Genomic DNA, 55,517 nt, shown 5'->3' with positions numbered 1-55,517 from the left:
TCTTCGCCGCGGAGCTGGCAACCGAGGCGCCAACGCAAGGGATAAACCATGATCGCATGAACGGGTCGCAGGCAAAGCCGTTGTCGGCGCGGGTCACCATCACGGCAAGGCCGACGCTCTGAGACGGACGCCAGGGAAAGATCATGCGGCCGCCGGGCTTCAGCGCCCGCAGCCAGGCAACCGGCGGCGCCACAACACCGGCGTTGACATAGATGATGTCGGAAGGCGGCAGATCGCCGGTGACGGCGTCGCCATGGACGACGCCCACATTGCGGTAGGGTTCGAGGTTCTTTGTCGCTCTGGCAGCAAGATCGGCCTCCAGTTCGAAGGCGGTCACCCGGCCCGGCGAAACAAGCCGGGCCAGCAAGGCGGTGTAATAGCCGGTGCCGGCGCCGACATGCGTGACGGCCTCACCCGATCTGGGGGCGATCCTGGCAATCCACATGGCGTGCAGGGAGGGTTCGCCATTGTTGATGCCCTTGTCGGCATCGAGCGCCACCAGCACGTCCTGATAGATGTGAACCGGATCGGCGCTCGGCGTCATGATCCTGCCGTTGCCGGTGGCGAGCGCCCTGCCGGCGACCACCGTCCACGGTCCGGGGCCGAGAAAGGCTTCGCGCTGCACTGTGGCGAAAGCCTCTTCGAGACGCGGATCGGCCGAGCCGGCATTGGCCGCCATCAGTTGCGCGTAGAATTTCCTGGCGTCTTCGACACTTGTCATGATGCGCTACAAGATAGCGCAAGCCGCCGGTTTGTCGCGGTCTGGAGCAATTCCAGGAAAAGTGTGAAGCGGTTTTCCGTCCGGAATTGCGTTAAAACAACGAGATGGAAATTCAGCCGACTCCGAAGACGGTGTCGTAGAGCAGCTTGAAGTTGAGCACCAGGATGATGGCGGCGACCACCCAGGCAAGGGCCGCGACGCTACGCGGAATGGCAAGGTTGCCCATCTTCTCCTTGTCGGAGACGAACTGCACCAGCGGGATGACCGCGAAGGGCAGCTGCATCGACAGGATTACCTGGCTGAAGACCAGCAGCTGGCCGGTGCCCTTTTCGCCGTAGAGCGCGGTGACGATCACGACCGGAACGATGGCGATGCCGCGCGTCAGCAGCCGGCGCGCCCATTGCGGGATGCGCAGGCGCAAAAAGCCTTCCATGACGATCTGGCCGGCCAGTGTGGCCGTCACCGTCGAATTGAGGCCCGAGGCCAGCAGCGCCACCGCAAACAGGATCGAGGCGATGCCGAGGCCAAGCAGCGGCGACAAGAGCTCGAAGGCCTGGCCGATTTCGGCGACATCCTGATGGCCGGTGCCGTGGAAGGCTACGGCCGAGACGATCAGGATGGAAGCGTTGACGAACAGCGCCAGGACGAGCGCAATGGTCGAGTCGGTCGTCGCCCACTTGATGGCGTCGCGCTTGCCCTTTTCGGTCCGCTCATAGGCCCGCGTCTGCACGATCGAGGAGTGCAGATAGAGATTGTGCGGCATGACCGTGGCGCCGATGATGCCGATGGCGATGTAGAGCATCGCCGGGTTGGTGACGATCTCCGTCGACGGCACGAACATCGAATGCAGGATCGAGCCGACCGGCGGCGCGGCGGCAAAGATCTGGATGGCGAAACAGCCGAAGATGATGATCAGAAGCGCGATGACGAAGGCTTCGAGATAGCGGAACCCCTTGTTCATCAACAAAAGCACGATGAAAGCGTCGAGCGCCGTCAGCATGGCGCCGCCGATCAGCGGAATGCCGAACAGAAGCTGCAGCGCAATCGCCGTGCCGATCACTTCGGCGAGGTCGCAGGCGATGATGGCGAGTTCGCAAGCGATCCACAGCACGAAACTGACGGGGCGCGGATAGTAGGCGCGGCAGGCCTGGGCGAGGTCGCGGCCGGTGGCGATGCCAAGCCGGGCGGCAAGTGCCTGCAGCAGGATCGCCATCAGGTTGGACAGCATGATGATGAAGAGCAGCGTGTAGCCGAACTGGGCGCCACCGGCGAGGTCGGTTGCCCAGTTGCCGGGGTCCATATAGCCGACCGAAACCATGTAGCCCGGCCCCATGAAGGCGAACAGACGGCGGAACCAGACGCCGGATTGCGGCACCGCGATTGTAGAATTCACCTCACGCAGACTGGGCGGATTGTCTTCCGGCCTGTCAAATCGCCAGGCTGATCCCACGGTTGCGTCGGCTTCGGACATGGTAGGCTTTCCACTGGAGGGATTGGTATCTGCCATCCTATCTATGCCGGGGCTCAACATTATGCAATAGGCTATATTTCATTGTATGTGCTTCTTGCGGGGGAGCCGATGGACGCGCAGGGGGTGATCGCAAACGCCGGTTGCGCCTGCCATGGAATGCAAATAAACGGCTGGAACAGTTAAGCCCGTGCTATGAATGGCAAAGGGCGATTGATTTGTCGAAAGCCAAGAGGGAACACGTATTGGCGCTGAAGCACAAACCGGTTCGACGCGAAGAGCCGCTTCCGGATGCCGACGTCCATTCCGAAGGCTTCCGGCATACGCGCGAAGCGCGCCGCAGCGCGCTGGTCGAGGATTATGTCGAGCTGATCGCCGACCTGATCGAGGACGGCAACGAGGCGCGTCAGGTCGATATCGCGGCGAGGCTCGGCGTCGCCCAGCCGACGGTGGCCAAGATGCTGACCAGGCTGTGCGCCGACGGGCTCGTTTCCCGGAAACCGTATCGCGGCGTGTTCCTCACCGATGCCGGCCGCAAGGTGGCGGAGGAAAGCCGCATCCGCCACCAGACGGTGGAAGCCTTTTTGCGCTCGCTCGGTGTCAGCGCCGAAACGGCGCGCATCGATGCCGAGGGCATCGAGCACCATGTCAGCGCCGAGACGCTGGAAGCGTTTCGCAAGGCGATGATCGCGCCGCGCTGAGGCTTGCCTGCCTCGGACCAAAGTCCACCGGAACCTCCGCACCTCAGGCTCGTTGCTCCTGACGTCGCGCGCGATTGTTGCGTGCCAAGGAGGAAACCATGAGCGTCGAACAGGCACCGACCGCGAAGGGCAAGCAGGCTGCCAGGGGGTTGAAGCAGGCGGCCGCCAAGGACGAGCGCAAGACCGAGGCCGAAACCGGCCGGCCGCTGAAGAAGGGCGCCGCGCGTTTCGAGGAGCGCTCCAAAAGTTCGGATGGCAAAAGCGCCGGCGCCAAGCAGAAGAGCTGAGTTCTCCGCCGCAAGCGCCAACGCACAGATTATTCTTCGCTCACATCCTGCACCCAGCTGCGCGGATGGCCATCGACGCGGAACTGGAAGATGAAGTACGGCGGAATGCAGGTGCCCTTGCCGGGCTTGGCCTCGGCTAGATCGTCGTAGCCGGCTGTGCAGATATAGTCCTCGCGGCAAGGATGCGCCTTGTCGCAGGCGCGCAGGCCGGCGGTCTTGGTGAATTCCTTGGTGCAGAATTTGTGGTCCTTGCCCGAGGCGATGCAGTCGTTGAAGCCGGTCTTGGCCAGACGTCCGCAACTCGCCTCGTCAGGAAGCTTGTCGCAGCTCGCCTTGCGCAGCATGCCGCCGGGAAAGCCGCCGGTCTTCTGCTCGGGATTGTCGTAGCGCTGGCGCGCCGCGCCATAGCCGGCGGGCTTGATCGGCGGTTTCTTGTCGCGCGCCGGATCGATGGCGCAGGCTTTTGCGGTGGCCGGCGACAGGCGGCAATATTGGTCGCTGCCCCATTTCGACATCTTGATCTCGCCGAACTCGACGGGATCGCCGACCTGGGTGCCGGCTTCGCTGACGCAGGTGCCGAAGCCCGGATGGATGGCGCTTTCATGGACACCGGCGCAGCGCAGGCCGGCGCCGCAGCTCCAGTCCTTGAAGCTTGCATCCTCGCCGCTGTAGCAGATCGAGCCCCAGCCATTGTAGAGATCGGTGCCTTTCAGCGCTTCGGCATATTTCGCATCCGGACGGGCGGCGAAGCCGCGCGAGAAATCCGGATGGCCTCCGGCGGCGAACTCTTTGACGATGGCGCGACGGCGCGGCAGGTCGGCGAAGAACACCGCGGAGCCCGGCACGAAGACGGCGTTGCGGCGCGGCTCGCTGGCCGGATCGGCGCCGGTGTAGTGGAAGCCGGCAATGCCGTGCGTCTGGTGGCAGCCGGTGCAGGTCATATCGTTGAGGCGCAGATTGAAGCCGGCCACCGATTTCACGCTGCGCAACTCGTTGCCCATGGCGACATAGTCCTTCAGCGCCTTGTCGATATCGGCATCGTCGAGCAGCCCATAGGCGATGTTGTTTTGCGATCTGGCCATGCCGCCGGGTGCGACCGAGACGGCGCTGGTCGCCAGGAATTTGTCGTCGATCACCAGCCGGCCGCGATCGAGGTCGTAGATGTTGCGGTCGGTAAGCAGCCATTTGGCGAAGGCGGGCCGGTCGGCCAGCACGATCTTCCTGTCGATCTGGTTCTCCATCTTCGACTCCTGGAAGGTGGAAGTCGCCGGATCCCATTTGAAAATCTTGAGGAGATATTCGGCATGGCCGCCGAAGTCGCGCCGGCTTGAGGCCGATAGCCGGAGAACCTGCATGTTGAGTTCGAGCCGCATGATCTGCGATGAATTCAGCATGGCGTTCGAAAGCGGACCGTCATCGGAGCGCAGCCAGGCCGCGAGCTGATCGGGCGCAAGATCTTTCTGGCCGGCGGCCAGCCAGCGCTTGGCGACATCGGCACATGAGACAGCGGTGGCGCTTGGACGGTCTCTCGAAGCGCGGGCGCGCGCCTCGCCGGGCTTGGCGTTGAAGACCAGGCTCATGGTCAGCGGCAGGCGCGACGAAATGCGTTGCGCCGTCTTTCCCCCGGTTGGCTTTCCCTTCGCCGGCTTCTCCGCCACCGAATAATGGAAGCGGTAGATCAGCCGGATCTCGCCGCATTCGGTGTGGCCGAGATAGCCGCGGTCCATGCGGTTGACGACGCCGGTCAGGTCGAGCGTCGAGCCGTCATCGTCGATGTATTTCGGGTTGAATTTCTGGCTGGGATCCTTCGTCTTTGCCAGCGCGGCGACATAGGGATCGGGACTGCCGGCGGGCTCGTCGGCGATCTCCTGCTTGACGGCGTTGCGCACCGGGGTTAGCGCGCGCACCGAAAACAGGCCGCGATTGTCGACCTCGCGGGTGAGGCCCAGCGCCGGGCCAAGCAGGCGGCTGATGGAAAGACCGCCGCGCTCGAGTGCCTGCAATGTCTCGGGATCGGTCACGGCGACGCTGGAATCGAGCGTGACGCCGCGCGCCGGCCACGGGCCGAGGCACAGCAGCACCGCCAGCAACAGAAATCGGCCGATCGTCCGCAAGCCCCTGATACCCCCGTTCGAACCGGATTCTACAGTGCCTATGGCGCCTCGACCAGAGCGCGAACCCACGACGGCGCCCGCATGAAAAATACTGTGACTTGGTGCAACCATTCGGATAATTGTTTGTTGGGTCGGACCTGGCCATGACATCGACCGGGTCCGCCGGAAATTTGCATCACGGGGAGTTGCCATGCTCTGGAAGGGCCGCCGTCAGAGTGACAATGTCGAGGACGAGCGCAGCGACAGCGGCGGCGGCGGTGGTGGTTTCGGCGGCGGCAGTCCTGGCCAGTTCCGCGTTCCGATCGGCGGCCGCACCGGTGGCGGCGGCAGCATCTTGCTCGTCATCCTCGTGGTGCTGGCCGGATGGTATTTCGGCTTCGATCCCTCGCAGATCCTGGGCAGCGGCGACAGCGGCGGCGTGCTGCCGGGCGGCGGCGGCCAGATCACCGACAACAGCGGCGGCCAGGGCGACGGCGCGGGCACGCCTGCTTCCGACGAGATGAAGCAGTTCGTGGCGACCGTGCTGGCCGAGACCGAAGAGACCTGGACCGGCATCTTCCAGTCACAGGGCCTGAAATACGAGGATCCGAAGCTGGTGCTGTTCAGCGGCCAAATCCGCTCGGCCTGTGGCTCCGCCTCGACGGCAGCCGGACCGTTCTATTGTCCCGGCGACCACAAGGTCTACCTCGACACCACCTTCTTCCAGCAACTCGACCAGCAGTTCGGCGCTTCGGGCGATTTCGCCCAGGCCTATGTGATCGCGCATGAGGTCGGCCACCATGTGCAGAACCTCACCGGCATCCTGCCCAAGTTCAACCAGATGCGGCAGTCCATGGGTGAGGCCGAAGCCAACCAGATGTCGGTGCGCATCGAGCTGCAGGCCGACTGCTTCGCCGGCGTGTGGGCGCATTTCACCGCGCAGAAGGGCATTCTGGAACAGGGCGACATCGAGGAGGCGCTGAACGCCGCCAAGCAGATCGGCGACGACACGCTGCAGAAGAAGATGCAGGGCTATGTCGTTCCGGAAAGCTTCAACCACGGCACGTCGCAGCAGCGGCAGACCTGGCTGGCGCGCGGCTACAAGAGCGGCAAGCTGTCGGATTGCAATACGCTGACGGGTCCAATCTGAGGCGCTCGCGAGTTTCAGCCGACTGCGGTTGAAAGCGCATCCGTTGACGGGCCGATACATCACCGGCAACAGATGTCAGGAGGAGAACGCCTGAGGCGTTCTCCTATTGTTCCAAAGTGACGTCTCGCCTATAACGGGCGCCCGCCCAAGGGCGGTCCCAGGGAGCAGACGCCATCATGATCGACCCCAGAACCGCCAGGCGGGGCCTTGCGCTCGTCTTCACCACGCTGCTGCTGGATATTATCGGCTTCGGCATGATCATGCCGGTGTTGCCGGCCTTTCTCAGGGAGTTGTCCGGCGTCGGCATCAGCGAAGCGGCGATCGAGGGCGGCTGGCTGTTCTTCGTCTATGCCGCGATGCAGTTCTTCTTCGCCCCGATCATGGGTGGCTTGAGCGACCGCTTCGGGCGGCGGCCGATCCTGCTCGCCTCGGTGCTGACCTTCTCCATCGACAATCTGATCTGCGCCATCGCCTGGTCCTATCCGATGCTGTTCATCGGCCGTGTGCTGGCCGGCATTTCGGGCGCCAGCTATTCGACGACGTCGGCCTTCATCGCCGACATCTCGAACGACGACAACCGGGCGAAGAATTTCGGCCTGCTCGGCATCGCCTTCGGCGTCGGCTTCGTCATCGGCCCGGTGCTGGGCGGGCTGCTCGGCACGTTCGGGCCGCGTGTGCCGTTCTACTTCGCCGCCGGGCTTGCCTTCGTGAACTTCCTGATCGCGCTGTTCTTCCTGCCGGAAACACTTGAGGAAAAGCACCGCCGCCGCTTCGAGTGGAAACGCGCCAACCCCGTCGGCACGCTGCTGCAGATGCGCCAATACCAAGGCATCGGCTGGATCGGGCTCGCCTTTTTCCTGATGACGCTCGGCCACATGATGTACCCAGCGGTGTGGTCGTTCGTCTCCAACTACCGCTATGGCTGGAGCGAGCAGCAGATCGGCTTCTCGCTCGGCGCCTTCGGCCTGTGCGGGGCGATCGTCATGGCGACGGTGCTGCCGCGCGTGATCCCAAAACTTGGTGAATGGAGGACGGCGGTGATCGGCCTGACATTCACCGCGGCCAGCGCCTTCGGTTACGCCTTCGCCTCGCAAGGCTGGATGATCTACGCGGTGATCGTCGTCGGCTGCCTCGAAGCGCTGGCCGACCCACCGCTGAGGAGCCTTGCCGCCGCCAAGGTGCCGCCTTCGGCGCAAGGCGAGTTGCAGGGCGCGATGACCTCGATCTTCTCGATCACCTCGATCATCACGCCGCTGCTCTATACCGCGATCTTTTCCTGGTTCACGGGGCCGAATGCGCCGGTGATATTCGGCGGCGCGCCCTATCTGGTTGGCGCGTGCTTCCTGACGCTTGCAGTCATCGTCTTTGTGACGAAAGTTGCGCGGCCAGCGACGGTGAGAAGCGCCGCCACCGGCGTCGCTGAAGATGGAGCACAGGTATGAGCCCTGACAGCCGCGTTGTGCTGACCAGGAACGGGGTGTCGCTGTCGCGGCTGGTGTTCGGCGCCTGGCGCCTGCTCGACAGCGCCGCGCGCCCGGATGCCGATCAGGTCGCCCGGTTGATCGGCAACGCGGTCGATCTCGGCCTGACCAGCTTCGACCATGCCGACATCTACGGGAATTACGAGGTGGAGGCGGCGTTCGGCGCCGGGCTCTCGCGCTGGAAAGGCAAGCGCGAGAGCATCGAGCTGATCTCGAAATGCGACATCATGCTGGCCTCCGGCAACCGGCCGCAAAACCGTCTGAAGCACTACGACACAAGCGCCGCCCACATCGTTGCGTCGGTCGACCGTTCGCTCGCCAATCTCGGCACCGATTATCTCGACCTGTTGCTGCTGCATCGACCGGATCCGCTGATGGATGCCGACGAGACGGCCGCGGCTCTTGCCGGCCTGGTCAGTCGGGCAAGGTGAGGGCGGTCGGCGTCTCCAACTTCACGCCGCCCCAGTTCGACCTTCTAGCCTCGCGGCTGCCGTTTGCGCTCGCCACCAACCAGATCGAGATGTCGGTGCTGAAAACCAATGCGCTGACCGATGGTAGCCTCGATCACGCGCAGCGGCTCGCTTATGCGCCGATGATCTGGTCGCCGCTTGGCGGCGGCTCGCTGTTCACCGGCAAGGAAGGGCGCGAGGCGCGGGTCAGGGCAGCAATCGCGGCAGTGGCGGCGGAAACCGGTGTGGCCGATCTTGCCGCTATCGCCATTGCCTGGCTGTTGCGCCACCCCGCCCGCTTGGTGCCAGTGCTGGGCACGATGAAGCCGGAGCGACTGGCGGCCATGGTCAAGGCACTCGATATCGTGCTCGACCGCCAGCAATGGTTCGCCATTCTGGAGGCGAGCGAAGGCCGGCCGGTGGCGTAAGATCAGGCCCGCTCGGCCAGCAGTTCCTCGCCGCGCTTTTCGCGGATCAGATTGACGAAGCGGCGGAACAGATAGTGCGAGTCCTGCGGGCCTGGCGAGGCCTCGGGATGGTGCTGGACCGAGAACACCGGACGTCCCGTGAGCGCGATGCCGCAGTTCGAGCCGTCGAACAGCGAGACATGGGTTTCCTCGACGCCCTCGGGCAGCGAGTCGGCATCGACGGCAAAGCCGTGGTTCATCGAGACGATCTCGACCTTGCCTGTGGTGTGGTCCTTGACCGGGTGGTTGGCGCCGTGATGGCCCTGGTGCATCTTGGCGGTCTTGCCGCCCAGCGCCAGCGCCAGCATCTGGTGGCCGAGACAGATGCCGAACACCGGAATATCGGTCTTGAGCAGGTCCTGGATGACCGGCACGGCATAGTCGCCGGTGGCTTCCGGATCGCCGGGGCCGTTGGAGAGGAAGATGCCATCCGGCTGCATGGCAAGGATCTCTTCCGAACCGGTGCTGGCCGGGACCACGGTGACCTTGGCGCCGAGGCCTGAAAGCAGGCGCAGTATGTTGCGCTTGACGCCGTAGTCGATGGCCACGACGTGCATCGACGGCTCGGCCTGTTCGCCAAAGCCYTCGTTCCAGACCCAGGGCGTTTCGCGCCAGACCGAGGACTGGCCTGAGGTAACTTCCTTGGCGAGGTCGAGCCCGATCAGGCCGGACCAGGCCGCGGCGCGGCGCTTGAGGTCGTCGATGTCGAAGACGCCGTCGGGCGCATGGGCGATGACGGCATTGGGCATGCCCTTTTCGCGGATCAGCGCGGTCAGTGCGCGGGTGTCGATGCCCGACAAGGCGACGATGCCGCGCTTCTTCAGCCACTGGTCGAGGCCGGTGCCGGCCCGGTAGTTGGACGGGTTGGTGACATCGGCCTTGAACACAGCACCGACGGCACCGGCGCGGGCGACCGGGTTGAGGTCCTCGATGTCCTCGTCATTGGTGCCGATATTGCCGATATGCGGGAAGGTGAAGGTGACGATCTGGCCGGCATAGGACGGGTCGGTGAGGATTTCCTGGTAGCCGGTGAGTGCGGTGTTGAAGCAGACTTCGGCGACGGCGGAGCCTGAGGCGCCGAGGCCGCGACCTTCGATGACGGTGCCGTCGGCCAGCACCAGAAGGGCGGTCGGCTTTTCGGTTGCCCAGGCGGGGGTCAACGCAGGCGTCATCTCGGCCATGGCGGCGCTCCTATCTAGCTGCGCGCTTCGATGGCAAGCCATCTGCGCAGCAAACCGCGCGGCCGATTTCTCAAGCCTGCGCGCATCAATTCATTGTCTTATGCAAGGCCGAGTACATAGGGGAAGGCGCCAGAGCGGTCAATGTTGCCTGGCCAAAACGGCGAGCATTTGTTTCGTCGAACGATATCAGAGGCTTGGCACGTTTGCTTTGCGAGTTCGCGACGGTTATTGTCCGCGCCGTTCGAAGGAGAAAGCATCATGCGCGCAAAAATCGCCGAATCCCTGAAGAGCGCGATGAAGGCGCAGGACAAGCACCGGCTGCCGACGCTGCGGCTGATCCAGGCCGCCATTCACGACCGCGACATCGCCAATCGCGGCTCCGCCAAGGAGCCGGCCAGCGACGAGGAGATCCTGCAGATCCTGGCCAAGATGGTGAAGCAGCGCGAGGAATCGGCCAAGGCGTTCGAGGACGGCAAGCGGCCGGAACTGGCGGCGCAGGAGCGCGGCGAGATGGAGATCATCCGTGGCTTCCTGCCTACGCAACTGGACGATGCCGCGGTGACTGCGGCAGCGCGAGAAGCGATAGCAGCCACGGGCGCGGCCAGCCAGAAGGACATGGGCAAGGTGATCGCCGCGCTGAAGCAGAAATATGCCGGCCAGATGGATTTCGGCAAGGCAAGCGGCATCGTCAAGGGCCTGCTGCAGTAGGGATTGTCCGCGGCTACATCTGGCTTGCGGGCCGGACGCCAAGTCGTCTGTCGTCATGATCGAAATCGTCAAACCCGCGCTCGAACATCTGCCGTCCTACAAGGCCGCGCTCGAGCGCGGCTGGTCGCCGGACAATGTGCGGCTTGAGGAGGCGACGCGCGCGGAGTTGGCGGCCATCGAGGAGGATCCGGTGGCGTTCCTGGCCGGCCTCGACGATCCCAAGGCCAAGGGTCCGCCCATCACTCTGCCCGATGGCACGACCGTACCGCGGCTGCCCGGCTTCCGGCGCTGGATCTGGGACGGCGAGGCCGTCGGCTCGATCGGCTTTCGCTGGCAGCCCGGAACGTCGGCGCTGCCCTCGCATGTGCTCGGCCATATCGGCTATGCCGTGGTGCCCTGGAAGCGCGGACGCGGCTACGGCACCGAAGCGCTGCGGCTGATGCTCCCCGAGGCAAGGGCGGTCGGCTTGCCGTATGTCGAACTCACCACCGACCTCGACAATCCGGCCTCGCAGAAGGTGGTGCTGGCCAATGGCGGCCGGTTAGTTGGCCCGTTCATCAAGGACGCCGTGTATGGCGGCGCCGAGAGCTTGTTGTTCCGGATCGATCTCTAGGTCTTGTAGGCGGGTTTTGGCGGCGCTATTCGCCGGGCTTGGCCAGCCTGCCCTCTTCCGCCTTATGGTAAAACTGACTTGCCACGAGCCAACCTTTGAGCGGCCTCAGGGGTGGAATGCAGGTCGCAAAAACTATGGGCAACGAAACGAGGACATGGAACCACATAGACGGTTCAAAGGTCACTTGCGCCCAGACGGCGAAAAGCACGGAAGGGACGCAGGCGAAGCAGATCACGAAGAAGGCAGGGCCATCGGCCGGATCCGCGAAAGAGTAATCGAGCCCGCATACATCGCATTTTGGCGCAAGCGTCAGAAATCCATCGAACAGTCGGCCTTCGCCGCAGCGCGGGCAACGGCCGCGAATTCCGACTTGCCATGGCACAAGCGGGGGATAGTGCGCGTGATCGTGCATGATGGTCACTCCAGACGACCTCATCATAGACGCCTTATCCAGCCTTGAGGTCTGCGATACATACTAGTATCGTAGTTGTATGCATACAGTGCGACAAAATGTATGGCACAAGGATGAAGGCGGTAGCAAGATGATTGGTGACGGCGGGCTCGGATGGCTTTCCGATGTGGGAGAAGGCCCCGGGCCGATCTATCTCAGGATCGCCGACGCGCTTGCCAACGCGCGCTCGAGCGGCCGCCTGCAGCCGGGCGACAGATTGCCGCCGCAGCGTGAACTGGCCCGATTGCTGGGGGTCGATCTGACCACAGTCACCAGAGCGTTCACCGAGGCTCGCCGCCGCAATCTGATCGACGCCGCCGCTGGGCGAGGAACCTTCGTTACGCCGGGGGAGGCCGAGGAACCGATCCTGGATCTGAGCATGAACATCCCGCCTGGGCCAGCAGGCCTCAGCCTGCCGGCATTGATCCGAAGCGGCATTGACGGACTGCTGCGGCGTTCGAGCGCGGAGGCGCTTCTGGCCTACCATCCCGGGCCCGGTTCGCCCGCCGAGCGTGCCGCCGGTTCCGCGTGGCTCTCTGCGACCGGCGACAGGCTGCCGGTCGATCGGGTGGTTGTCGGTTCAGGCGCGCAGGCTTTGCTCGCAGCCGTTCTTCTGTCGCAAACCCGCGAGGGTGACACCATCGTCACGGATGCGCTGACCTATCCGGGCCTGAAAGCGCTTGCCAGGACGACGAAGCGCGAACTGGCCGGTGTCGAACGTGACGATCAAGGGATGCGGCCGGACTATCTCGAGGAGGCAGTGCGACGACACGGCGCGCGCATCCTCTATATCAATCCGACGATGCACAATCCGTCGGCGCTGGTCATGCCGGAGACACGCCGCCGGGATCTGGCGCGGGTGGCGGGCAGGCTGGGCTTGCTCATCATCGAGGACGATCCGTACAGTCCCTTGGTTGTCGCGCCTCCGCCTTCCTTCCTCAACCTGGCGCCCGAGCGCACCATCCATGTGGCGACGATGGCGAAATGTGTCTCGCCGTTCCTGCGCACCGCGTTCCTGGTGGGACCGGGCGCCGAGGCCATCGAGCGGATTGCCGAAGCCATCCGGGGAACCACGATGATGGCGCCGCCGCTGATGACAGGCCTCGCCTGCGAATGGATACGCAACGGCCTCGCCGGCGAGATCACCGCCGCAGTGCGCATCGAAGCGCAAGCGAGACTGGAGGTGGCGCGCATGATCCTGCCCCGGGGTTTCGCCTCGGCGCCGTCCAGCCTGCATCTCTGGTATTCTCTCGAAGGGCGGCTGAGCTCTTTGGAACTCGCCGATCTCGCACGGCGCCGGGGATTGGCGCTCAGTCCAGCGGAGGAGTTTTCCGTTATTCCTGATGGGGCCAAAGGCGTGCGCTTGGCGCTTGGCGCGGCGTCCAGCAGGGAAAGGCTCGAGCAGGGCCTGCGCAGCCTCGTCTCGATCCTTGCGGGCAACTCAGGATACGCGCCCGCTCCAGTCTGACGCCGCTGATGATCGGTGCTGCTACTCGGCCGCGGCCGGCAGTGGCGGCGCTGACCGGCTGCGGCCTTCCCAGATGTAGGAGGCAAGAGCGACCGCCATCGCGACCAGCATGGCTGCCACGCCGGCGAGCGGCAAGCTGCGATAGCCATAGCCGGCATTGAGCATAGTGGCGCCCAGCGATGCGGCGAGCGCGATGCCGACATTGAAGCCGGAGGGGATGAGCGAGGAGGCGAGGTTCGAGGCGTCCGCCGTCCAGGACAGGATGCGGGTCTGAATCGGCGTCCCGATGGCGAAGTTGAGACCGCCCCAGATGACGATCGCAACGACCATCGGCACGGGGTAGGGGCTGACGGCATAGATCACGCCGAGCATCACCGCTTGCAGGGCAAGCATGGTGATCAGCGACGGCATCAGCTTCCAGTCGGAAAGCTTGCCGCCGAGAAAGACGCCGATGGTGGCGCCGACGCCGTTGAGCAGCAGCACCCAGGGGATCAGACTCTCGTCGAGATGGGTGACTTCGAGCAGTGTCGGGGTGATGTAGGTGAACAGGCCGAACTGGCCGATCATCAACATCAGCATCAGAATGAGCGAGGTCCAGACCTGCTGACGCGCCAGCACGCGAACCTCGCTGCCGATGCTGGTGGACGGGGTGGACGCGCCTGTCGTGCGGGGCAAGAGGGTGGCCATGGTAGCGAGCGCCACGATGCCCAGCGCGCACATCACCCAGAAGGTGGCGCGCCAGCCCCACAGATTGCCGATCGCGGTGCCGGCCGGCACGCCGATGACGTTGGAGACGGTGAGGCCGGAGAGAATGACGGCGACAGCCATGCCGCGCTTGTCTTCGGGCACAAGGCCGACGGCCACCACCATGGCGACGCCGAAATAGGCGCCATGCGCGACGGCGACCGCAATGCGCAGGAGCAGCATCGAGGTGAAATCGGGCGCCAGCGCGCAGGCGGCCTGGCCGATGGTGAAGGCGATGGTCAGGCAAAGCAGCAGGGTTTTGCGGGAAATGCGCTTGGTGGCGAGCGCCAGCAGTGGTCCGCCAACCGCGATGCCGCCGGCATAGCCGGAGACGAGATAGCCGGAGGTCGGGATCGAAACGCCGAGGCCCTCGGCCACTTGCGGCAATACACCGGCGATGACGAATTCGGTGGTGCCGAAAGCGAAGGCGGCAATGAACAGGGCAATGAGCGGAAGCATGGCGCGGAAGCGATCCTCGAACGAGGTGGCCTAAAATCATGGATGGCGCTTGCCGGCAATGCAGAAATTGTCGACGCCGCTTTAGGTTTTCTTGATCCGGTCTATTCCAGCCGGGGCAGCCGCCGGGCTAGGCGGCGTCTTCCTGCCGTAGGGTATTTTCAGCCAGGCCCGCTCATGAAGGTAATACAGCAAGGATTTGGTGACGACCTCGGTGGCGCCGATGGCCGCGGCGAGCTTGATGCTGCCGGTGATGACGAGCGAGATGATCATCGTGTCGATGGTGCCGGTTGCGCGCCACGACAGCGCCTTGGCAAAGCTGCGCGAATGAGTGTCCATCGATTTTCCTCCCGGTGGCCTGACCGATGCTTAGCCGACGGATGGCTGAGCGCGCAAAGACTAATTTCGCCGCAGCAGGCGCTTGTTCGGGCTCAGCTGGCCTTGAGCCGCGACCCGCCGAGCAGGCCGCGCTCTTCCAGCACCGGGTAGGCCATCGAGGCCAGCAGCGAGTTGATCTGCTTCAGGTCACGGATGGTGTCGAGATGAATGGAACTGGTCTCGACGCTCTTGGCGGTGCCGTCGCGCAGGCGCACGAAATGGCTGGCGCTGGTTTCCTTCTCGCGGTCGCGCAGCCGGTCCTTTTCCAGCACCAGCTGGCGGGCGGTTTCAGGATCGCGCGACACCAGCACGTTGAAGGCAAGCCTGGCATTGGCCAGCACCGAGGTGTGGAAGGCGAGCAACTCGCTCCAACCCTCGGGCGTGAACTCCAGCCCGCGCTCGAACTTCTTCTTCACATGCACCAGCATGTTGCGCACGATGATGTCGCCGACCTGCTCGAGCTTGACGCAGGCGCCGATTAATTCCTGGCAGCGCAGCGCCTCGTCCTCTGTCAGCGAGTTCCTGGTCAGTTTGGCCAGATAGAGCTTGATCGCCGCGTGCTTCCTGTCGACGCGGTCGTCAAGTGCGGCCAGCGCCTTGATCTTGTCGCCGTCGGCGCTTTCATAGAGCTCGATGATGCGCTTCAGCATGATCTCGACCGTTTCGCAGACCCGCACCACCTCGCGGGTGGCATTGGCCAGCGCCTGGCTAGGAACGTCCAGCGCGCTGTCGTTGAGCGCGGAAAGCTCGACCACGTCAAGCGCTGCGGCCGGCACCGGTTTGGTTCCCATCGCCACGATCTTCTCCGAAGCGCGATAGACCAGGCTGGCCAGCGGCAGGCCAGCGAGCAGGATCAGCACATTGAAGAGGATGTGGGCGTTGACGATCTGGTCGGGCACGGTAGCGCCGAGGAAGGCGACCGACGGCTTCAGCGTCATGAACAGGATCAGCATGACCAGCGAACCCATGCCGCGCATCAGGAGATTGCCGATCGGCACGACGCGAACGCCAGGTTCGGCACTGCGGGTGAGCAGCGGCGCGATGATCGAGGAGCCAAGGTTGACGCCGAGCACCAGGACGATGCCGAGTTCGGGCGGGATGAAGCCGCGGCCGGCCAGCGTCACCATCAAAAGCACGGCGGCGATCGAGGAGTGGAACAGCCAGGTGACGAGCGCGGCGAGCAGATAGGCGGTGACGAAATCGCTGGAGAAATATTGGATGATCAGCGGCATCAGCGTGCTCTGGCGCAGCGGCTCCGAGGCCTGGCCGATCATTTCCAGCGACAGCAGCAAAAGGCCGATGCCGACCAGGATGCGGCCGAACTGGCGCCAGTCGCGCCGCTCGGTGGCCATGAACATCACCGTGCCTGCGACGAGGCAGATCGGCACCAGCAGCGTCAGATCGAAGGTCAAGAGCTTGACGACCAGCGCCGAGCCGATCTCGGCGCCGCGCACCGCCAATTGGCCCGACATCCCCGAGACGATGCCGGCGCCGGCGAAGGAGCCGACGAGAAGCGTGACGGCGGTCGAGCTCTGCAATGCGATCGACAGGCCGCAGCCGGCCAGCACCGCCATGATCGGATTGCGCATGGTGGAGCGCAGCCGATGGCGCAGCACGTCGCCATAGGCGCGCTCGACGCCTGTTTTGACCATGCGGGTGGCAAACAGCATCAGTGCCACAGCACCGGCCAGATGCAGCAGGACGACGGAACCGCTCATTTTGACGCCTGGATGCGGACAGGAGCCGCGACGTGGAGCGCGTGCCGTGCAGGGAGGAAAACGAAGGTGCGAATCATGGTCATGGCAGTCGCTTACATTAGCCGAGATATTTTAGCCGGATAATAAAATTTTGTCGATTTCAAGAGGCCGTCGCGGCGCGACAAGGCGTGTCGGAAAAGGGACGGATGGGCAAGCGTTGCATGGCGGATCTCGGCGCAGCAACGGATCAGCCGGGTTTGCGGTGATTTCGGCAACAACCTTTGCGATGATGTTCAAATCTCCGGTATAAGCGAAGGATTTCATTACATAATTGTAATGCTGACGTTCAGTTTCAGTTCATTCTTCGGGGACTATTCCCTGGGGCATCGACAACCAAGGAGCCCCGTTATGAAACGCATTGTTCTTTCCGCCCTCGCTTTCTCGATGCTGGCCGCTACTTCGCTTACCGGCCAGGCCGCACCGGTGAATGCGCCGGTCGCACCGCAGTCGAATTACACCAACGTCGACTGGCAGAAGCCAACCAACAGGGATGTCAAGAAGCGCATCATCCAGAAGCGCGTCGTGAAGAAGACGGTGGTCGTCAAGCGCGGCCATTGGCGCAATGGCCAGAAATACTCGAGCTGGAAGCGTCACCAACCGATCCGCGACTATGGCCGCTATGGCCTGCATCGCCCGGGCCGTGGCCAGGAGTGGATCCGCGTCGGCAATGACTACGTGCTGGTCAGCATCCTGTCCGGCATCATCTTCGGCGCCATCGCCGCGCAGTAAGACCGGCCAAGCCGGTGCAACGCTGAAAGTTGAAAGGAGGCGGCCCGAAAACCGCCGCCTTTCTTTTTGGCCTGTGGAAACCGGGTAAGGTCCGCAATAGGGGTCGTCGGATTTCGCGCAGATGATTATATGAGGGACAAACGAGTTCCCCGATGCGCTTTCCGCCCGCCTTTCTCGATGAGATACGCGACCGTGTGCCGATTTCGTCGGTTATCGGTCAGCGCGTCGCGTGGGACAGGAAGAAGACCAACGCCTCGCGCGGCGACTATTGGGCCTGCTGTCCATTCCACGGCGAGAAGAGCCCATCCTTCCACTGCGAGGACAAGAAGGGCCGCTACCACTGTTTCGGCTGTTCGGTGTCGGGCGATCACTTCAAATTCCTGACCGAGCTCGACGGCATGACCTTCCCCGAAGCGGTCGAGAAGATCGCCGAGATGGCAGGCGTGCCGATGCCGGTGCGCGACGAACGGGAGGAACAGCGCGAGAAGGAACGCGCCAGCCTGACCGATGTCATGGAGATGGCGACCGCCTTCTTCCAGGAACGGCTGCAAGGATCTGAAGGTGCGAAAGCCCGCGCCTATCTCAGGGACCGCGGGCTGACACCGGCGACGCAGCAATCGTTCCGGCTCGGCTTCGCGCCCGATAGCCGCAACGCGCTGAAGGAGCATCTTGCCGCCAAGGGCGTGCCCAAGGCTGACATCGAGGCCTGCGGGCTGGTCCGCCATGGCGACGACATACCGGTTTCCTATGACTGGTTCCGCGACCGCATCATGTTCCCGATCCCGGATTCTCGGGGCAAAATTATCGCCTTTGGCGGCCGGGCGCTGGCGCCCGATGCGCTGGCCAAATACATGAACTCGCCCGACACCGAGCTCTTCCACAAGGGCAATGTGCTCTACAATTTCGCTCGCGCCCGCAAGGCTTTGGCAAAAGGCGGCACGGTTATTGCCGTCGAAGGTTATATGGACGTCATCGCGCTGGCGCAGGCCGGCTTCGAGAATGCCGTGGCGCCGCTCGGCACCGCGCTCACCGAAAACCAGCTCGAACTTCTATGGCGCATGGCGCCCGAACCGATGCTGTGCTTCGACGGCGACCAGGCCGGGCTGAAGGCGGCGTGGCGCGCCGCCGACATGGCGTTGCCGGCGGTTCAGGCCGGGCGCTCGGTGCGCTTTGCGCTGTTGCCGGAGGGCAAGGATCCCGACGATCTGGTCAAGGCCGAGGGACCGGACGCGTTTCGCGCCGTGCTGGCGGAAGCGCGGCCTCTCGCTGACCTTTTGTGGATGCGCGAAACGGCAGGCGGCGTCTTCGACACGCCGGAGCGGCGGGCGGGGCTGACAAAGACGCTGCGCGAACTGACCAGCCGCATCCGCGATGAGAGCCAGCGCTACCACTACCAGCAGTGGATGCGCGAGCGGGAGCTGAACTTCTTCAGCGCCCAGCGCGAAGTGCGGCAAGGTCGCCAGGACTGGAAACCAGGGCAGGGCAAGACTTCAGCGCCCGGCGGGCAGTTCGCGAAGGGCGGCGGGGTCGGCGCCCGCGCCGCAATCACCGAAAGCCTCGGCCGCTCCGCCATGGTCAAGCGCGGTGGCGAGATGATGTCGGTGCGCGAGGCGACGATCATCGTCGCGCTGGTCAACCATCCGGCGCTGATCGACGAGAATTTCGCCCATGTCGAGTTCCTCGATCTCGCCAACACCGACCTGAAGCGGCTGCACGCCGCCATCCTCGACGCCATGGCGCATGACATGGCCAATGACCGTGGCGCGGTGATCTCCACGATCGAGCGTGCCGGCTGCAGCGATATCTGGGGCCGGGCGGTGATGTTGATCAAACGGGCCCGGCAATGGCCGGCGCTGGAAACCGCGGCCCTCGACGATGCCCGCGACGCCTTCAACCAGGCGCTGCACTTGCAGCGCAGCGCGCGCACCTTACATAAGGAGCTGAAGCAGGCGGAAGCAGCGCTCGCCAGCGATCCCACGGACGAAAACTACCGGCATCTCGTCGAGATTCAGGCGCAATTTCGTGATGTGCAGGCAACGGAAGCGCTGATCGAAGGGTTCGGCGTGTCCTCGGGCAAGGCTGGGCGCGTGTAGGTCGAAACCTGCGCAAGAATGAATGATGTACGTGCTGCGCGTCGAATCGACGCCTCTAAGTCGGGTAATTGATTCGCTTTTTTGATGCGAATCATGCGAGAGGCGCTTGACCTTCTGGCAGAATGACGGAATCAGGACGATTCGAAACCTTAACCCGTGCCCGGCGTCGATGGGAAATGCAGCGATGTGAGGTGCTGATCACTGGACAGGTTGTTAGCCTGCCACAGATATCAGGGTTAATCTGGACTTAATGCATGTCGCCCAAAAGTGAAAAACCGGTTTTGGGGCACGATATGAACCAAACAAAAGAGTTGATGCGGTTACCGGCCCGGTGAAGCGCGTTTCGTCACGAGCGCATAATTTGACCGGTGCGGCAGCTTACGCGGCTTCGATGTTCGGCCGCTAGGAGAAGATAAAGACTATGGCGACAAAGGAAAAGGAAGAGGTCGAGACCGAACGTGAAGGCGCCACCGATGGCCCCCTGCTCGACCTTTCCGATGATGCTGTCAAGAAGATGATCAAGGCCGCCAAGAAGCGCGGCTATGTGACCCTCGACGAGCTGAATGCGGTGCTGCCTTCGGAAGAGACCGATCCGGATCGCATCGAAGATATCAATGCGATGCTGTCCGACATGGGCATCAACGTGGTCGAGGACGACGATCAGGGCGAGGAGCCCGAGGCCGCCGACAGCAATGCCGACGCCGAGGAAGACGCCAACGAACTGGCCGAGCAGACCGGCACCGCCGTCGCCGCCACGACCACCAAGAAAGAGCCGACCGACCGCACCGACGATCCGGTGCGGATGTATCTGCGCGAAATGGGTTCGGTGGAGCTCCTGTCGCGCGAGGGCGAAATCGCCATCGCCAAGCGCATCGAGGCCGGCCGCGAGACGATGATCGCGGGCCTGTGCGAAAGCCCGCTGACCTTCCAGGCCATCATCATCTGGCGCGACGAGCTCAATGAATCGAAGATCCTGCTGCGCGAGATCATCGACCTCGAAGCCACCTATGCCGGCCCCGAAGCCAAGCAGGCGCCGGTGGTCGAGCGCATCGAGGAAGCTCCCAAGGCCGAGGACAAGCCGCGGCGTGGACGCGACGAGGAAGACGACATCACCAATGTCGGCGCCGACACGCGCGGCCTGGTCGATGACGACGAGGAAGACGAGGACGAGGCGAGCCTGTCGCTGGCGGCGATGGAAGCGGAACTGCGTCCGCAGGTGATGGAGACGCTCGACGTCATCGCCGACACCTACAAGAAGCTGCGCAAGCTGCAGGACCAGCAGGTCGAGAACCGTCTGGCCGCCGCCGGCACGCTGTCGCCCAGCCAGGACCGCCGTCTGAAGGAGCTGAAGGACCAGCTGATCAAGGCGGTGAAGTCGCTGTCGCTCAACACGGCGCGCATCGAGGCGCTGGTCGAGCAGCTCTACGACATCAACAAGCGGCTGGTGCAGAACGAAGGCAAGCTGCTGCGCCTGGCCGAAAGCTATGGCGTGCGCCGCGAGGAGTTCCTGAAGGAATATCAGGGCTCTGAGCTTGATCCGAACTGGACGCGCTCGATCGGCAATCTGACCTCGCGCGGTTGGAAGGAATTCACCAAGAACGAGAAGGACGCGATCAAGGATCTGCGTTCGGAAATCCAGAACCTCGCCACCGAAACGGCGATCTCGATCCTGGAATTCCGCAAGATCGTCAACCAGGTGCAGAAGGGCGAGCGCGAAGCCGCGATCGCCAAGAAGGAAATGGTCGAGGCCAATCTGCGCCTCGTCATCTCCATCGCCAAGAARTACACCAAYCGCGGCCTGCAGTTCCTCGACCTGATCCAGGAAGGCAATATCGGCCTGATGAAGGCGGTCGACAAATTCGAATACCGCCGCGGCTACAAGTTCTCGACCTACGCGACATGGTGGATCCGGCAGGCGATCACCCGTTCGATCGCCGATCAGGCGCGCACCATCCGCATTCCGGTGCATATGATCGAGACGATCAACAAGATCGTACGCACCTCGCGCCAGATGCTGCACGAGATCGGCCGCGAGCCGACGCCGGAGGAACTGGCCGAAAAGCTCGCAATGCCGCTCGAAAAAGTGCGCAAGGTCTTGAAGATCGCCAAGGAGCCGATCTCGCTCGAAACCCCCGTGGGTGACGAGGAGGATTCGCATCTGGGCGATTTCATCGAGGACAAGATGGCGATCCTGCCGATCGACGCGGCGATCCAGGCCAATCTGCGCGAGACCACGACGCGGGTGCTGGCCTCGCTGACGCCACGCGAAGAGCGCGTGCTGCGCATGCGCTTCGGCATCGGCATGAACACCGACCACACGCTGGAAGAAGTCGGCCAGCAGTTCTCGGTCACCCGCGAGCGTATCCGCCAGATCGAAGCCAAGGCGCTGCGCAAGCTCAAGCACCCGAGCCGCAGCCGCAAGCTGCGCAGCTTCTTGGATAGCTGACACTCGCCGATTGCAAAGAAATTAAGGGCGCCCATCAAGGCGCCCTTTTCATTTCAAGTGGTTCATCGAATTGCTCTACAACGGCACGTTCAGCCGCGTCCCCTTGACGATGATGCCGCCGCGGTCGCCAATTTCTATTGAGCCGTAACGCTGCCTGAAGCACGACGGCAGCGGACGGTCGCCGGGAACCGACAGCCACAGGCGCAGCATATGGCGCCGTTTGTCCGGGGCCGGCCAATCGCGAAAACCCATGCGGTCGTGTAGCAGCGAGTGATTGTAGACAAACTGCATGTCGCCTGGCCGCAGTCGCATCGACAGGTTCAGTTTAGGGTCATTGGCAAGCCTGTCGAAGAGATCCAGTGCTTCGACATGCGCGGGGCTTAGCCGCATGGCATCCGGAAAGCGTTGGGCGCTGTCGATATACTGGCGCTGATAGATGCCGGTCAGCAATCCCGCGTGCCAGTTGAGGACCGGGATTTCGAAGTAGGGCTTTTGGCCTTCCGGCACCTCGCCGCGCCGGTCGGTGGCTATCGGATCAAACAGCAGGCGGACCAGATCGGGCCGTCGTCTGCGCATCTCGTTGTAGATCGTCACCGTGCTTACCAGCAGGGACTCGCCGCCTTCCATGGCATCGCGCAGGCAGAGCAGACCGACGACGTCGGCGGAGTCGGTGTGAAATGTCTGGCGCTCCGCCGTCTGGTAGATGCGCGTCGTGGCGTCCTTGGCGTCGGCGCCTGTGTCGCGGACATGGCCAAGTATATGGCCCTGGGCATTCTGTGACCGTGCGCTACCAAGATGCGCGCCAATCCCGCAGAAGATCGTTGCCGCCATTTGCGCCGAATATGTCTCGACCGGGAGGCCGCGAAGCACCTCGAACGCAATGCCTGCGATGAGTTTTTCGCGGAGGGCGGCGAGATGGCCGGCAAGCCGGGGCAAGGGGAAATCGGCCTTGGTCAGGTTGCCGATATCTTGCGAGCGGGCGAGAAAGCCGGTTGCCGCCAATTCCAGTTCCGCGGCATCCTGCTTATCCAATTCGACCAGCCAATTTTCAGGATGCTTCGCCATTTCCTCGCCAGTCCATGCGGCAGGAATTTCGATCTGTCCCGGCGGCAGGTCGATGGTCTCGCGCATGAAGCTCTCCAACGGCTGGATCGGCGGGGATTTCCGCCAGGTCGATGGCGACGAACGGAGATTGCCGTAGTCAGGCGGATTTTTAAACCGGCTTTCCCTGGCCGGCGCCGACAGTTTTGCGGTCGTCGCCATACCGCCGCCTTGGCGCTTGGAGAAATCGCCTTCACGCATCAATGGGGCTGGCGCGGCGGTCCTTGCACGAAGCTCGCTGCGGGCGGATACTTCCCCGTCGGATGCGTGTTCTGGGTGACAAACCGGATGCTCGCCCCGGCGCAGGTCCACGACCTGAGCCGTGCTCCGTGGCGCCGGAGGGAGGTGTGCGATGACAACCTACATCCTGCTGATGAACTGGACCGAACAGGGCGCCAGGAATGTGCGCGAGTCGCCGAAGCGGCTCGATGCCGCTAAGAAGCAACTGGCCGACATGGGCGGATCGTTCAAGGCGTTTTATCTCACCATGGGCGAATGCGACATGGTGGCCGTGGTCGAGGCTCCCGACGATGCCGTGCTTGCCCGTTTTGCGCTGATGCTGGGGGCGGGTGGCAGCGTCAAGACGCGAACGCTCAAGGCTTTCCCCGAATTTGCCTATCGCGAGATCGTCACCTCGCTTGGATAGGCCTGCTGCTTTAAACTACGCGGCCGAAAGCATTTCCTGGCGGTCGATGCGGGTGCCGCTTGACGGCGCCCGAGCCGCCGATATTGAGGAGAGATGCTCCTCTCGCTCGAGAAGAACTTCATTTTCATCCATATCCCGAAGACGGCCGGGACCTCGATCACCCGTGCGCTGCGGCCATGGTGCCTGAAGCCGAAGCCGACGCCATGGCGGCGTCTGCTGTCGCGGCTGCCGGTGCCAGAGGCACCGGAGAAGGTCAATTTCAGGCAGCATGATAGAGCCGCCTGGCTGCGGCGCAAATTGCCGTCCCATATTTATGACGGCGCCTACAAATTCGCCGTGGTGCGCAACCCTTTCGAGCTGGTCGTTTCCAATTACCAGCATTTGCGCCGGAAAACCTCGCGGCGCCGGCATCGCCAGGCGCAGAGCTGGGATTTCAAGGCGTTCCTGAGCTACCTCGAACGCAAGAACCGGCTGGCGCGCGTGGATCAGACGAGCTGGATTTCGGACAGGGATGGAAAGCTGATAGTCGACGAGGTCCTTCGCTTCGAAACACTGGCCGAGCAGTTCAATGTCCTGGCCGAGCGGCTCGGTCTTCCGGGCGAGCTTCCCCGATCGAATGTCGGCGAGCCGGTCGATTATCGCGCCATCTACGACGAGGAGGCGAAAGCGATCGTGCGGCGGCTCTATGTCAGAGACTTTGAGCGCTTCGGCTACGCGTTCTGATTTGCGGCGCGCAAGGGAAGACGGGGCGCGGCGCCGTGGTAGGATGGGGATCATGTCTGAACCGCTTTCACATTCGCATCTATGGCCCGGTGTGCCGCTTGCGCTTGGCTCTGCCGCCTTGTTTGGCGCGGCACCGCCGCTCTCAAAGCTGCTTCTTGATACCGTCAATCCCTTCATGCTGGCGGGCCTGCTCTATCTCGGCGCGGGTGTAGGGCTGGCTGTGTTTCGCCTGCTTCGAGGCGTGCAGGCAGCCGCCGGCGAAGCACAACTGGCCCGCAAGGACATGCCATGGCTGGCGCTGGCGATCGGCATGGGTGGCATCGTCGCCCCCGGGCTTCTGATGTTCGGCCTCACACTGAATACCGCATCCAGCTCCGCTTTGTTGCTCAACCTCGAAGGGTTGGCTACCATGGCGATAGCCTGGCTGATCTATCGCGAGAATGTCGACCGTCGGCTGCTTTTCGGCGCCTTCGCCATCCTTGCCGGTGCGGTTCTGTTGTCATGGCAAGGCCAGGGTGTTGCCTTCAACCTTGGCGCGTTGCTGGTTGCCGGAGCTTGCCTGGCATGGGGCCTGGACAACAATTTCACCCGTAAGATCTCCGCCACCGACCCGGTGGTGATCGCCATGCTGAAGGGGCTGGTGGCAGGCATCGTCAATGTCGGGCTCGGCTCGATTGCCGGCGCATCATTTCCCGCTGTGTCCATTGTCGCCGCCGCAGCCACAGCCGGTTTCTTCGCCATTGGCATCAGCCTGGTCATGTTCATCCTGGCGCTGCGCCATCTCGGCACGGCACGCACAGGGGCCTACTATTCGCTGGCGCCGTTCATAGGTGCTCTGCTTGCCGTGTCTGTCCTCGGTGAGCCCTTGACGCTGAAGCTGGTGATTGCCGGACTTTTGATGGGCGTCGGCCTGTGGCTGCATCTATCCGAGCGTCACGACCATGAGCATGATCACCAAGCTCTTGAGCATGAGCATAGTCATGTGCATGACGAGCACCACCAACACGATCATGATGGGATGGTGACGGAACCGCATTCGCACCGGCATCGGCATGCGCCGATGCGCCATGCGCACGCGCACTATCCCGATCTGCACCACCGGCACGACCACGGCTGATGGCAGGCCCTCTGCTGACCGTCTGGTACAACACGCGCTGCCCGGTCTGCGATGGAGGCATCACCAGGCAGAAACGGCGGCTGATCGAGGCGATCAAGGCGGGACGCATCGCATTTCGCGACATCAACCTCGAACCGGCGGCTTTAGCCGGCCATGGCGCCTCGCTGGAGGACATCCGCCGCCGGCTGCATGCCACCGACGCGCAGGGCAGGCTGCTGGTCGGCGCCGATGTCGCGGTTGCCGTCTGGCGGGTGACGCCGGGCGAGAGTTGGCTGGCGACGCTGTTCGGCAATCCGGTCGCGCTGCCGCTGACGCGTTTCACCTACGATCGCTTCGCCGATCTTCTCTATGCCTGGAACCGGCGCAACGGCCGCTGGTAGCCGGAAAGACCCCCCAGACATCTCCGAACCGACACCGGTGACACGCCGCTGGCGCTGCCTTTAGATACATCGTAAGATATATCTTGACTCATCGGTCGCGTGCGCCTACTCAAGATATATCGTAAGATAGAGCTCAAGGAGCAATCAATGCATAGACATCATCCCTTTGGCGAGCGCGCCGAGCGCGCTTTCCTGCATATGGCCGGCAAATTCGGCGGTCGTGGCGGCGGCTTCGGGCCGTTCGGGCATGGCGGTCGCGGTGGTGGGCGCGGCGGGCCGGGCGACATGTTCCGCGCCGGACGCATGCTGGCCGATGGCGATCTCAAGCTGATCACACTGTCGCTCTTGGCTGAGGCGCCGCGCCACGGCTATGACATCATCAAGGCGCTGGAAGAGCGCACCAGCGGCATCTACAGCCCGAGCCCGGGCGTCGTTTATCCGACGCTGACCTTCCTGGAAGAGGCCGGCTATGCCGCCTCCGCCGCGGACGGCAACAAGAAGGTGTTTTCGATCACCGAGGCGGGCCAGGCGCATCTCAACGAAAACCGCGAAATGATCGACGGCGTGCTTGAGCATCTCGAGCGCTTCGGCCGCAAGATGGCCAAGGCACGCGACTGGTTCGGCTGGAACGACGACAGCGAAGAGGGTGGGCGTCGCGGCCGCGGCCGCTCGGAAGCGCGCGACGAGTTCCGCGCCGTGCGCCACCGGCTGCGCGCAGCGCTCGGCGAGATCGTCGACGCGCCGGCTGAAAAGCAGGCCGAAGCGATCGCCATACTGGAAGGGGCCGCCGAAGCCCTCGAAGCGCTGTCGCGCGGCTGAGCTCTGGCGGGGGACCGGTATACGACCCTTGCCCGTTCGACTGAGGAACGGTACTGAAAATCATCCTGCACCTTCTATCGGTGCGGGATGATTGCCGTTGGAGGGTCCCCCATGTCTTTTCTGAAACGTCTTTTCGGCGGTGGTGGCGGCAGTGACGCCGGCGACCCAAAGAGCGCCGCTCCGGCAAAGCAGATCGAGCACAAGGGATTCCTGGTCAGCGCCACGCCCTACAAGGCTGACGGCCAGTACCAGACCTGCGGCGTGGTTTCGAAGGAAGTCGGCGGCGTCATGAAGGAGCACCGCTTCATCCGCGCCGACCGTTTCGCCGGTCTGGACGACGCCGTCGACATCTCGATCAAGAAGGGCATCCAGCTGGTCGACGAACAGGGCGAGAAGATCTTCGGCTAGAGCGCGCGAATTCGGCTGATGCCGGCCCAACCAATCCGAGAAATATTGGCTGGTATGATGATACGAAAAAAGGCAGGCGCCGAAGCGCCTGCCTTTTCAATTGGGTGGATGAGCGCCGGCGCTTTATGCCGCGACGGCGATCTGCTGGCTGGCGGTCGCGGCAACCACGGCGTCGACCTTGGCTGTCGCCTTGGCAAGCGCTGCGGCAACGGCATCGGCGCCCATGCCGACGCCTTCGATGCGGATGACTTCGACGTCGGTCATGCCGAGGAAGCCGAGCACCGAGCGCAGGTAAGGAACAGCGTGGTCCATCTGGACGGCCGCACCTTCGGAATAGATGCCGCCGGAGGCGAGCACGATGTAGACCTTCTTGCCGGTGACGAGGCCCTTGGGGCCGCCCTCGCCATAGGAGAAGCTCTTGCCGGAACGGGCGATGTGGTCGACCCACGACTTCAGCGTCGAGGAGATATTGAAGTTGATGAAGCCGGTGGCCAGGATCACGGTGTCGGCGGCGAACAGCTCGTCGAGCGCAGTATCGGAGACACCGACGACTTCAGTCTGGCGCGCGGTGCGGGCTTCAACGGGTGTGTAGATGCCGGTCGAATAGTCGGCGTCGATATGCGGCAGCGGGTTGGCGACGAGATCGCGCACGACAAGCTCGGCCGACGGGTCGGCGGCGACAAGCTTCTGCGCGAATTCGGTGGCGATGCGGGTCGAGTGCGAAGCAGAGCCACGCGGGCTCGAGGTTACAAGAAGGATGGACATAGCGGTTCTCTCCAGTGGGAATTGAATTGTCCCGCTTGATATGGGCCTATCGATCCATTCAAAAAACTGGTATATTTTCTATATGATCCATCCATAAAGTAGATATGCTATGCAACCCAATCCGACGCTCGACCAACTTCAGATCCTGGTGGCGGTGGCCGACACCGGCAGTTTTTCCGCCGCCGGACGCAAGCTCAACCGGGCGCAATCCGTCATCAGCTATGGCATCGCCAATCTCGAGGCGCAGCTGGGCTTAAAACTGTTCGAACGCGAGGGTACGCGCGAGCCGCAACTGACCGAGATCGGCCGGGCGATGCTGGAGGATGCGCGGCGCATGGTCGGCGTGCTGCAGCGCATCCGCTCGCGCGTCGACAGCCACCATCAGGGACTGGAGGCGGAGCTCGCGCTGGCGCTCGATGCGGCGCTGCCGGCGCCGGTACTGGTGCGGGTGCTGAAAGCGTTTGAGGCGCAGTTTCCGACGGTGATGCTTCGCCTGCATATCGGCACACTCGGCCTGATCCCTGACCTTGTCTTCAACGGACAGGCCGATCTTGGCATTGGCGGGCTGCTGGGCGAGGTCGATGTGCATCTGGTGAACATCGGCTTCATGTCGATGGTGCCGGCGGCAGCAGCCAACCACCCGCTGGCGCTGCTGCCGAAGCCGGTGGCGCTCGAGGATGTGCGCGAACACATCCAGCTGGTCGTCTCCGACCAGTCCGAGCGCACCAAGGGACGCGACTACGGCGTCTTTGCCTATCGCACCTGGCGGCTGACCGATATGCGCACCAAGCATGTGCTTATGCGCGCGGGGCTGGGCTGGGGCGGGCTGCCGCGCTGGCTGATCGCCGACGATCTTGCGAGTGGCCGGCTGGTCGAGCTCGACCTCGAGCCGTTCAAGGAGGCAAAGGGGCCGCTCTATGCCATGCACCGCGTCGACCGCAGTCCGAAACCGGCGGCCGCCTGGCTGATCGACCAGTTCAAAAGCCAGCTCGGCTGTTTCAACGAGTTCGAGCCGGGCCTGGTACCCGAGGAGGAGCCGGAGACAGTCCGTCGATCAGCGCCATGAGCACGGCGCGATAGTCTTGCGCCGAGGCGCCGGCCTCGACGGCGAGCGCCGCTCGGTCGAAGGCGGAAGCAAGCAGGGCGGTGAGTGCATCCAGCGGCAGTCTCATCATCGATTGCTCGCGCATCGCCGCGACCAGACCCTCGCGCAGCGAACGGTTGCCGTGGCGGTCATCGATGGCGTCCATGGCGGCGCGGCCTAGCACGGCCGGTCCGTCGAGTAGCAACAGCCGTGTGCGGCCGGGCGCGCGCATGGCGGCGAGATAGGCATCCGAACCGGCGATCAGCGCGTCGCGGGCAAACAATGAAGGCGGCGAGGCGCGGTCAATCTCCGCTGCCACGACCTCCGCCTCTTGCTCGACCACGGCGGCAAACAGCGCCTGCTTGTCGGCGAAGTGATGGTAGAGCGCGCCGCGGGTGACGCCGGCAGCGGCGACGATCTCCGGCGTGCCGGTCTCGGCATAGGATTTTTCGGTGAACAGTTTTCGCGCTGCGGCGATCAGGTCGGCGCGCGTCGCTTCGGTGCGGTCCCGGTTTGAGCGGCGGGCGGTTTCTCGTTGCATACATGCAGCCTGTATGTTATTTCAATTTACATGCAGACTGTATGTTAACTGACGGGAGAAAGAAAGATGAAGACGACGAGCTATTATCCGGTGTTGATGACAGGCGACGTCGCCGGCACGAAAGCCTTCTATATCAACCACTTCCGCTTCAAGTCGCTGTTTGCGAGCGACTGGTATGTGCATTTGCAGTCGGCCGAGGACAGGCGCGTCAATCTCGGCATTGTCCACGGCGACCACGAGACCATCCCGGAGGAGGGGCGCGGCCGAACGTCCGGCCTGCTGATCAATTTCGAGGTGAGGGACCCGGACGCGGTCTATGAGCGGATCGTTGCGGCCGGCCTGCCGATCCTGCGTTCGCTTCGCGACGAACCCTTCGGCCAGCGCCACTTCATCACCAGGGATCCCAATGGCGTGCTGATCGACGTCATCAAGCCGATCCCGCCCAGCGAGGAATTTCTGGCGCAATTCGCGGAGGGTGCGGTTGGCACCTGAAGCCGGTGTTGATGGCAGCAAATGTCGGATCGGCTGCGGCTCCTGTGGCCGGGATCACGCGATGCGGTTTATGCTGGATGGCATTGAAGCTGGTCCTGCCGCATGCGCAACATCTGCCTCATCCGCGCACCATCCAATCTCGGTCTCCGGCCGTTGCGGCCGGGCCATGTGCCTGGCACGTGGCGGGCGCCGCAGGCGCTGAGCGAGGCTGGTCTGATCGAGGCGTTGGCGCCGGTGAGGGTGGTGGATCTCGATCGACCTGCCTACAGCACTGAACCGCAGCCGGGCACAAAGCTGCGCAATGGCCCAGCGATCCGTTGCTTCAACCTGGAACTTGCCGAGATTGTCGCCGGTGCGCTTGGGCAAGACGAGTTCCCCTTGGTCATCGGCGGCGATTGTTCGATCCTGCTTGGCGCGTTGGCGGCGGCCCGACGCTCCGACGTGGTCGCACTGGTCCATGTCGACGGCCACAGCGATTTCCGCCATCCCGGCAACTACGATGTCGATGCCGCACTCGGCTCGGCCGCCGGCATGGACCTGGCGCTTGCCACCGGACGCGGTGAGCCTTTGTTGACGCAATGGCCCGGTATTGCCGGTCCGCTCGTCGCCGATGAGGCGGTGGTGCAGATCGGCGAACGCGAGAGCCGCGATGCCGATTTTGCCTGGCCCGATATCAATTCGACTACGATTAAGCGCATCGACGTCTTTGCCGCGCGGGAACTGGGTGCCGCAAAGGTGCTGGAGACGACAAGCGCGACGCTGGCGCGCGCCGATTGTCCTTACTGGCTGCATCTCGATGTCGACGTGCTCGACCAGACGCTGATGCCGGCGGTGGATTCGCCCGGCAGTCCCGGCATCGATCCCGACGATCTGGTAGTCATCCTGTCGGCGCTGGCGGTGGATCAGCACTGCATCGGCATGGACATGACGATCTACGATCCCGATCTCGACCCGACCGGCGACCTGGCGCGGCTGCTGGTATCGCTGCTCGGGCGGGTGCTCAAGCAGCGATAGGCCTCAGCCAGCCCGTGCCACTGGCGTCACCGTCACCTGGCTGACGCCGGTGCTGCGCACGACGGTGCACAAAGTCTCGCGGCCGATGCGGTCGGCGTCGAGCACGCGCACGAGGTCGTCGACGCCGGTGATCGAGCGGCCGTCTATTGCCGCGATGATGTCGCCTTCCTTCAGGCCGGCTTTCGCCGCCGGACCATCCTTTTCGACGCTACGAAGCCGCACCGCGGTGTTCGTCGAAACCTGCGACAGAAGCGCCGCACGGCGCGGCAGGTTGGTGGTGTCGGCGGAGATGCCGATGAAGGCGCGCCGCACGCGGCCGAAGCGGATGATCTCCGAGATGACGAAGTTCGCGGTGTTGGAGGCAACCGCGAAAGCGATGCCTTGCGCGCCATGGATCATGGCGGTGTTGACGCCGATGACCTCGCCGGCCGACGACACCAGCGGCCCACCGGAATTGCCGGGATTGAGTGCCGCATCCGTCTGGATGACGTCGTCGATCAGCCGGCCGGTCGAGGCGCGCATCGAACGGCCAAGCGCGGAGACGACGCCGGAGGTGACGGTCCATTCGAAGCCGAGCGGATTGCCGATGGCAATCGCGATCTGGCCGCGCCGCAGCCGCTTGGAATCGCCGAGCGGCGCCACATCGGCAAAGCTGCCGTCGGCGCGCACCAGCGCGATATCGGTGTCGGGGTCGCGGCCAAGAACGCGGCCTTCGCTGGAGGCGCCGTCCGGCATCGAGACGCGCACGGTCCTGGCGTCGCCGACGACATGGAAGTTGGTGACGACCAAGCCGTCCTGCGCGATGACGAAGCCGGAGCCGTGGCCGCCCTGGCCGCCAATGCGCTCGATGCGGCAGACGGCTGGGCCGATGCGATCGACCGCGTCGGCCACGGTCGTCGAATAGGCGTCGAGCAGTGTGTCGTCGGATTGGAATTTGGCGGCGGCGAGGGCCATTGGTGGGCTCCGTGTTTTCAGGCGTAATGATGACTATATGTGCGGAGCGGCTGGAACCGCCGCGACCTGACCAGATGGCCAGTGAAACCTTGAACTAGCCGTCAGGCGAGTATCTGCGAGCCGGCTGTCGAGCGATATCTGGGGCATGCAAGAAACCCAGGAGACCAAAATGAGGGACTTCAATCTGAGCGCATTGTCCGACGCCATCGCCGATGTCGCGGCAGCGGCCGCGCCGGCGACGGCAAGCTTCGCCACCCATCACCATCGCACCGCCAGCGCCTTCCATTGGCATGGCGGCTATTTCGTCACCGCCGAGGAAGCCGTCGAAGCCGGCGAGGAAGTCGAACTGACGCTGGCTTCGGGCGAGACGGTCAAGGCCGAACTGGTCGGCCGCGATCCCTCGACCGGCGTCGCCCTACTGAAACCGGCGGGTGCGGTCAATGCGGCGGCGCTCGCCAAGGCGGATGTGGTGCGGCCCGGCAATCTGGCCATCGCCATCGGCAGCAGCCAGGGCTCGGCGCTGGCCGTGTCGGGCTCGGTCGGTGAGGTCGGTCCTGCCTGGCGCTCGATGCGCGGCGGCACCATCGACCGGCGCATCAATCTTGCGGTCAATGCCGGCGGTCGTTTCGAGGGTGGCCCGGTGCTTGATGCCAAGGGCGCGCTGATCGGCATGCTGCTGTTCGGGCCGCGCGGGCGGGCCCTGGTCATGCCTTATGAGACGATCGAACGGGCCGTTGCGACTCTGCGCGAAAAAGGCCATGTCGCGCGCGGCTATCTCGGCGCCGGCTTGCACCCGATCCGAGACGGCGAAGCGCGCGGCGCCATGGTGATGAGCCTCGACGACAATGGTCCGGCCAAGGCCGCCGGCCTTGCGCTTGGCGACATCATCGTGGCGTGGAACGGCGAGGCCGTACACGGACCGCGCGAGCTGATCCGCAAGCTTGGGCCGGATAGCGCGGGTGTGTCGGTGACGCTGGGTGTCGTACGCGGCGGTGAGCAGCGTGATGTCGCGCTGACCGTTGGCGAGAAGCCGCTAAGCTGAGAGGGCTGATGGAAAGCGACACGCTGACAAGGCCGGAAGTGGGTGGGCCTGACATGGCGGGCGCCGAGCGCCAGCTCGTGGTGCTGATCGCGCTGCGCGATGCCGCGCGCGCGGAACGCCTGTCAGCGTCGCTTGCCACGGCGGGCGATCTAATTCCGGTCGTGGCCGGTAGCGGGGTTGCCGATGTCGCTGTCGTCGATGATGCTGTTGCGAACAGTGCGGCCTGGGTCGATCGGGCGAGGGCTGGCAATATCACGCCCCCGCAGGTGCTGCTGTCCGTCCGCGCTGCCCAGCCGGAAGGGCAGGTGTTTGCCGTGTTACCGCTGGCTGCGGATGCAACTCTGATCGCGGCTGCTGTCAGACTGGCGGCGGCCGGCTACCGGGTGTCCGCCGACGGGCGTTCGACGCCGGATCGTCATGGCGATTTCGATCGCGCAGCCAGCGGAGATGGAAGCCACAGCGGGCTGTTCGGCGAGGAACCCCTCGACGATGGCGCCGCCCGCCCGGCGCTGTCGCCGCGCGAGGCCGAAGTGCTGGCGCTGCTGGCCGAAGGTGCGCCCAACAAGGTGATCGCGCGGCGGCTCAACATCTCCGTGCACACGGCAAAGTTCCATGTCGCCGCGATCCTGATCAAGCTCGGCGCCGCCAACCGCACCGATGCGATTGCCATCGCCATGCGGCAGGGCTTGGTGCTGGTTTAGGGACATCCTCAGGCACCAGTTGACGATCATCGCCAAAAGGCAGTGCTGCCCCTCATCCGCCTGCCGGCACCTTCTCCCCGTATAGTGACGGGGAGAAGAAGCTACCGCGACCTCGGTGCTGTTCTTGCAACGTTGATGATTGGCGAAGGCGGCGATGATGGTGTCTTTCTCCCCGTCACTATACGGGGAGAAATGCGCGGCAGGGCAATGAGGGGCAGCGCTACGCTGCGGCCAGGGTCGACGCTATCTGGTCGGAATTCCGAGCTCGTCGTAACCGATGATCTCGCCTTCCGTCATCGGGTTATCGCGCTCAGGTATTCGAGCCGCTTGATCTGAAATTTCCATTAGCTTCACAAACAGGTCAGATAACGCGCTCTCGCGAGCCATTTCGTTTTCGAGGCTCTGCCGAATCGCCTCTGTCACAGACACGCCACGGCTACGGGCGAGTTCGCGCGCGAGCTGTTCGACTTCCTTGTTTTTGATCGACAAAACCATGCCGGGTTCCACAATTCGAAGGGAGTATACACCGAGCCGGTTGCAGCTTCATCTCGTTTGCAACCTCCGCAACGTCACCATGGCTTCCCTTACAATCTCTTGTATCCGGCGGCTGCACAGGCAAGGATTGCGCTCAGAAAAGAAATGCATGCGGAGGAAAAATGTCGCTCAAGGGTAAGACGCTGTTCATCTCCGGCGGGTCACGCGGCATCGGTCTTTCGATCGCGCTGCGGGCGGCGCGCGACGGCGCCAATGTGACGATCGCGGCCAAGACCGCCGAGCCGCATCCCAAGCTGCCGGGCACAATCTACACGGCTGCCAACGAGATCGAGCAGGCGGGCGGCAAGGCGCTGCCCATTTTGTGCGACATCCGCGAAGAGGCGCAGGTTGCCGAGGCAGTCGCTAGAACCGTGGAAAAATTCGGTGGCATCGACATCTGCGTCAACAATGCCAGCGCCATCCAGCTCACCGGCACGCTGGAGACCGACATGAAGCGCTACGATCTGATGCACCAGATCAACACGCGCGGCACCTTCCTGGTGTCGAAAATGTGCATTCCGCACCTGAAGTTGGCACAAAATCCTCACATTCTGAATCTGGCCCCGCCGCTCGACATGAAGGCGAAATGGTTCAAGAACCACGTCGCCTACACCATGGCCAAGTTCGGCATGTCGATGTGCACGCTGGGGATGAGCGCCGAGTTCGCCAAGGACGGCATCGCCGTCAATTCGCTGTGGCCGATCTCGACCATCGATACGGCGGCAGTGCGCAACTTGCTGGGTGGCGCCACGGTGGCAGCGATGAGCCGTTTGCCCGATATCATGGCCGATGCCGCGCATGCCATCTTCCTGCGGCCATCGCGCGAGACCACGGGTAATTTCTACATCGACGAGGAGGTGCTGCGCGCCGAGGGCGTCAGCGATTTCTCGGTCTACGCGCCGGGTGCGACCGGGCCGCTGGCCGGCGACTTCTTCGTGCCGGACGAAGTGTTTGCCAATTCGCCAACGAACGTCAAAAGCATCTACTAGCTGATATCACCTGCTGTCGGCGCTGCCCCTTGGCGCGGTTTGCAAGGCCAAAGCGCGCGCCGTTCATTGCGGCGCAAAAAACCCCGCCGGCAGGGCCGGCGGGGCTCAATGCGTCCCGCTGGAGTCGGGACGGGGCAGGGAACGCCCAGTGCTGAATCTGGGGTTTTCTGCCCCATGATTCAATGAGCCGGCTCTAATGTGGGTGCAATTCTTGTTGAACCGGGCTTGCCATCCGCAGGTCCACCCATCCCGGTCTACCGGGATGGGTCCTTCTTGCTGATCTGATTCCACAAAGCCACTCAAGCTATTGGAAAAGCAGATCAATTATTGCTTGCCACCGGCGCCACCAGCGAGGTGATGCGGCGGATGGCGACGCGGCGGTTCTCACGGTTGGGACCCGACGTGTCGACCTTGAGATACTGCTCGCCATAGCCCTGTGTCGTCAGGTTCTCCGGCGGGATACCGAAGGCATTGGTGAGTGCCTCCGCAACCGCTTCGGCGCGCCGGTCGGACAGCGCGAGGTTCGCCTCCGGCGTGCCGACGGCGTCGGTATGGCCCTCGATCAGGAACGTCTCCGCCGGGTTCTTCTTCAACAGCTTCTCCATGGCGTTGGCGACGCCGTCGAGCTTCTGTACCTCGGTATCGGAGATCGAGGCCGAACCGAACTCGAAGTTCAGCGTATCAAGATCGACGCGGCGGGCGATGTCGCGCACGCGGGCCGAACGCTTGACCTCATCGATCGAGTAGAGGCGCTGGACGCGCTCCACCGGCGGCCGTTCGAGGAAGGTGTAGTAGTCGTCCGGGTCCTCGACATCCTCGGAGTCCAGGATGTACTCCTCGCGCGGAATGGTGAGCCGCATCGGCGGCAGATCGTCGCCGGGATCGCGCCAGTCACCATCGTCGTCATAGTGCCGCTCGTCGACATAGCTCAGCACATATTCGCGCCCATCCTGCGTGATGCGCGAACGCTGGATAACGTCGCCATAGCGGTTGCGGATGGTGACGATCTGGACGCCATTGTCACGCTCGACGATTTCCCGGGTGCGACCGCCCGACAGATCCTCGTAATAGACATTCCTGGCGCCGCGGTGCATGCGCGGGGCGTCACTGCTTTCGACGATCGTCTGGTTGTTGAACTGCAGGATGACGCGGTCGCCGAACTCCCTCAGCACGTTGGTGCCTTGCGGACGTGGACGACGGCGAACATCGACAATGTCGGGCGCCTGTTCGATGCGCTTGCCCTTTTCCTCGGTCACCGGGGCGATCTTTTCAGGCTGGATTGCCTGCTGGGCCGACTTGTCGTCGGTGGGCGGCGGTCCCTGATCGACCGGAGCCGGCTTCGGGTTCTGCGCCTCGGTGCCGCCCTGCGCGGGCTGCTCGCCCGTCTGGCCGCCCGCATTCTGGTCACTGCCGTTCTGGCTGTTGCCGTCCTGGCCGCCCTGGTCCTTGCGGTGCTTGCGCCTGGCGTCCTTCTGGCTGTCCAGAATGGGTGCTTCGTCGGGATTGGCCGTGGCTTCGCCCTGCGCCGGCTTTTCGCCTTGCGCCGGCTGCTCGGCATTGGCGGGCAGTTGCTCACCTGTCGCGGGCTGTTGTTCACCGGCCGCTGGCTGCTGTTCGCCCGTCACCGGCTGTTCGCCAACAGGTTTCTTGCCGTGCTTCTTGGCCTGATCTTTTGGCTGTTCGCCCTCGGCGGGAGCGGCCTGCTGATCGGCCGGGGGCTGAACCGGCTCGGCCTGCGGCACGGGTTCTCCGGCAGGGGCAATCTTGACGTCCGGCGCCTGTTCGGCAGGCGCGGCCTCGATCTGCTGATCCTGCTTGCGCTTTTTCTTGCGCGGGTTGTTGTCGTTTGCGGGCGCCGCCTGTTCGGCGGGCGCCACTTGCTCAGCCGGCTGCTGGGCCGGCTGTTCAGCAGGTGCCGCTTCGATCTGCTGCTGGTCGCGCTTCTTCTTGCGCGGCTTCAGCGGCTGCTCGTCGGTTGCGGGCGCTACCTGTTCGGCGGGTTGATCCGCTGGAGCTGCCTCGATCTGCTGCTGTTGATTGCGCTTCTTCTTGCGCGGCTGCTGCTCTTCAGCCGGCGCGGCCTGTTCAGCAGGAGCCTGCTCGACCTGCTGCTGTTGATTGCGCTTCTTCTTGCGCGGCTGCTGCTCTTCAGCCGGCGCGGCCTGTTCAGCAGGAGCCTGCTCGGCCTGCTGCTGTTGATTGCGTTTCTTCCTGCGCGGCTGCTGCTCTTCGGCCGGAGCGGTCTGTTCAGCAGGAGCCTGCTCGGCCTGCTGTTGTTGGTCGCGCTTCTTCTTGCGCGGCTGTTGTTCCTCGACGGCCGGTGCCGGTTGCTCGGCGGCTGGCGCTGCCTGTTCGGCCGGCGCCTGTTCGGCCTGCTGTCGTTTCTTTTTGCGCGGCAGTTCCTGGTCAGTCTGCTGACCATCTGCAGCAGGGTCGTCCTGGACCAGGATCAATGGCGCGGCCGTGTGCTGCAAGGGGCCGAAAACGGCGTTGCCCTGCAGCGGGGATGCGCCCAACGGCGCGGATGCCATCAGCAGGCCGAGTGCCGTACCTGCCAGTACCCGTGGTTGGCGTTTCATCACAAATTCTCCTTATGGGGTCCCATCCCTGCCCAAACTTTCATCATCCGGATTGGTTCCGGTTTGTGGACATTACCGGCAACGAAGGACGATTGACCGGCCTTTTGAAGGCAACTTCATGTTTTTCGTATGGTGCGGCCGGCATCTGCGGCAGCACTACAGCTTGACCTCACCGCCAGCGAGGGCCACATCTCCGCCCATGATGGACACGCCGTTCTGGAAAACCAAGACATTGGAAGCGATGACGCCCACCGAGTGGGAATCGCTCTGCGACGGCTGCGGCAAATGCTGCCTGTCGAAACTCGAGGACGAGGACACCGGGGAAATCTACTGGACATCAGTCGGCTGCCGGCTGTTCGATGGGCAAACCTGCCGCTGTTCGGACTATGCCAACCGGCTGGCGCGCGTGCCGGACTGCGTCGGGCTGACCCCGCAGAATGTGCGGACCATCAGCTGGTTGCCGAAAACCTGCGCCTACCGGCTGGTTGCCGAGGGACACGATCTCTACTGGTGGCACAGGCTGGTGTCGGGAAGCGCCGAGACCGTGCATGATGCAGGTATTTCCATACGCGGCCGCGTCCGCGCCAGCGAGACCGATCTTGCCGAGCCAGACGACTATTTCGACTACATGCTCGACGACGAGCCCTAAATTCAAAGAGATAGAGCATGATGTCTGGACAAACACTGTTTGTCCGAGAAAACCGCTTCACACTTCTCGGCATCATGTTCAAGCGTCTGGAACGGATGTAGCCGCCGCCCGTTCTGGGGTGACCGGACGTTTTTGAGGCTCCAAGTCGTTTGCAGCGGTGGAAGGGGCGGTTGCTTTCGAGCTGTCCGGCAGATTAACCGAAAATGAACGGCCGGTTCGCAAAGAGTTCAGACTGCAAGGAGCATTCTCCCCCCATCGGTTCGACGAAGACGGGCGCAAGCCCTCAACAAGGAGAAGACAATGTTCAACTCGTTCAAGACGGCTGCCCTTTCGGGTCTCGTGGCTCTCGGCACCCTTGCCGCCGTGCCCGCCCAGGCAGATTCGATCTATCTCGGCTTCGGCAACAACCATGATCGCCGCGTCGGCGTCTATACCGGCGACGACGAGGACGGCTTTCGCCGTGACCGCAATTGGCGCCGCTGCTCGCCGGACCGCGCGCTCGACAAGGCCGAGCGTATGGGCCTGCACCGCGTCCGCATCGTCGACATCAACCGCCGCGTGGTGAAAGTGGCCGGCCGCCAGTATGGCGATCGTGTGGTGGTCGTGTTCGCCAATGAGCGTGGCTGCCCGGTTATCTATCGCTAAGGGACACCTTCTTTGAAGGTCGGTCCGGGACACGATCTTCTGCCAAGATCAGACCGGAGACATGACCTTCTTCGAAGGTCAGTCTGGAGTAGCGGCATGACCCTTCCGAGGGTCAGCCAGGAGCCCCTTTCCCATAGCGCGGAAGGGTGCGGCTCGAAAAAAACCCCGGAGGACCAGGTCCTCCGGGGTTTTTCATAATTTGATGCCAACTAAGATACCGGCCAGTCGGCCCGCAGCATTCTCCGGGCCTTGCTGATTTGGATAAGCCTATTTGAGCTCGAAGGTCACGGTGACCTGCACGGCGTAGGCATTCTCGCCGGCCTGTACCGGAACCGCGGCGCCTGCCGCATCGAAGGCCTTGGCGTTGATCGGCATCGGCGCCGGCGCGATGTTCTGGTCGGTGATTTCCAGCACCCGGCCGATGCTAACGCCGGCGGCCTCGGCCAGCGTCTTGGCCTTGGCCATGGCGTCGGCCACCGCCTTCTTGCGGGCCTCGGTGACGGCGGCTTTCGGATTCTCGTTGGAGAACGAGATGCCGCCGCCCTGGTTGACGCCGAGCGACACCGCCTTGTCGAGAATCTCGCCGGTTTTGTCGATGTCGCGGATGCGCACGGAGAGCGTGTTGGTCACCTGGTAGGCGACAAGCTCGGCCTCCTGGCTGCCGTCGGGCTTGTTGGTGTAGTTGTAGCGCGGGTTGATCTGGATGCCGGCGGTCTGCAGGTCGCGGTCCCTGATCCCTGCCGATTTCATCGCCGCGATCACGGCGGCCATGGCGTCGTTGTTGGCGTCGAGTGCCGCGCGTGCGGTCTTGGCCTCGCGCATGACGCTGAGCGTCAAAAGCGCCAGGTCGGGCGCCACGGTGGACTGGCCTTCACCCGAAACGATGATGCGGGGCGAGGGCAGCGAATCGGCAGCGGCGGCAATCGCCGGAAAAGCGATCGCCGCGGCAAGTGCGAGCGGCAAAAGATGTCTGGTCATGAAAATCTCCTCGGTCTGCGATCCAGTCGCGCCTGTCGACTAGGATGCGAATATGGGCTGATTTGGGCAATCCCCACCAGCCCGACCGGAAAGCCTTGTGCGGCGTAAGGAAAAACACTAATCCAGCGCGCGTGGGGCCTGTAGCTCAATGGTTAGAGCCGGCGGCTCATAACCGCTTGGTTGGGGGTTCGAGTCCCTCCGGGCCCACCAACATTTTAAGCGTTTGATTTCATTGCATTTTATGGCCATTTCGACACCGCCTTTGGCCTCGACTCCCGTCGGTCCCTGAGAATCGGTCACTCAGTATCAGGCGAGGGGGGTCGTGATAAATAGCGCGCGGGGCTTGCGTCGCTTGGCGAGGCGGCGACGCGTTCGGCGCGTCATGTCCCGGCGGAACCGGAAATTGTGACCCGAAGCAGACTTCTCTTGGCCGGCAGTGTGTACAACCGCTCGTCGGGTCGCGAATTCTTCTACCTTGGCCGCAAATGCACTTCTTCGTGCTGCCGGGCATGGACATCGTGCCACGGTTGTACCGGCTACTCGGCAAAGGGCGATTCACGCAGGAAGTCGACCGACAAGCGGCCGCGCGTATATCCTGGAACATATTTCAAAGCGAAGTCGGCGATGAAATTGTCCCTCGTAGTATTCGCATGGTTTCTTGCAATGTCACAAAGGCAAGTCGTCAGATGGTTCTTCATGCCAAGGCGAGGATAGACTGACAAGATCGCGTCCTTGTTGTCGTCGCTCAGTTCATCATACCCGACGCCGCCATAATCACACCCGATACCAGTCAGGCAGCTTACGACGTCGATCCCCTTGTGTCGGGCAATCGATCCGGTGGTGTGTAAGGCGATCGCGTCCCAAATTGTGTCCGCGCGCCGCTCTCCCATCTCGTGGGAGAGGGCGAAGGCGCGGCCAGCGTCCGCTCCAACAACCTCGAAGCGACGGTCTGGAGCGCCGCCACGCGCAAGGCCGAGATCATGCAAAAGCACCGCGACAGCAACCAGTTCCGCGTCCGGGGTGAGCGCACGTTTCTGGGTGAGTTTCGCGCCATAAAGCCAGGAACGTACCACATGGTTGAAGAGCCAAGGCGGCGACTCGGTCTGCGCAGCCTCGTAGGCATCCCGGACGGCGCGACTGTCGGGCAGGGTAAGATCCAATGCCCGACCGACTGCCAGCGCATCAAAGAAGTCTGGCTTGTCGCGGTCGCTCATCTCGCGCTCCACGCGTTTCGCGGACACGTGTGGTTCGTCCCCGTTGGCTGAAGAGCTTGGCATCGCGATGCCCAGACCAAGGATGCGGCGCCTAGCGATCCTGTAGCGATAACAAAGGCGTGAAGCCCGCACATGTCTGTCACCTCACGTTTGGCGGGTAGCCACCCAGCCTTCGAGGCGTGCTCGCCGTTGCGCTCGGTTCGTCGCGTTGCGCGCGTTCACAGCTTCCAGAATTTCAGGCGACGCCGTATCCGGGCGACCCGCATTGAAGGGCGGTTGGGGCGCGTACTCCAGACCAAGCTGCACCATTTCGGCTACTCGTTGGCCGCTCAGTTCCGCGATGAGGGCCAGAACGAAATCGATGCCTGCAGTGACGCCGCCCCCGGACAGGATATTGCCGTCGCGGACGATGCGGCTATCGTCGACGATGGCACCGAAGATCGGCAGCAGTTCTCGCCACGCCCAATGGCAAGCCGCCCGGCGGCCTGCGAGGAAGCCGGCAGCTCCGAGGATGAGCGAGCCCGAGCATACAGACGTCAGATAACGAGCGGACGCCCCCAGCCGGACAATCTCGTTCAGGTAGAGCTCGTTTTCGATAGCAGCGAGGCAGCCACGGCCGCCTGGCACCAGAAGGACGTCACAGGACTCGATGGCGGCAAGATCCTCCAGGTCAGAGAAGGTGAGACGGTCCGCCGTGATCGATTGGCCGCCCAGCGACGCCACCCGGACGTCCAGGTCGGGCGTGCGCGAAAGAAATTGGTGCGGACCGGTGAAGTCTAGTTGGGTTACCCCGTCGTACACCGGCATCACCACACTGATTGGCTGCGACATCGCTTATCTCCTGTAGAGGAAAATACGATGGAAGGGAGTTTGACCTAAAGGTCAAACTTCCCTATCATTCGGCCATGAAAACGCTCGGCTTCTACATTTCTCCAGGATTTCAGATGCTCGACCTCGCTGGTCCGGCCGGCGCATTCGAGGCGGCAAATGGCGAGATCGGACGTCCGGCCTACCAGGTCCATATCGTGGCTGCCGGCGTTGGGGCTGTCGCCAACAGCCTTGGCATCTCCACGACTGCTGCAGCACTCGACGACGGCATGTTCGATACTTTGATCGTTATCGGGGGACGGATCGACCCGACGCTCCCCGCTGAGGCTTTGAACGGAATAGTCGAGGCTGCGGGGCGGTCCCGCCGCGTTGCGAGCGTCTGCACGGGGGCATTCACGCTGGCGGCGGCTGGGTTGTTGAACAGGCGCCGAGCGACAACCCACTGGCGACATGCCGCCCGGCTCCAGCGCGACTATCCCGCCATTCGCGTCGAGGCCGACCGCATCTTCTGCAGGGACGGCAATATTTGGACGTCGGCGGGCATCACAGCCGGCATCGATCTCGCTTTGGCCCTCATCGAGGAAGATCACGGCTTTGCCATCGCCAAAGCCGTGGCCCAGCATCTGGTTGTCTACCACCGTCGCCATGGCGGACAGTCGCAATTCGCCGCGTCGATCGATCTAGCGCCAAAGAGCGATCGGATCACCGCTGCCCTTGGCCACGCACGGGATCACATTGCCGAGGAACTTCCTGTCGAGCGGCTGGCAGAGGCGGCCGGCATGAGCCTGCGCCAGTTCAGCCGGACATTCCGGGCGCAAACCGGCACCACGCCAGCGCGTGTCGTGGAACGGCTTCGCGCGGATTTGGCAAGAGGCCGGATAGAGACAACAGGGGAGCCTGTCGAACGTATCGCGGAGGCAGTTGGTTTTGGCGACGCCGAGAACATGAGACGGGCATTTATCCGGATCTACGGGCGGCCGCCCCAATCGATCAGGCGGGCCGCTCGAATCTGAGCTTGAGCGCGTCGTAGCACAACCGCCAGAGTGCGTGGAGAAGCGCCACGACCAGGCGTCCAAACTGGTCCAATGGGTAGTTCCGACACCAGAACAGCACTGCTAAAAGTCCGAAGAAGCCGTCATGCGCTGATCCCAGCCAACGGTGCCATCGGCATCGTTCTGATATAGTGGCAATCGCCGCGAGACGATCCGGAACACTGCGGCGGCAGCGACGTGCAAATAGGCGGGTTCTGAACTCGGGCACAGCCTCAAATTGCTCGAATGCGCTCGTCAGTTAAGTTGATCTGCCTCGATCCCACAAAGGACGACGTGCCGGCCTTCATCCGCGAGCACATGGAAGAAGGCGTCGGTGTTGATGTCGCCATTGAATGCGCGAGGGCAGGTCGCGACCTTAGAAGCCAGGTCAATAGCTAGCTTCGCCAATTCCGGTCATACACAGGAGGCGACCGTCGTTGACCTCTCCGAAAGCGACGGTGAGGTCATCGGGATCGTCAACCCGTCTCACGCCAAAGTCTATGGGTGGCGCATACGCGGCAGCGCCGGCTTGGTTAGGCCCAGCCTAAGCAGAATTATCGAAAATCATTATTTGTGCATCGCACACAGCGTGCTTTGCTCCATCCGCCGGCTGAAAGAGAACAAAAAGAACGTCAGGCGGCAACCTTCGGCGATGCGCCCGAAGCGGGTTGTTTTGGTGCAGACAGCGCCTGACCTCAGAAAAAGACAGGGGAACGTGATGACGACAATAATCTCGAAGTTTCGCCGTGCCGCGCTTGCGGCCGGCATTGCCCTCAGCGCCCTTTCGGTGAGCCTCCACGCCGAAGCCGGCAGCTTGAAGCTGGGGATGACGACCTGGGTCGGTTACGGCCCGCTCTTCCTTGCGCGTGACATGGGCTACTTCAAGGAAGGCGGCCTCGATGTCTCGCTCGAAATCATCGAGGAAGCATCGATGTACATGGCGGCCGTCGCCGCCGGCGAGCTCGACGGCAGTGCCTCGACCATAGACGAAATCATGAAATACCGCTCGAAGGATGTCTGCTTCAAATCGGTCTATGCCCTGGACGACAGCCATGGCGGCGATGGCGTTCTGGCGCCCAGCGGGGTCAAGAGCGTCGCCGACCTCAAAGGCATGGAGGTCGCGCTGAACGAAGGCTCGGTGTCGCAGTTCTGGTTCAACATCCTGCTCAAGCAGGCCGGTCTCAGTCAGGCCGACGTAAAGATCACCAACATGACGGCCGATGATGCCGCCGCTGCCTTCATGGCCGACCGCATTCCTGTTGCCGTGACCTGGGAACCGCATCTGACGCTGGCCAAGAAGGAAAACAAGGGCCAGGTGCTAATCGACTCCTCGAAGACGCCGGGCTTGATCGTCGATGTGGTGGCGCTGAACTGCGATTACATCACGAAGAACCCCGGGGATGTCGAGGCACTGGTGAAGGGGCTCTACAAGGCCAACGAGTTCATCAAGGAAAATCCCGAGAAGGCTTACGAGGTGATGGCCAAGGGCGTCGGCGGCTGGCTGAAGGAGCCGAAGGACTTCGCCTCCTCCGCCGCGGGCGTGAACTTCTACGGCAAGGAGCGCAATGCCCAATTCTTCGCCGGCGGCGAGAGCGGTGAAGCCGGCAAGCTGATCAAGCTGGGTGGCGATGTCTGGGGCGGCTTCGGCAAGCTCAAGATGGACATCAAATACGATGACCTCGTCGATCCGTCCTTCCTGACAAAGTGATCTGGCCTCGCAAAGCGAGTTCGCTGGACCGCAGGCCGAGCCTTTCGCCTGCGGTCTATCCAGCCCAAAGGGTTCCCCTGTGACACTGGCACCGAATGCAACGTCTCCCATCAGCCATATCGTGACCACGAGCGTGGATAAAAATCAGCCCGGTCGATCCGCCTGGAAGGCTGTCGCCACGCCGTTTCAGGCCGTGTCGCGCCCTCTCTCCATCACGCTCAGCGTCCTGGTCTGGTGTGCGGTCATCGGCGGCTGGTTCGCTCTGACCTATTCCGGAGCGGTCAAGGAAATGTTCCTGCCGCGCCCGGAATCCGTCTTGTCCACCACCATCAGGATGGCGCTTGACGGCTCATTGTGGGAGCACGTGCTCGCCAGCGTCCAGGTGGTGCTGATCGGTTTCGTCATTTCGAGCATCGTGGCGGTGCCGCTCGGATTGACGATGGGCACCTATCGCATCGTTCAGGCGGCGCTCGACCCGCTCGTCAATTTCATCCGCTACCTGCCGGTGACGTCCTTCGTACCACTGTTCATCCTGTGGATCGGCATCGGCATCGAGCAGCGCGTGGCCGTCATCATCTTCGGCATCTTCTTCCAGCAGCTCGTGATGATCGCCGACAGCGCGCGCGGCGTTCAGCGTGACCTCGTCAACGCCGCCTATACGCTCGGCACGAAACGCAGCGACACTGTCTTCCACATCGTCTTTCCGGCCACGCTTCCCAACGTGCTCGACGTGCTGCGCGTCACTATGGGCTGGGCTTGGACCTATCTCGTCGTCGCCGAACTCGTCGCCGCCCGCAGCGGACTTGGCTACATCTCGCTCAAGGCGATGCGCGGCTTCCAGGTCGACGTCATCTTCATGGCCATCGCCATGATCGGCATCCTTGGTCTTTGCACCGACCAATTGTTCCGGGGCATCCGCCGCCTCGTCGCCCCCTGGGCCAATTGAGGAATTCGCTGACATGGACGCCCTGACACTTGCGACGAAACCGAAGAGCGCCGACATCGGCGTCGATAATGTGGCGCTGCGCTACGGCACGGGCGACAACGCCGTGCTGGCGCTGGACGGCATCTCGTTCCATGTCGTGCCCAATGAGTTCTGCGTGATCGTCGGCCCATCCGGCTGCGGCAAATCGAGCCTGCTCTATCTCATTGCCGGCCTTGAGGAGCGCACCGGCGGCATGATCTCTGTCGGCGGCAAGCAGGTTACCGAGCCAGGCCCGGATCGCGGCATGGTGTTTCAGGCCTATACGCTGTTCCCCTGGCTGACGGTCGCGCAGAACGTCGAATATGGCCCGAAACGGAAGAGCATGCCGGCGGCCGAGCGCCGGGCCATCGTCGAGCATTTTCTCCATGAGGTCGGCCTGACGAAATTCGCCAACCATTACCCCTCGCAGCTGTCGGGCGGCATGAAGCAGCGCGTGGCGATTGCCCGCGCGCTCGCCAACGATCCGCAGGTGCTGCTGATGGACGAACCCTTCGGTGCGCTCGACAGCCAGACCCGCCACTCAATGCAGAAGCTTTTGCTCAGGATCTGGGACCATTCCAAGAAAACCGTCCTGTTCGTTACCCACGACATTGACGAGGCGATCCTGCTGGCGGACCGGGTGCTCGTCATGTCCGGCCGGCCCGGCCAGATCAAGAAGGAAATCCGCGTCGGCCTCCCGCGTCCGCGCAGCATGGATCTGGTCATGGAGCCGAACTTCATCGCCATGAAGCGGGAAATCCTCGAGCTCTTGAAGAACGACGAAGACGACGAGAATTAGAAGGCATGGGCATCGCGACCGCGGAATTCGACTATATCGTCATTGGCGCGGGCTCGGCCGGTTGTGTCCTGGCCAACCGGCTGAGCGCCAACCCCGCCAGCCGCGTCTGCCTGATCGAGGCCGGCGGCAGCGACGACCGTACAAGGGTCCGCGTGCCGGCCGGCATCCTCTCGCTCTACGGCAATCCGACGTTCGACTACGGCTACAAGGGCGTGCCGCAGCCGCTGCTCAACAACCGCCGCATACCGGTCAACCGCGGCAAGCTTCTCGGCGGATCGAGCTCGATCAATTCGATGGTCTACATTCGCGGCGCCGCGCAGGACTACGATGAGTGGGCAGCGCTTGGCTGCGCGGGGTGGTCTTATGCCGATGTGCTGCCGGTGTTCAAGAGACTGGAGCGGAACCTTCTGTCGCAGAACCCGGACTATCACGGCTTCGACGGCGAACTGCTGGTCGACAATCCGCGTGATCCCAACGACGTATCCAGCCTGTGGGTAGAGGCGGGCCGGGACGTGGGCCTGCCTGAAAACCGCGACTTCAACGCCGACGGTCAACTCGGCCTCGGCATCTACAATGTCACCCAGAACAAGGGGGAACGGTTCTCGGCCTATACCGCCTTCGTCCGGCCGGTTCTTGGCCGCCCGAACCTCCAGGTCCTGTCAGGCGTCGAGGTGCTTGATCTGGCAGTCGAAAGCGGGCGCGTCACCGGCGTCAATGTGATCAAGGACGGGGCAGCCCAGCGGCTGACATGTCGCGCCGAAGTGGTGCTGAGCGCGGGCGCGATCGGATCGCCGCGCATCCTGCTCGCTTCCGGCATCGGCCCGGCCGAGGAGCTGAAGGCGGCGGGGGTGGAGCCGGTGATGAACGTGCCCGGCGTCGGCAAGAATTTGCGCGACCATGTCGACGGCATGATCACGATGCGATCGAACAGCACCAGGACGCTCGGCCTGTCGCTCGCCAATCTGCCGGCAATGCTGGCCGCACCCTTCCAGTATTTCGTCCGGCGCAAGGGCATGCTGACGACCAACTATGTCGAGGCCGGCGGCTTCGCCAAAACCAGATATGCCGGCGATATTCCCGATGTCCAATTCCACTTTGTTCCGGGCTACCGCAGCCATCGCGGCCGGCTCGTCGAATATGGTCACGGCTATGCCGTGCACACCTGCGTGCTGCGGCCCGGAAGCGTCGGCGAAATCACGCTCGAGCGCGACGGCACCCGGCGAAATGTGCTGATCGATCATCGCTTCTTCAGTGACGGGCGGGATGCATTGACCCTTATCGAGGGCATCAAGCTGGCGCGCTCGATCCTGGCTTCGCCGGTCTTTGCCGATATTCGTGGAGCGGAAATCCTGCCGGGACCCGATGTCGTCACCGATGACGAAATCCTCGCCTATCTGCGTGCCGAGGCGCTCACCGTCTATCATCCGGTCGGCACGGCCAAGATGGGCACCGACACCATGGCGGTGGTCGATCCCGCCGGCCTCAAGGTGCGCGGCTTCGACAATCTGCGTGTGGCGGACGCCTCAATCATGCCGACGCTGATTGGCGGCAACACCAATGCGCCGTCCATGATGATCGGCGAAAAAGCAGCCAGGGCGATGCTGTCGTAGTCTCTCGTTTGCCAGCCTCCTGGGCATTTAGGGACAAGCTAACCACTGCCACGTGAAATCGTAATTTTCGCCGCTCAGTCCCTCCAGTACACCAGCGATCTGACCTCCTGGCATCCGCAGAAACTCTTGGGGGGAAAGGACGCAGAAATGTCGGTGGAAAAAATAGACACGCTTGTCGTCGGCGGTGGCCAGGCGGGGGTGGCTATGTCTGAGCATCTGAGCAAATGCGGCGTGCCGCATCTCGTTCTCGAGCGTGGCCGGATCGCCGAGCGCTGGCGTTCGCAGCGATGGGACTCGCTCGTTGCCAATGGGCCGGCCTGGCATGACCGTTTCCCTGGCATGGAATTCCCCGTAACGGGTCCCAACGGCTTTCCCTCCAAGGAGGAGGTTGCAGACTATTTCGCCGCCTATGCAAGGCAGATCAATGCGCCGATCCGCTGCGGCGTCGAGGTCAAGCTCGCGCAAAGAAATGTCGGTCGACCCGGGTTCCGCGTCGAGACGTCGGACGGCGTGATCGAAGCCAACAGCATCGTCGCGGCGACCGGACCTTTCCAGGTCCCCGTCATCCCCGCCCTTGTCCCCGGCGATGTCGGCATTCTGCAGATTCATTCCAGCGCGTACCGCAACCCCGGACAGTTGCCAAAGGGCGCGGTGCTGGTGGTCGGGGCGGGATCGTCGGGTGTGCAGATCGCCGATGAGCTTCAGCGCTCGGGGCGGCGCGTCTACCTCTCGGTCGGCGCGCACGACCGCCCGCCGCGGGCCTATCGGGGGCGCGATTTCTGCTGGTGGCTTGGCGTTCTCGGCAAATGGGACCTCGAGACCCCGGGGCCTGGCACGGAACATGTCACGATCGCGGTAAGCGGCGCACGTGGTGGCGAAACGATTGATTTCCGTCGGCTGGCCGCGCAGGGGCTTGTTCTGGTCGGCATGACCAAGACATATCAGGACGGCGTGCTGACCTTCGCGTCCGATCTGGCGAAGAACATTGCCCGCGGTGACGCCAACCTGATGTCGCTGCTGGACGAGGCCGACGCCTATGTTGCCCGCAACGGTCTCGACCTGCCGGAGGAGCCCACCGCCCGTCGGATAGACCCGGATCCCGACTGCTTGACAAATCCGCTTCGTGAGCTCGATCTGGCCGAAGCCGGGATAGCGGCGATCATCTGGGCGACAGGTTTTTCCGTCGACTACAGCTGGTTGAAGGTCGATGCTTTTGACGAGAAGGGCCGGCCAAGGCATCAGCGCGGCGTCTCGGTCGAGCCTGGACTCTATTTTCTCGGGCTTCCCTGGCAGTCGCGAAGAGGGTCGAGTTTCATCTGGGGTGTCTGGCATGATGCCAAGCATGTCGCGGACCGTATTTCGACACAGCGCAAATATCTTGCCTATCACGCTGCCGCGCGGCGCGAGACGGTGGACGCCTGACCGACGCTGACAACAGCCACGAGCCCGATCTGATGGAGACCAGGATGGCGCACACAAGAATCCGTAAGTTCAACACGAAGGACACCTATCCTGAGCAGAAGCTCGACAATGATCTGTGTCAGGCGGTCGTCACGCGGGGTGGCCGGACGGTCTATCTGCGTGGCCAGTGTCCGCAGGATCTCGACACCGCCAAGAATATCGACAGCCACGATCCGGCCGAGCAGACGCACAAGGTGATGCAGAACATCAGGCAGCTCATCGAAGAGTGCGGCGGCACCATGGAGCACTTGGTCAAGGTGGTCGTCTACATCACCGACGTGCGCCATCGCGAGGCGATCTATCGCACCATGGGCGAGTACATCAAAGGCGTGCATCCTGTTTCGACCGGTCTCGTCGTGCAGGCCCTGGCGCGCCCGGATTGGCTGGTCGAGATCGACGGCACCGCCGTAATCCCGGACTGATGCCATGACCTTCTCCATTGTCGCGCGGTGCAGCCGCACCGGCATGTTCGGCGTCGCGGTGTCGTCTTCCTCGCCGGCGGTAGCGGCGCGCTGCGCCTATGCGCAGGCGGGCGTGGGGGCGGTCGCGAGCCAGAACGTCACCGATCCGACGCTCGGCACCAAGGGGCTCGAACTGATGGCGCGCGGTGCCTCGGCCGCCGAGGCGGTCGCCATCCTGAAGCGCACCGGCGCCTATAGCGACTACCGGCAGGTGCTGGCCGTCGATGCCGCCGGGACCACCGCGATCCATTCCGGGCCTAAGGCGCTTGGCATTTGGGCAGAGGCGCGTGCGGACAATGTCGCCTGCGGCGGCAACATGCTGGCCCATGACGGCGTGCCGCAAGCCATGGTCGAAGCCTTCCTCGCCTCGGAAGGGCATCTCGGCGACCGCCTGATCGCGACCATGCGCGCCGCGCTGAAGGCGGGTGGCGAGGCGGGTCCGGTCCACTCGGCTGGAATGAAGCTGGTGCGCGAGGTCGCATGGCCGGTCGCGGACCTGCGCTGCGACTGGAGCGACAGCTGCCCAATCGAGGAACTGGCGGCTTTGTGGGATCGCTACAAGCCGCAACTCGATGCCTATGTCACTCGCGCGATCAATCCGTCCGACGCGCCGAGCTACGGCGTGCCGGGCGACGAGTAGCCGGCACGCGAGTAGCCGGCACACAGGGGGAGGCATCCGCATGAGCGAACTCAGTCACAAGGATTGGATCGGCAAGGCATCCGCGATCCGTTTTCGCGACAAGGCGTTCATCGACGGCAAGACGGTTGCCGCGCGGTCAGGCAGAACCTTCGCCAGCATCAATCCTGCCACCGGCGACGTGCTGGCCGAGGTGGCGTCGTGCGGCGAGGAAGATATCGATCTCGCCGTTGCCGCGGCGCGCCGCAGTTTCGAGGCCGGTGTCTGGTCGCGCACGAGCCCGACGCACCGCATGGAGGTGCTGCTGCGGCTGGCGCGGCTGCTGCGCGAAAACCTGCAGGAGCTTGCGCTGCTCGAGTCGCTCGACATGGGCAAGCTGGTCACCGATGCGGCGACTGTCGATGTCCCCGGCTCGGCGGCGATCTTCCAGTGGTATGGCGAGGCCATCGACAAGATCTATGACGAAGTGGCGCCGACCGGCGGCAGCGATCTGGTATTGGTGCGGCGCGAGCCGCTCGGCGTGGTCGGCGCCGTGGTGCCGTGGAATTTCCCGCTCGACATGGCGACCTGGAAATGCGCGCCCGCGCTGGCGGCGGGCAATTCGGTGGTGCTGAAGCCGGCCGAGCAGTCGCCTTTCTCGGCGCTCAGGCTGGCGGAACTCGCCATGGAGGCGGGCCTGCCCGCCGGCGTGCTCAATGTCGTGCCTGGCCTTGGCGAGACGGCCGGCCAGGCGCTCGGCCGCCACATGGATGTCGATTGCCTTGCCTTCACCGGATCGACCTCGGTCGGCAAGATGTTCTTGCAGTATTCGGGTCAGTCGAACATGAAGCAGGTCTGGCTCGAAACCGGCGGCAAGAGCCCGAACCTTGTCTTCGCCGATTGCGGCGATCTCGATGCGGCGGCCGACATGGCGGCCTTCGGCATCTTCTTCAATCAGGGCGAGGTCTGTTCGGCCAATTCCCGCCTGCTCGTGCAACGCGGCATCAAGGATGCCTTCGTGGAGAGACTGGCTGAGCGCGCGGCCGCCACCCAGCCTGGTGATCCGCTCGACCCGACTTCGAAAATGGGCGCCATGGTCGATGCCCGCCACGCCGCCAACGTCATGCGCTTCGTCGAGGCCGGCAAGAAGACCGCGCGCCTAGTCGCCGGCGGCGATCGGGTCACGGTCAACGGCCGCGGCAGCTTCATACAGCCCACCATCTTCGACAATGTTGCCCATGACGACCCAATTGTCAGGGATGAGATATTCGGACCGGTGCTTTCGGTCATTGCCTTCGATGATGAAGAGGAAGCTATCCGTATTGCCAATGACAGCCCGTACGGGCTGGCCGCATCGCTGTGGACCGACAGCCTTTCGCGCGCGCACCGCGTCGCCGGCCGGCTGCGCGCCGGCACGGTTTCCGTCAACACGGTTGATGCGCTGAGCCCGATGACGCCGTTCGGCGGTGTCAAGCAATCGGGCTTTGGCCGCGACCTGTCGCTGCATGCACTGGACAAGTACACCGCGCTGAAAACGACATGGATCAAATACTGAAGCCGCGCGGGCGCTTGATCGCGGCGCCCAAACCGGCGACATAGAAGCCCATGCCGCTACGCTTCACCCTGAGACAGCTGGAATATTTCGTCGCCGTCGGCGAAGCCGGATCCATTACCAAGGCGGCCGAGCAGGTCAATGTTTCGCCGCCGTCGATCTCGGCTTCGATCGCGCAGCTGGAGGCCGAATTCGGCGTCCAGCTTTTTGTCCGCAAGCATTCGCATGGCCTGTCGCTCACGGCTGGCGGGCGCGTTTTCCTGAAGGAGGCCGCCAGGCTGCTGGCCGACGCCGACGCCCTGCACGATATCGCCGGCGACATCGCCGAAAAGGTGCGCGGGCCGCTGGCGGTCGGATGCCTGCTGACCTTCGCGCAGATCGTCATGCCGACGTTGCGCGCCAAGTTCGAGCGCGCCTATCCCGAGGTGCGGTTCCGGCAGTTCGAACGCAACCAGGGTCAGTTGCTCGAAATGCTGCAGCGAGGCGAAATCGACGCAGCGCTGACCTACGATCTAGAACTGTCGCAGGACACGACGTTCGAACCGCTGATGCTGGTGCCGGCCTATGTCATGCTGCCACAGGGGCACCGCTTCGCCGGCAAGGCTTCCATCACGACGGAAGAGCTGGCCGACGAGCCGATGGTGCTGCTCGACCTGCCCTATAGCCGCGAATATTTCCTTTCGGCCTTTCATTCGCGAGGAATCCGGCCGAACATTGCCGAGCGCACCGGCGATATCGCGGTAATGCGGTCGATGGTCGCGAACGGCTTCGGCTACGGCATCGCCAACATGCGGCCGCTCAACACGCTGGCGCCCGACGGCAAGCCGCTGGTCTTCGTGCCCCTGGAGGGCGATTTGCGGCCTCTGACCATGGGGGTCGCGTTGCCCAACGCCGAGCACCGCACCCAGACAGTGCAGGCATTCATCGATCATTGCCGCCGTTTCGTCGTCGAACAGGGCGTATTCGGCAGTGGTAGGGTCGTGGAATAGCCACGAACTTTATCAGGCAACCTGAAGCTGGTGATCGGCAAGCCGCCACAGCAGATTGTCCAGCATGTCGTCGCAGCGGCGCATCTGTTCGACGCTCACGAATTCGTCCGGTCTGTGCCCTTGCGCCATCGATCCCGGCCCGCACACTATGGTCGGCGTGCCGAGGTCGCGGCTGAACAATCCGCCTTCGGTGCCGAAGGCAACCTTGATGGTGTCGTTGGCGCCGGTTAGCGATTTGACGAAGGCAACGGCCTGCGAGTTCGCTGGCGTGTCCAGCCCTGGGTAGGTGTTGGTGATATCGATGTCGATGGCTGCCTCAGGCGCGATCGTTGAAGCCTCAGCGGCAATGCGCGCTGCCGCCGCGCGCAACCCATCGAGGATTTGGTCGGGATTGTCGGCCGCGACATTGCGGATCTCGAAGTCGAGCTGGCAGAGGTTCGGCACGATGTTGAGCGCCACGCCGGCATTCATCTTGCCAACGTGGACGGTCGTGTAGGGAATGTCGTAGTCGCCGTCGCGCGCGCCGTCGCGCGCCAGCCGATCCTGTTCGCCGCGCAATGCGGAGACGAAGTCGCAGCCCAGATGAATGGCATTGATTGCCAGCGGCGCCAGCGCCGAATGGCCTTCGCGTCCCCTGCAGATGGCGCGTGCCGCGAGCTTGCCTTTGTGGCCGGTCGCCACCTGCATGTTGGTCGGCTCGCCGACGATGCACAGCAATGGCCGGTGCGGCGCGGACCGCAGCATGTCGATCAGGCTGTGTACGCCGATGCAGCCGACCTCTTCGTCGTAGGAAAGCGCCAGATGCAGTGGTGTCCTCAGCGTCATTGTCGAGGCCTTGAGGCACGCGGCAAGCGCGCAGGCCACGAAACCCTTCATGTCGGCCGCGCCGCGGCCGTAAAGCTTGCCGTCGCGCGCGCTCATCTCGAAAGGCGGCAGCGTCCAGTCCTGGCCGTCGATGGGGACGACATCGGTATGGCCGGACAGCATGACGCCGGGAGCGTCGCCCGGCCCGATGGTGGCGAAAAGGTTCGCCTTATGGCCGTCCGCGCTGCGGATGATCTGGCATGCAATGCCCTGTGCCGCTAGCAACTCCGTCACGTAGCCGATGAGGTCGAGGTTCGAAACGCGGCTCACCGTCGGGAATGCGATCAGCTTTTCAAGGATTCGGATGCTGTCCATGTGTTGTAGGTCTCATTGGCCGTGCGCGCTATCTAGCATCGCGTGGGCGCGGTGCTGAAGTCGCATTTGGCTCAGCCGGGATTCACCGGATGCTAATCCAGGCGGCGGGGGCTGATTAGGCGCGTCCTAATCGGCACAGAAGAAATCTGTAGTTTTCCGGCACGCGCCGCAACTTATGAGTAGGTTTTACGGCATCTACCCACTGGGCGGACCGGCCTGCGCCAAGGTTTCATCACCACGCATGCCGCGATGTGACGCTGGCAGGAAGGAAGCACCATGCGTGATCCACGCTACGACATTCTGTTCGAGCCCGTGAAGATCGGTCCGGTGACCGCCAAGAACCGCTTCTACCAGGTGCCGCACTGCAATGGCGGCGGCTATCGCGACCCTTCGGCCGCGGCCGAGATGCGCCGCATCAAATCGGAAGGCGGCTGGGGTGTCATCTTCACCGAGCAGACCGAGATGCACCATACATCGGAGATCACGCCCTTCATCGAGCTTAGGCTGTGGGACGACGCCGATATCCCGGCCCTGGCCAAAATGGCCAAGGCCATGCACCAGCATGGCGCGTTGGCCGGCATCCAGCTGGCCTACTCAGGCATCAACGGCCCGAACCTCTACACCAAGGAAGTGCCGCGCGGACCGTCGGCCTTGCCCATCCGCACCTTCACCAATGACCCGGTTCAGGCACGCGCCATGGACAAGCAGGATATCCGCGACTTGCGCCGCTGGCATCGCAATGCCTTCAAACGCGCCAAGCTGGCGGGTTTCGACCTGGTCTGTCTCTACGGCGCGCATGGCTTCGGCATCATCCAGCACTTCCTGTCGACCGCCACCAACCAGCGCAGCGACGAATATGGCGGCTCGCTGGAAAACCGCTCGCGGCTGATGCGGGAGCTGATCGAAGAAGGGCGGGACGCTATCGGCGACACCTGCGGCCTGACGCTGCGGCTGTCGCTGGACGAGATGATCGGCGAACTTGGCTTTGCCAATTCGGAAGTGCGCGACATGATCGAGATGCATGCGGACCTACCCGATCTCTGGGATCTGGCGCATGGCGCTTGGGAGGACTGCTCCGGGCCGTCGCGGTTCAAGGAGGAGGG

General features: G+C 63.4%; 53 protein-coding genes, 1 tRNA gene and 1 pseudogene (2 of these 55 cut by a window edge). 37 read left to right on the top strand and 18 right to left on the bottom strand.

Annotated elements, in window-relative coordinates; genetic code table 11:
- Both AC1DYO_RS08935 and AC1DYO_RS08930 read right to left on the bottom strand, forming a co-directional pair.
- On the bottom strand, positions 1-721 hold the 5' portion of the coding sequence (locus AC1DYO_RS08935; RefSeq protein ID WP_477262307.1) for a protein-L-isoaspartate O-methyltransferase family protein. Its footprint begins 140 nt before the window's first position; the window shows 721 of its 861 coding nt (coding positions 1-721); its start codon is at positions 719-721; its stop codon lies off the left edge, out of view.
- Positions 722-833: 112 nt separating this feature from the next.
- Positions 834-2,192, bottom strand: a complete 1,359-nt coding sequence (locus AC1DYO_RS08930; protein ID WP_477262305.1) for an Nramp family divalent metal transporter — start codon at positions 2,190-2,192, stop codon at positions 834-836.
- Positions 2,193-2,434: 242 nt separating this feature from the next.
- Here AC1DYO_RS08930 and mntR point away from each other — a divergent pair, with 242 nt between their 5' ends.
- Both mntR and AC1DYO_RS08920 read left to right on the top strand, forming a co-directional pair.
- The gene (mntR, locus tag AC1DYO_RS08925) at positions 2,435-2,890 is read left to right on the top strand and encodes a manganese-binding transcriptional regulator MntR (RefSeq protein WP_181058845.1); all 456 of its coding nucleotides are present in this window, start codon (positions 2,435-2,437) and stop codon (positions 2,888-2,890) included.
- Positions 2,891-2,988: 98 nt separating this feature from the next.
- Positions 2,989-3,177: a hypothetical protein gene (locus tag AC1DYO_RS08920; protein WP_477262303.1), complete on the top strand. Its 189-nt coding sequence runs from the start codon at positions 2,989-2,991 to the stop codon at positions 3,175-3,177.
- Positions 3,178-3,206: 29 nt separating this feature from the next.
- Here AC1DYO_RS08920 and AC1DYO_RS08915 read toward each other — a convergent pair whose 3' ends face one another.
- Entirely contained in the window at positions 3,207-5,291 is a 2,085-nt protein-coding gene (locus AC1DYO_RS08915; protein ID WP_477262301.1) for a hypothetical protein, read from the bottom strand.
- A 190-nt stretch (positions 5,292-5,481) separates the two neighbouring features.
- Between AC1DYO_RS08915 and ypfJ the strand changes: the two genes are divergently transcribed.
- From ypfJ to AC1DYO_RS08900, 3 genes and pseudogenes are all read left to right on the top strand, one after another.
- Complete coding sequence (gene ypfJ / locus AC1DYO_RS08910) at positions 5,482-6,420, top strand: KPN_02809 family neutral zinc metallopeptidase (RefSeq protein ID WP_477262299.1); 939 nt, start codon at positions 5,482-5,484, stop codon at positions 6,418-6,420.
- 176 nt (positions 6,421-6,596) lie between these two features.
- Positions 6,597-7,862 carry a TCR/Tet family MFS transporter gene (locus AC1DYO_RS08905; RefSeq protein ID WP_477262297.1) on the top strand — a complete coding sequence of 422 codons (1,266 nt, stop codon included), beginning with the start codon at positions 6,597-6,599 and terminating at the stop codon, positions 7,860-7,862.
- Positions 7,859-8,778: pseudogene (locus AC1DYO_RS08900) on the top strand (aldo/keto reductase). Before AC1DYO_RS08905 ends, AC1DYO_RS08900 begins: the two are co-directional and overlap by 4 nt.
- Positions 8,779-8,780: 2 nt before the next feature.
- Here the strand turns inward: AC1DYO_RS08900 and carA are convergent.
- Positions 8,781-9,998, bottom strand: a complete 1,218-nt coding sequence (gene carA / locus AC1DYO_RS08895) for a glutamine-hydrolyzing carbamoyl-phosphate synthase small subunit (protein ID WP_477262295.1) — start codon at positions 9,996-9,998, stop codon at positions 8,781-8,783.
- Positions 9,999-10,256: 258 nt separating this feature from the next.
- Here carA and AC1DYO_RS08890 point away from each other — a divergent pair, with 258 nt between their 5' ends.
- Both AC1DYO_RS08890 and AC1DYO_RS08885 read left to right on the top strand, forming a co-directional pair.
- A complete protein-coding gene (locus tag AC1DYO_RS08890) occupies positions 10,257-10,706 on the top strand; it encodes a GatB/YqeY domain-containing protein (protein WP_477262293.1) in 450 nt (149 codons plus the stop codon).
- A gap of 55 nt (positions 10,707-10,761) precedes the next feature.
- Positions 10,762-11,319 (top strand): GNAT family N-acetyltransferase, encoded by a 558-nt coding sequence (locus AC1DYO_RS08885; RefSeq protein ID WP_477262291.1) that lies wholly within the window; start codon positions 10,762-10,764, stop codon positions 11,317-11,319.
- 25 nt (positions 11,320-11,344) lie between these two features.
- Here AC1DYO_RS08885 and AC1DYO_RS08880 read toward each other — a convergent pair whose 3' ends face one another.
- A complete protein-coding gene (locus tag AC1DYO_RS08880) occupies positions 11,345-11,731 on the bottom strand; it encodes a DUF983 domain-containing protein (RefSeq protein ID WP_477262289.1) in 387 nt (128 codons plus the stop codon).
- 130 nt (positions 11,732-11,861) lie between these two features.
- Here AC1DYO_RS08880 and AC1DYO_RS08875 point away from each other — a divergent pair, with 130 nt between their 5' ends.
- On the top strand, positions 11,862-13,238 hold the full coding sequence (locus AC1DYO_RS08875; protein ID WP_477262287.1) for an aminotransferase-like domain-containing protein: 1,377 nt from the start codon (positions 11,862-11,864) through the stop codon (positions 13,236-13,238).
- Positions 13,239-13,259: 21 nt separating this feature from the next.
- Here the strand turns inward: AC1DYO_RS08875 and AC1DYO_RS08870 are convergent, their stop codons facing one another.
- The 3 genes from AC1DYO_RS08870 to AC1DYO_RS08860 form a co-directional block, all read right to left on the bottom strand.
- Positions 13,260-14,441: an MFS transporter gene (locus AC1DYO_RS08870; RefSeq protein WP_477262285.1), complete on the bottom strand. Its 1,182-nt coding sequence runs from the start codon at positions 14,439-14,441 to the stop codon at positions 13,260-13,262.
- Between the two features lie 81 nt (positions 14,442-14,522).
- Positions 14,523-14,777, bottom strand: coding sequence for a DUF2061 domain-containing protein (locus AC1DYO_RS08865; RefSeq protein ID WP_477262283.1), 255 nt, complete (start codon positions 14,775-14,777; stop codon positions 14,523-14,525).
- A 92-nt stretch (positions 14,778-14,869) separates the two neighbouring features.
- Positions 14,870-16,534 (bottom strand): Na/Pi cotransporter family protein, encoded by a 1,665-nt coding sequence (locus tag AC1DYO_RS08860; RefSeq protein ID WP_477262281.1) that lies wholly within the window; start codon positions 16,532-16,534, stop codon positions 14,870-14,872.
- Between the two features lie 387 nt (positions 16,535-16,921).
- On the opposite strand from AC1DYO_RS08860, the gene AC1DYO_RS08855 reads away from it, so the two are divergent.
- The 3 genes from AC1DYO_RS08855 to rpoD all read left to right on the top strand — a co-directional run bounded on the left by AC1DYO_RS08855 (position 16,922) and on the right by rpoD (position 21,841).
- Entirely contained in the window at positions 16,922-17,302 is a 381-nt protein-coding gene (locus tag AC1DYO_RS08855; protein WP_477262279.1) for an RcnB family protein, read from the top strand.
- A 152-nt stretch (positions 17,303-17,454) separates the two neighbouring features.
- Complete coding sequence (gene dnaG, locus AC1DYO_RS08850) at positions 17,455-19,395, top strand: DNA primase (RefSeq protein ID WP_477262277.1); 1,941 nt, start codon at positions 17,455-17,457, stop codon at positions 19,393-19,395.
- A gap of 421 nt (positions 19,396-19,816) precedes the next feature.
- A complete protein-coding gene (gene rpoD, locus AC1DYO_RS08845) occupies positions 19,817-21,841 on the top strand; it encodes an RNA polymerase sigma factor RpoD (protein WP_181058686.1) in 2,025 nt (674 codons plus the stop codon).
- A gap of 75 nt (positions 21,842-21,916) precedes the next feature.
- Here the strand turns inward: rpoD and AC1DYO_RS08840 are convergent, their stop codons facing one another.
- Positions 21,917-22,972, bottom strand: coding sequence for a TauD/TfdA family dioxygenase (locus AC1DYO_RS08840; RefSeq protein ID WP_477262274.1), 1,056 nt, complete (start codon positions 22,970-22,972; stop codon positions 21,917-21,919).
- A gap of 322 nt (positions 22,973-23,294) precedes the next feature.
- Here AC1DYO_RS08840 and AC1DYO_RS08835 point away from each other — a divergent pair, with 322 nt between their 5' ends.
- The 6 genes from AC1DYO_RS08835 to AC1DYO_RS08810 all read left to right on the top strand — a co-directional run bounded on the left by AC1DYO_RS08835 (position 23,295) and on the right by AC1DYO_RS08810 (position 27,035).
- Positions 23,295-23,588 carry a GYD domain-containing protein gene (locus AC1DYO_RS08835; protein ID WP_454585499.1) on the top strand — a complete coding sequence of 98 codons (294 nt, stop codon included), beginning with the start codon at positions 23,295-23,297 and terminating at the stop codon, positions 23,586-23,588.
- Between the two features lie 93 nt (positions 23,589-23,681).
- The gene (locus tag AC1DYO_RS08830) at positions 23,682-24,311 is read left to right on the top strand and encodes a sulfotransferase family 2 domain-containing protein (protein ID WP_477262272.1); all 630 of its coding nucleotides are present in this window, start codon (positions 23,682-23,684) and stop codon (positions 24,309-24,311) included.
- Between the two features lie 52 nt (positions 24,312-24,363).
- Entirely contained in the window at positions 24,364-25,428 is a 1,065-nt protein-coding gene (locus AC1DYO_RS08825) for a DMT family transporter (RefSeq protein WP_477262270.1), read from the top strand.
- Complete coding sequence (locus tag AC1DYO_RS08820; protein WP_477262268.1) at positions 25,428-25,808, top strand: thiol-disulfide oxidoreductase DCC family protein; 381 nt, start codon at positions 25,428-25,430, stop codon at positions 25,806-25,808. The genes AC1DYO_RS08825 and AC1DYO_RS08820 overlap by 1 nt, the downstream gene beginning before the upstream one ends.
- A gap of 147 nt (positions 25,809-25,955) precedes the next feature.
- Entirely contained in the window at positions 25,956-26,627 is a 672-nt protein-coding gene (locus AC1DYO_RS08815; RefSeq protein ID WP_477262266.1) for a PadR family transcriptional regulator, read from the top strand.
- Between the two features lie 111 nt (positions 26,628-26,738).
- Positions 26,739-27,035, top strand: coding sequence for an HlyU family transcriptional regulator (locus AC1DYO_RS08810; RefSeq protein WP_181058678.1), 297 nt, complete (start codon positions 26,739-26,741; stop codon positions 27,033-27,035).
- 123 nt (positions 27,036-27,158) lie between these two features.
- Here the strand turns inward: AC1DYO_RS08810 and AC1DYO_RS08805 are convergent, their stop codons facing one another.
- Entirely contained in the window at positions 27,159-27,800 is a 642-nt protein-coding gene (locus tag AC1DYO_RS08805; RefSeq protein WP_477262264.1) for an FMN-dependent NADH-azoreductase, read from the bottom strand.
- 109 nt (positions 27,801-27,909) lie between these two features.
- Between AC1DYO_RS08805 and AC1DYO_RS08800 the strand changes: the two genes are divergently transcribed.
- Entirely contained in the window at positions 27,910-28,866 is a 957-nt protein-coding gene (locus AC1DYO_RS08800) for a LysR family transcriptional regulator (RefSeq protein WP_477262262.1), read from the top strand.
- Here the strand turns inward: AC1DYO_RS08800 and AC1DYO_RS08795 are convergent.
- Positions 28,799-29,425, bottom strand: a complete 627-nt coding sequence (locus AC1DYO_RS08795) for a TetR/AcrR family transcriptional regulator (RefSeq protein WP_477262260.1) — start codon at positions 29,423-29,425, stop codon at positions 28,799-28,801. The genes AC1DYO_RS08800 and AC1DYO_RS08795 overlap by 68 nt on opposite strands.
- Before the next feature lie 66 nt (positions 29,426-29,491).
- Between AC1DYO_RS08795 and AC1DYO_RS08790 the strand changes: the two genes are divergently transcribed.
- Together AC1DYO_RS08790 and AC1DYO_RS08785 are read left to right on the top strand one after the other, a co-directional pair.
- Positions 29,492-29,917 (top strand): VOC family protein, encoded by a 426-nt coding sequence (locus AC1DYO_RS08790; RefSeq protein WP_477262258.1) that lies wholly within the window; start codon positions 29,492-29,494, stop codon positions 29,915-29,917.
- 102 nt (positions 29,918-30,019) lie between these two features.
- Entirely contained in the window at positions 30,020-30,931 is a 912-nt protein-coding gene (locus AC1DYO_RS08785; protein WP_477262256.1) for an arginase family protein, read from the top strand.
- A gap of 3 nt (positions 30,932-30,934) precedes the next feature.
- Here AC1DYO_RS08785 and AC1DYO_RS08780 read toward each other — a convergent pair whose 3' ends face one another.
- The gene (locus tag AC1DYO_RS08780; protein ID WP_477262254.1) at positions 30,935-31,885 is read right to left on the bottom strand and encodes a S1C family serine protease; all 951 of its coding nucleotides are present in this window, start codon (positions 31,883-31,885) and stop codon (positions 30,935-30,937) included.
- Between the two features lie 169 nt (positions 31,886-32,054).
- On the opposite strand from AC1DYO_RS08780, the gene AC1DYO_RS08775 reads away from it, so the two are divergent.
- Positions 32,055-32,927 (top strand): S1C family serine protease, encoded by an 873-nt coding sequence (locus AC1DYO_RS08775; RefSeq protein ID WP_477262252.1) that lies wholly within the window; start codon positions 32,055-32,057, stop codon positions 32,925-32,927.
- 8 nt (positions 32,928-32,935) lie between these two features.
- Positions 32,936-33,628: a helix-turn-helix transcriptional regulator gene (locus AC1DYO_RS08770; RefSeq protein WP_477262250.1), complete on the top strand. Its 693-nt coding sequence runs from the start codon at positions 32,936-32,938 to the stop codon at positions 33,626-33,628.
- Positions 33,629-33,871: 243 nt separating this feature from the next.
- Here the strand turns inward: AC1DYO_RS08770 and AC1DYO_RS08765 are convergent, their stop codons facing one another.
- A complete protein-coding gene (locus AC1DYO_RS08765; protein ID WP_477262248.1) occupies positions 33,872-34,123 on the bottom strand; it encodes a type II toxin-antitoxin system VapB family antitoxin in 252 nt (83 codons plus the stop codon).
- A gap of 161 nt (positions 34,124-34,284) precedes the next feature.
- Between AC1DYO_RS08765 and AC1DYO_RS08760 the strand changes: the two genes are divergently transcribed.
- Positions 34,285-35,151 carry an SDR family oxidoreductase gene (locus AC1DYO_RS08760; protein ID WP_477262246.1) on the top strand — a complete coding sequence of 289 codons (867 nt, stop codon included), beginning with the start codon at positions 34,285-34,287 and terminating at the stop codon, positions 35,149-35,151.
- 320 nt (positions 35,152-35,471) lie between these two features.
- On the opposite strand, the gene AC1DYO_RS08755 is transcribed toward AC1DYO_RS08760, so the two are convergent.
- Positions 35,472-37,730 carry an OmpA family protein gene (locus tag AC1DYO_RS08755; protein ID WP_477262244.1) on the bottom strand — a complete coding sequence of 753 codons (2,259 nt, stop codon included), beginning with the start codon at positions 37,728-37,730 and terminating at the stop codon, positions 35,472-35,474.
- Between the two features lie 202 nt (positions 37,731-37,932).
- Here AC1DYO_RS08755 and AC1DYO_RS08750 point away from each other — a divergent pair, with 202 nt between their 5' ends.
- Together AC1DYO_RS08750 and AC1DYO_RS08745 are read left to right on the top strand one after the other, a co-directional pair.
- On the top strand, positions 37,933-38,379 hold the full coding sequence (locus AC1DYO_RS08750) for a YcgN family cysteine cluster protein (protein WP_477262467.1): 447 nt from the start codon (positions 37,933-37,935) through the stop codon (positions 38,377-38,379).
- A gap of 300 nt (positions 38,380-38,679) precedes the next feature.
- Complete coding sequence (locus AC1DYO_RS08745) at positions 38,680-39,024, top strand: hypothetical protein (protein ID WP_477262242.1); 345 nt, start codon at positions 38,680-38,682, stop codon at positions 39,022-39,024.
- A 267-nt stretch (positions 39,025-39,291) separates the two neighbouring features.
- Here AC1DYO_RS08745 and AC1DYO_RS08740 read toward each other — a convergent pair whose 3' ends face one another.
- Entirely contained in the window at positions 39,292-40,002 is a 711-nt protein-coding gene (locus tag AC1DYO_RS08740; RefSeq protein WP_477262240.1) for an SIMPL domain-containing protein, read from the bottom strand.
- 134 nt (positions 40,003-40,136) lie between these two features.
- On the opposite strand from AC1DYO_RS08740, the gene AC1DYO_RS08735 reads away from it, so the two are divergent.
- A tRNA-Ile gene (locus tag AC1DYO_RS08735) sits at positions 40,137-40,212 on the top strand.
- A gap of 326 nt (positions 40,213-40,538) precedes the next feature.
- On the opposite strand, the gene AC1DYO_RS08730 is transcribed toward AC1DYO_RS08735, so the two are convergent.
- Both AC1DYO_RS08730 and AC1DYO_RS08725 read right to left on the bottom strand, forming a co-directional pair.
- Positions 40,539-41,216, bottom strand: coding sequence for an HD domain-containing protein (locus AC1DYO_RS08730; RefSeq protein ID WP_477262238.1), 678 nt, complete (start codon positions 41,214-41,216; stop codon positions 40,539-40,541).
- A gap of 144 nt (positions 41,217-41,360) precedes the next feature.
- Positions 41,361-42,047 (bottom strand): DJ-1/PfpI family protein, encoded by a 687-nt coding sequence (locus AC1DYO_RS08725; RefSeq protein WP_477262236.1) that lies wholly within the window; start codon positions 42,045-42,047, stop codon positions 41,361-41,363.
- 74 nt (positions 42,048-42,121) lie between these two features.
- Between AC1DYO_RS08725 and AC1DYO_RS08720 the strand changes: the two genes are divergently transcribed.
- The 10 genes from AC1DYO_RS08720 (at position 42,122) to AC1DYO_RS08675 (ending at position 53,235) form a co-directional block, all read left to right on the top strand.
- Complete coding sequence (locus tag AC1DYO_RS08720; protein ID WP_477262465.1) at positions 42,122-43,057, top strand: GlxA family transcriptional regulator; 936 nt, start codon at positions 42,122-42,124, stop codon at positions 43,055-43,057.
- A gap of 736 nt (positions 43,058-43,793) precedes the next feature.
- Positions 43,794-44,783, top strand: a complete 990-nt coding sequence (locus AC1DYO_RS08715; RefSeq protein ID WP_477262234.1) for an ABC transporter substrate-binding protein — start codon at positions 43,794-43,796, stop codon at positions 44,781-44,783.
- Positions 44,784-44,916: 133 nt separating this feature from the next.
- Entirely contained in the window at positions 44,917-45,729 is an 813-nt protein-coding gene (locus AC1DYO_RS08710; RefSeq protein WP_477262232.1) for an ABC transporter permease, read from the top strand.
- A gap of 13 nt (positions 45,730-45,742) precedes the next feature.
- Positions 45,743-46,546, top strand: coding sequence for an ABC transporter ATP-binding protein (locus tag AC1DYO_RS08705; RefSeq protein WP_477262230.1), 804 nt, complete (start codon positions 45,743-45,745; stop codon positions 46,544-46,546).
- Between the two features lie 5 nt (positions 46,547-46,551).
- Entirely contained in the window at positions 46,552-48,156 is a 1,605-nt protein-coding gene (locus AC1DYO_RS08700; protein WP_477262228.1) for a GMC family oxidoreductase, read from the top strand.
- A 147-nt stretch (positions 48,157-48,303) separates the two neighbouring features.
- Positions 48,304-49,578, top strand: a complete 1,275-nt coding sequence (locus AC1DYO_RS08695; protein ID WP_477262225.1) for a flavin-containing monooxygenase — start codon at positions 48,304-48,306, stop codon at positions 49,576-49,578.
- A gap of 44 nt (positions 49,579-49,622) precedes the next feature.
- Positions 49,623-50,039: a RidA family protein gene (locus AC1DYO_RS08690; protein WP_006335307.1), complete on the top strand. Its 417-nt coding sequence runs from the start codon at positions 49,623-49,625 to the stop codon at positions 50,037-50,039.
- Positions 50,040-50,043: 4 nt separating this feature from the next.
- Entirely contained in the window at positions 50,044-50,718 is a 675-nt protein-coding gene (locus AC1DYO_RS08685) for a DUF1028 domain-containing protein (protein WP_477262223.1), read from the top strand.
- A 40-nt stretch (positions 50,719-50,758) separates the two neighbouring features.
- Positions 50,759-52,249: an aldehyde dehydrogenase gene (locus AC1DYO_RS08680; protein WP_477262221.1), complete on the top strand. Its 1,491-nt coding sequence runs from the start codon at positions 50,759-50,761 to the stop codon at positions 52,247-52,249.
- A gap of 50 nt (positions 52,250-52,299) precedes the next feature.
- Positions 52,300-53,235, top strand: coding sequence for a LysR family transcriptional regulator (locus AC1DYO_RS08675; protein ID WP_181055501.1), 936 nt, complete (start codon positions 52,300-52,302; stop codon positions 53,233-53,235).
- A 12-nt stretch (positions 53,236-53,247) separates the two neighbouring features.
- On the opposite strand, the gene argE is transcribed toward AC1DYO_RS08675, so the two are convergent.
- Complete coding sequence (gene argE / locus AC1DYO_RS08670; RefSeq protein ID WP_477262219.1) at positions 53,248-54,414, bottom strand: acetylornithine deacetylase; 1,167 nt, start codon at positions 54,412-54,414, stop codon at positions 53,248-53,250.
- Positions 54,415-54,690: 276 nt separating this feature from the next.
- On the opposite strand from argE, the gene AC1DYO_RS08665 reads away from it, so the two are divergent.
- Positions 54,691-55,517 carry the 5' portion of an oxidoreductase gene (locus AC1DYO_RS08665; RefSeq protein WP_477262217.1) on the top strand. Its footprint extends 1,243 nt past the window's final position, so 827 of the gene's 2,070 nt are visible here — the first part of the coding sequence; its start codon is at positions 54,691-54,693; its stop codon lies beyond the right edge, outside the window.

The organism is Mesorhizobium sp. P2_F5 (assembly GCF_056403715.1).
Note: the sequence above shows the minus strand (reverse complement) of the source record. Positions and strands in the feature narration are given on the sequence as shown.

Bases quoted from the DNA above. Each gene is read 5' to 3' on its own strand.
- AC1DYO_RS08795 (WP_477262260.1), bottom strand. From the start codon at position 29,425: ATGCAACGAGAAACCGCCCGCCGCTCAAACCGGGACCGCACCGAAGCG.
- AC1DYO_RS08740 (WP_477262240.1), bottom strand. From the start codon at position 40,002: ATGACCAGACATCTTTTGCCGCTCGCACTTGCCGCGGCGATCGCTTTT.
- AC1DYO_RS08875 (WP_477262287.1), top strand. From the start codon at position 11,862: ATGATTGGTGACGGCGGGCTCGGATGGCTTTCCGATGTGGGAGAAGGC.
- AC1DYO_RS08745 (WP_477262242.1), top strand. From the start codon at position 38,680: ATGTTCAACTCGTTCAAGACGGCTGCCCTTTCGGGTCTCGTGGCTCTC.
- AC1DYO_RS08815 (WP_477262266.1), top strand. From the start codon at position 25,956: ATGCATAGACATCATCCCTTTGGCGAGCGCGCCGAGCGCGCTTTCCTG.
- AC1DYO_RS08835 (WP_454585499.1), top strand. From the start codon at position 23,295: ATGACAACCTACATCCTGCTGATGAACTGGACCGAACAGGGCGCCAGG.
- AC1DYO_RS08785 (WP_477262256.1), top strand. From the start codon at position 30,020: ATGCGCAACATCTGCCTCATCCGCGCACCATCCAATCTCGGTCTCCGG.
- AC1DYO_RS08695 (WP_477262225.1), top strand. From the start codon at position 48,304: ATGTCGGTGGAAAAAATAGACACGCTTGTCGTCGGCGGTGGCCAGGCG.
- AC1DYO_RS08725 (WP_477262236.1), bottom strand. From the start codon at position 42,047: ATGTCGCAGCCAATCAGTGTGGTGATGCCGGTGTACGACGGGGTAACC.
- AC1DYO_RS08715 (WP_477262234.1), top strand. From the start codon at position 43,794: ATGACGACAATAATCTCGAAGTTTCGCCGTGCCGCGCTTGCGGCCGGC.
- AC1DYO_RS08855 (WP_477262279.1), top strand. From the start codon at position 16,922: ATGAAACGCATTGTTCTTTCCGCCCTCGCTTTCTCGATGCTGGCCGCT.
- AC1DYO_RS08685 (WP_477262223.1), top strand. From the start codon at position 50,044: ATGACCTTCTCCATTGTCGCGCGGTGCAGCCGCACCGGCATGTTCGGC.
- argE (WP_477262219.1), bottom strand. From the start codon at position 54,414: ATGGACAGCATCCGAATCCTTGAAAAGCTGATCGCATTCCCGACGGTG.
- AC1DYO_RS08825 (WP_477262270.1), top strand. From the start codon at position 24,364: ATGTCTGAACCGCTTTCACATTCGCATCTATGGCCCGGTGTGCCGCTT.
- AC1DYO_RS08770 (WP_477262250.1), top strand. From the start codon at position 32,936: ATGGAAAGCGACACGCTGACAAGGCCGGAAGTGGGTGGGCCTGACATG.
- AC1DYO_RS08830 (WP_477262272.1), top strand. From the start codon at position 23,682: ATGCTCCTCTCGCTCGAGAAGAACTTCATTTTCATCCATATCCCGAAG.
- AC1DYO_RS08790 (WP_477262258.1), top strand. From the start codon at position 29,492: ATGAAGACGACGAGCTATTATCCGGTGTTGATGACAGGCGACGTCGCC.
- AC1DYO_RS08705 (WP_477262230.1), top strand. From the start codon at position 45,743: ATGGACGCCCTGACACTTGCGACGAAACCGAAGAGCGCCGACATCGGC.
- AC1DYO_RS08760 (WP_477262246.1), top strand. From the start codon at position 34,285: ATGTCGCTCAAGGGTAAGACGCTGTTCATCTCCGGCGGGTCACGCGGC.
- AC1DYO_RS08840 (WP_477262274.1), bottom strand. From the start codon at position 22,972: ATGCGCGAGACCATCGACCTGCCGCCGGGACAGATCGAAATTCCTGCC.
- AC1DYO_RS08885 (WP_477262291.1), top strand. From the start codon at position 10,762: ATGATCGAAATCGTCAAACCCGCGCTCGAACATCTGCCGTCCTACAAG.
- AC1DYO_RS08730 (WP_477262238.1), bottom strand. From the start codon at position 41,216: ATGAGCGACCGCGACAAGCCAGACTTCTTTGATGCGCTGGCAGTCGGT.
- AC1DYO_RS08690 (WP_006335307.1), top strand. From the start codon at position 49,623: ATGGCGCACACAAGAATCCGTAAGTTCAACACGAAGGACACCTATCCT.
- AC1DYO_RS08865 (WP_477262283.1), bottom strand. From the start codon at position 14,777: ATGGACACTCATTCGCGCAGCTTTGCCAAGGCGCTGTCGTGGCGCGCA.
- AC1DYO_RS08800 (WP_477262262.1), top strand. From the start codon at position 27,910: ATGCAACCCAATCCGACGCTCGACCAACTTCAGATCCTGGTGGCGGTG.
- AC1DYO_RS08870 (WP_477262285.1), bottom strand. From the start codon at position 14,441: ATGCTTCCGCTCATTGCCCTGTTCATTGCCGCCTTCGCTTTCGGCACC.
- AC1DYO_RS08680 (WP_477262221.1), top strand. From the start codon at position 50,759: ATGAGCGAACTCAGTCACAAGGATTGGATCGGCAAGGCATCCGCGATC.
- AC1DYO_RS08880 (WP_477262289.1), bottom strand. From the start codon at position 11,731: ATGCACGATCACGCGCACTATCCCCCGCTTGTGCCATGGCAAGTCGGA.
- AC1DYO_RS08700 (WP_477262228.1), top strand. From the start codon at position 46,552: ATGGGCATCGCGACCGCGGAATTCGACTATATCGTCATTGGCGCGGGC.
- AC1DYO_RS08765 (WP_477262248.1), bottom strand. From the start codon at position 34,123: ATGGTTTTGTCGATCAAAAACAAGGAAGTCGAACAGCTCGCGCGCGAA.
- AC1DYO_RS08860 (WP_477262281.1), bottom strand. From the start codon at position 16,534: ATGAGCGGTTCCGTCGTCCTGCTGCATCTGGCCGGTGCTGTGGCACTG.
- AC1DYO_RS08675 (WP_181055501.1), top strand. From the start codon at position 52,300: ATGCCGCTACGCTTCACCCTGAGACAGCTGGAATATTTCGTCGCCGTC.
- dnaG (WP_477262277.1), top strand. From the start codon at position 17,455: ATGCGCTTTCCGCCCGCCTTTCTCGATGAGATACGCGACCGTGTGCCG.
- AC1DYO_RS08810 (WP_181058678.1), top strand. From the start codon at position 26,739: ATGTCTTTTCTGAAACGTCTTTTCGGCGGTGGTGGCGGCAGTGACGCC.
- AC1DYO_RS08775 (WP_477262252.1), top strand. From the start codon at position 32,055: ATGAGGGACTTCAATCTGAGCGCATTGTCCGACGCCATCGCCGATGTC.
- AC1DYO_RS08930 (WP_477262305.1), bottom strand. From the start codon at position 2,192: ATGTCCGAAGCCGACGCAACCGTGGGATCAGCCTGGCGATTTGACAGG.
- AC1DYO_RS08720 (WP_477262465.1), top strand. From the start codon at position 42,122: ATGAAAACGCTCGGCTTCTACATTTCTCCAGGATTTCAGATGCTCGAC.
- AC1DYO_RS08755 (WP_477262244.1), bottom strand. From the start codon at position 37,730: ATGAAACGCCAACCACGGGTACTGGCAGGTACGGCACTCGGCCTGCTG.
- AC1DYO_RS08920 (WP_477262303.1), top strand. From the start codon at position 2,989: ATGAGCGTCGAACAGGCACCGACCGCGAAGGGCAAGCAGGCTGCCAGG.
- AC1DYO_RS08820 (WP_477262268.1), top strand. From the start codon at position 25,428: ATGGCAGGCCCTCTGCTGACCGTCTGGTACAACACGCGCTGCCCGGTC.
- AC1DYO_RS08750 (WP_477262467.1), top strand. From the start codon at position 37,933: ATGGACACGCCGTTCTGGAAAACCAAGACATTGGAAGCGATGACGCCC.
- AC1DYO_RS08805 (WP_477262264.1), bottom strand. From the start codon at position 27,800: ATGTCCATCCTTCTTGTAACCTCGAGCCCGCGTGGCTCTGCTTCGCAC.
- AC1DYO_RS08780 (WP_477262254.1), bottom strand. From the start codon at position 31,885: ATGGCCCTCGCCGCCGCCAAATTCCAATCCGACGACACACTGCTCGAC.
- AC1DYO_RS08890 (WP_477262293.1), top strand. From the start codon at position 10,257: ATGCGCGCAAAAATCGCCGAATCCCTGAAGAGCGCGATGAAGGCGCAG.
- AC1DYO_RS08905 (WP_477262297.1), top strand. From the start codon at position 6,597: ATGATCGACCCCAGAACCGCCAGGCGGGGCCTTGCGCTCGTCTTCACC.
- ypfJ (WP_477262299.1), top strand. From the start codon at position 5,482: ATGCTCTGGAAGGGCCGCCGTCAGAGTGACAATGTCGAGGACGAGCGC.